We start from the raw sequence: 57,671 nt of genomic DNA on the forward strand, positions 1-57,671 counted from the left end.
AAGTCAGCCAAGTGCAACGGAAAGCCCAGAAAGAAGCAGCGCAGCGAACTCGCGCCCCCACTCCGCGTTCACCGGCTCGCCGCTGACCAGGGTGCGGTGCACCACCGCACCGGCGATCACATCGAAGATCAGGTCCATGTTGCGGGCGGCGGCCCGTTCGCCGTCCTCGCCGGGGGCGTCCGGCGGGAGCTCCCCGCGCGCCTGGGCCCGTGCGCGCCCCAGCAGTACGAGCCGCTTCTGGCGTTCGACGATCGCCGAGCGGATCCGTTCGCGCAGCGCCTCGTCGGTGGTGGACTCGGCGACCACGGCCATCAGCGCGGTCTTGGTCTCCGGCCGGGCGAGCAGGGCGCCGAACTGCAGCACCACACCCTCGATATCGGCCCGCAAACAGCCCCGGTCGGGGAGTTCGAGCTCGTCGAAGAGGACCGCCACCGCGTCCACCACGAGTTCGTTCTTGTTGGCCCAGCGGCGGTAGAGGGTGGTCTTGGCGACGCCGGCCCGGGCCGCCACCTCGCCCATGGTCAGCCGCCCCCAGCCCACGTCGACGAGCGCGGCCCGGGTCGCGCGGAGGATCGCCTGGTCGGCCTCGGCGCTGCGGGGGCGGCCCGTGCGGCCCTTCCGGGGGGTGGCGGAACGGTGCATGCGGGCGACCATACCGGTGGGTAAGGGCGGCGCCGCCCGTGAGGGAGATCACTCCACGGGGGCGGGGATCGGTCTTGTCGCGCGGGGGAGGCGACGAGTTACGCTACGGCTCGTAGCGTAAGAGCGACGACCACAGGCCGAGGGTGGGGACCCGCCGGCCGCTCACCATGGCCCCTCGGGGCCCCTTGCACTACCGGCGCAGCAGAGCGCTTTCCGGATCGCTTTCCGGAACGGGCCGCCCAGGGGGGAGGATGTACTCATGCAGCCACGCAATATGTCCATGAGTGGAGTAGTCGACCTCGCCGCGGTGAAGGCGGCCGGCGAAGCGAAGCAGAAGGCGGAGCAGGCGCGCGCCGAGGCCGCCCGTACGGGCCAGGCGCCGGCGACGGGTGCCCGCCTGGTGTTCGACGTCGACGAGGCGGGGTTCCAGCAGGACGTCCTGCAGCGCTCCACGGAGGTCCCGGTCGTCATCGACTTCTGGGCCGAGTGGTGCGAGCCGTGCAAGCAGCTCGGTCCGCTGCTGGAGCGTCTCGCGAACGAGTACGCCGGCAAGTTCGTGCTGGCCAAGATCGACGTCGACGCGAACCAGATGCTCTTCCAGCAGTTCGGGGTGCAGGGCATCCCGGCGGTATTCGCGGTGGTCGCCGGGCAGCCGATCCCGCTGTTCCAGGGGGCGGCCCCGGAGGCGCAGATCCGGCAGGTGCTCGACCAGCTGGTGCAGGCCGCCGAGCAGCAGTTCGGCATCGTGGGCGCGCCGGTCGACCCGGCCGCGGCGGACGAGCAGCCGGCCGAGGCGCCGCAGCCGGCCGGTCCGTACGACGCCCTGCTGGAGGCCGCGAGCCAGGCGCTGGACTCCGGTGACCTGGGCGGTGCCGTTCAGGCGTACAAGAACGTGCTCTCCGAGGACCCGGGCCACCCGGAGGCCAAGCTCGGCCTCGCGCAGGCCGAACTGCTGAGCCGGGTCCAGGACCTGGACGCGCAGGCGGTCCGCAAGGAGGCGGCGGAGAATCCGGCCGATGTGCAGGCGCAGATCCGGGCCGCGGACCTGGACCTGGTCGGCGGTCATGTCGAGGACGCGTTCGGCCGGCTGGTCGACACGGTGAAGCGGACGTTCGGCGACGACCGGGAGGCCGCGCGGGTGCGTTTGCTGGAGCTGTTCGAGGTCATCGGGGCGGAGGACCCGCGGGTGACGGCGGCCCGTACCGCCCTTGCCCGGGTGCTGTTCTGACCCGCTGTCGTCGCCGGCGCCTCCGGGTGGCCGGCGCGACTCCATGAGGTGACCGGACAAACGAAACAGCGGCCACGCTTTACCAAAACTTGGTAAACGTGGCCGCTGTTACTTGGAGTAAGTCCTGACCGCCGCTTTGCGGTGTTCTGTCCGCACATGCGAGGTGTCCGTTCGCTGTCGGCGACGACCCTGTGTACCTGGGCGGCCCCGGTCCGTCGTGCCCCCGTGAGAGCGGCGTTACCCGTAAGTAACGAACCCCTTGTGTCGCGGCTCCGAATGGACCACGATCGGCGACGCTCGGTCCATTCCCGCAGCCCGGCATCCGGTCGGCGCCGCGGGGCACTTGGGTCCCCACCGAGTGGCCGGCGGCAGTCACGCCGGCCACGGACAGGGGGGTCCTTGCCGTACCCGGCAGGGCCTGTCCGGTGAGGTTGCGCGAGAGCGTGGCCAGTGGTTGTCGCTCGGGGGTGATCGCCGGTATTCGGACACGCGCTGTGCCTTCCGAGAACGGGCGCTCTCCTTCCCGAGGACGTAGCACTTCTCCCATCCCCCGTACCGCTGTCCCCCAACTGAGGCCGCCGGTACCGGAGATGTACGTCCGAGAAGGAGGAAAGTCATGGAGTCCCTGGCTCGCGGCGGGACCAGATGGAAGCGGTTCGCCGTCGTCATGGTGCCCAGCGTCGCGGCGACCGCCGCGATCGGCGTCGCCCTCTCGCAGGGTGCGCTCGCGGCATCGTTCAGTGTGTCCGGCCAGCAGTTCAAGGTCACCACGGACCGGCTGGACGGCACCGGCTTCGTCCAGTACGGAGCAATCGACGCCCAGAAGGGCGGCAAGCAGATCCCAGTGGCGGTCTCGGGGTTCTCGAGCGCCAAGATCAGCAACCTGTGCCAGTCGGTGGTCGTTCCGGTCCCGGTCTTCGGCGATGTGTCACTGAAGCTGCTGGCCGGTGCCAACGGCACGCCGGTGGAGGCCAAGAACCTCTACATCGACCTCGACCAGCTCGACGCGGACGCGACGTTCAAGAACATCAACATCGGTGTGGCAGCGGGTTCGTCGGGCAAGGGGCCGGGCATGCACAAGGGCGACACGGCCGACCCGGGCTCGTTCGCCCAGGAGGCCGACTCGGCCACGCTCACGAACGTCAAGCAGCAGGCATGGGCCACTTCAGCCGGAACGTTCAAGCTCAGTGGCCTGAAGATGAGCGTCGCCAAGGGCAAGCACGAGTGCTACTGACGCACTGAGCGTACGGGCGCGGGGCGGTCCCGCGGCGGATACTCGCCGTGCCATGGAGCCCGCGGGGCAGCACCGGCGGAGGTGCGGAGCACGTGGTGGCATCGGCCGTTCCCCCGTGCCTGTTCCCCGTGCCCGTACGCCGGGTAGCGCCAGTCAGGACACTCCAGTGCAGAACCACCGAATTGCCAGTCCCGAGGAGCTGTACGACATGACCGCCGAGACGCGACCACGGCTGAGCGAGACCCTCGGCCGGAAGCGGATTTCGTTCCGGGAGTGGCGCGGACACCGCCCGTTCTGGGGCGGACTGCTGACTCTGCTGGCCGGCATCCCGATCATGTACATCCCCTACGCGAACCTCACGATCGGGTCCTTGACCGTCCGTATGGCGACCACCGCCGGCGCCGGCTCGCTGATCATCGGCGTCCTGTTGGTCGTCCTCGGTCTCACCATGTGGTTCCAGCCGGCCTCGCGCGTCTTCGCGGGCGTGGCGGCGATCCTGCTCGCCCTGGTCTCCCTGGTCGTCTCGAACTTCGGCGGCATCGTCGTCGGTTACCTGATGGGGATGATCGGCGGCGCGCTGAGCGTGGCCTGGGCGCCGGGCAGGACGGTCCCCGCGGCCGCCGCCAGCCCCGCACCGGCCGGGGCCGGGCCGGTCGGCGGACTGGACGACGGGTCAGGGACGAGTCCGACCAACGGAACGAACGGGAGGCACCGTGCCGGGTGACGAGCTGCATCAGGAGAACGCACCCGCCGGGGCGATGGGGGTCCCCCCGCGCCGTTCCGGCGGGGGCAACGGGCCGCGGCATGCGGCGCCGAGGAAGCCGCTGCTGACCCGGCTGCATGTGCCCGCGGGCAAGGCGATAGCCCTCGCCGCCATGCCGACCGCCGTGCTCATGGGCATGGGGCTGACGCCCCAGCTGGCGGTCGCCAAGCCGATGCCGCCCGAGAGCCCCTTCAGGGACGGCCCGTGCGTCACCGCCCCGGACACGGCGGACGGGCAGGGCGGCAAGGCCGAGGACGGCGCGAAGGGCAAGCCGGCCCCGTCGCCCTCGCCTTCGGCCGGTACGGATCCCGGCAAGGATCCCGGCAAGGAACCCGGCAAGGAACCCGGCAAGGAACCCGGCAAGGAACCCGGTAAGGACAGCGGAGACGGTAAGGAGACGGCGCCCGCGCCGTCCACCTCTCCCGGGGACGGGAAGTCTCCCGGGGACGAGAAGAAGGAGGACGGGGGCCTGCTGGGCGGCATCCGGGACGTCCTCGGCGGGCTCCTGGGCGGCGGTTCCGACAAGGAGCCGGCGGCCGACGCGCCGAGTGCCTCGCCGTCGCCGTCCCCGTCCCTGCCCCCGTCCCCCTCGCCGTCCGCGACGCAGCAGGCCACCCCCGCGCCCAAGGCCCCGGCCACCGGCTCCGGCGATGCGACCGACAAGGACGATAGGGCTGACAAGGGCGACAAGGACGACAAGGTCACGAAGCCGGTCGAGGACACCGTCCACGGTGCCGTGGGAGCGGTGGACAACGCGCTGCCCGGCGGTGGTCTGGACGGCAAGGACGCCGACGGCAAGCGGGCGTTCCCCTGTGTCGTCGAGAACAAGCAGAAGGGGAAGGACGAGCAGACGCCCGCCGCCCTGCCCGACCTCCCCTGGCACCTGGAGTCCAGCGCGCTCACCCTGCGCGGGCTGGACTACGAGGGCGTCGTCAACGTCACCACGCACAGCGGCCATACCAAGCAGGCCCTGAAGTTCACCGCCGACAGCATCGACATCGGCGATCTGCACCAGATCATCGACGACCGGGCGTCCGGCCGGAAGTACCACGTCCGGGCGGCGCCGGGGTCCACGTCCACGGTCCGCGACGGCAAGGTGACCTTGTACTCCGAGCGGTTGCAGGGCAATCTCTTCGGTCTGATCCCGATCGTCTTCGACCCCGAGCACCCGCCGCCGATCAATGTCCCGTTCGCGTACTTCACCAAGGTGAAGCTCGATCAGGCGGGGCAGTTCGGCGGCGATCTCCATGTCCCGGGCATGCATGTGACGATCGAGAACTGACCGTCGAGAGCTGACGATCGAGAACTGACCGGAGAACTGGCCATCTAGAACCGGCCGTTGAGAGCCGGCCGTCGGGCACGGACGGAAACGGCGGTGGGCCGCCCCTCGCAGGAGGAGCGGCCCACCGCCGTTTGTCCGGGTCCGGGCGCGTCAGGGACGCTCGCCGCCCAGGTGGTGCACCCGCACCATGTTGGTGGTGCCGGGGATGCCGGGGGGCGAACCGGCGGTGATCAGCATGGTGTCGCCCTCGTTGTAGCGCTTGAGCTTGAGCAGCTCGGCGTCCACCAGGTCGACCATGGCGTCGGTGTGGTCGACGTGCTCCACGACGAAGCTCTCCACGCCCCAGCTCAGGGTGAGCTGGTTGCGGGTGGCGGTGTCGGTGGTGAAGGCCAGGATCGGCTGGGCCGCGCGGTAGCGGGAGAGGCGACGGGCGGTGTCACCGGACTTGGTGAAGGCCACCAGCGCCTTGCCGTTGAGGAAGTCGGCCATCTCGCAGGCCGCGCGGGCCACCGCACCGCCCTGGGTGCGCGGCTTCTTGCCGGGCACCAGCGGCTGGAGGCCCTTGGAGAGCAGCTCCTCCTCGGCCGCCTCGACGATCTTGGACATCGTCTTGACGGTGGTGATCGGGTACTGGCCGACCGAGGACTCCGCGGAGAGCATCACCGCGTCCGCGCCGTCGAGGATGGCGTTGGCGACGTCGGAGGCCTCGGCGCGGGTCGGCCGGGAGTTGGTGATCATCGACTCCATCATCTGGGTCGCGACGATCACCGGCTTGGCGTTGCGGCGGCACATCTCGACGAGCCGCTTCTGCACCATCGGGACCTTCTCCAGCGGGTACTCCACCGCCAGGTCACCACGGGCCACCATGACCGCGTCGAAGGCCATGACGACCTCCTCCATGTTGGCCACCGCCTGCGGCTTCTCCACCTTGGCGATGACCGGGACCCGGCGGCCCACCTCGTCCATGACGCGGTGCACGTCCTGGACGTCCTTGGCGTCCCGGACGAAGGACAGCGCGACCATGTCGCAGCCCATCTTGAGGGCGAACTTGAGGTCCTCGATGTCCTTCTCGGACAGCGCCGGGACGTTCACCGCCGCGCCGGGCAGGTTGATGCCCTTGTGGTCGGAGATCACGCCGCCCTCGATGACGATGGTGCGCACCCGCGGACCCTCGACCTCGACGACCTGGAGCGCGACATTGCCGTCGTTGATCAGGACCTGGTCGCCCTTGGAGACATCGCCGGGCAGACCCTTGTAGGTCGTACCGCAGATGGTCTTGTCGCCGGGCACGTCCTCGGTGGTGATGGTGAACTCGTCACCGCGCACCAGCTCCACCGGGCCGTCGGCGAACGTCTCCAGGCGGATCTTGGGGCCCTGGAGGTCGGCCAGCACGCCGACCGCGCGGCCGGTCTCCTCGCAGGCCTTGCGGAGGCGGTGGTACCGCTCCTCGTGCTCCGGCTGGGTCCCGTGGCTCATGTTGAAGCGGGCCACGTTCATGCCGGCCTCGATCAGCGACTTCAGCTGGTCGTAGGAGTCGACGGCGGGGCCCAGGGTGCAGACGATTTTGGAACGGCGCATGGGCGGAATCCTATCGGGTTTGTTTAGCAGCGGAATATTTCGGTAGGTGGAAGCACCGATTACTACGCGTTGACCAGGGCGTATGTCTGCTGGGCGATCTCCAGTTCCTCGTCCGTGGGCACCACGGCGACCGCCACCCGGGCGTAGTCGGGGGAGATCATCCGGGGCTCGTCGGACCGTACGGCGTTGAGCGAGGCGTCCACGGCCATGCCCATCTCCTCCAGACCGGCGATGGCGGCCTCGCGCACCGGGGCGGCGTTCTCGCCGACACCCGCCGTGAAGGCGACCGCGTCGACCCGGCCGAGCACCGCGCTGTAGGCGCCGATGTACTTCTTCAGCCGGTGGATGTAGACGTCGAAGGCGAGCCGGGCGCGCTCGTCGCCCTCGTCGATCCGCCGGCGGATCTCGCGCATGTCGTTGTCGCCGCAGAGCCCGATCAGGCCGCTCTTCTTGTTGAGCAGCACATCGACCTCGTCCTCGTCCATGCCCGCCACCCGCTTGAGGTGGAAGGTCACCGCCGGGTCGATGTCACCGGACCGGGTGCCCATGACCAGGCCCTCCAGCGGGGTCAGGCCCATCGAGGTGTCCACACAGCGGCCGCCGGCCACCGCCGAGGCGGAGGCGCCGTTGCCCAGGTGCAGCACGATCACATTGACCTCGGACGGGTCCTTGCCCAGCAGCTCCGCGGTCTTGCGGGACACATAGGCGTGCGAGGTGCCGTGGAAGCCGTAGCGGCGGATGCGGTGCGCGTCGGCGGTCTCGGTGTCGATCGCGTAGCGGGCCGCGTACTCCGGCATCGTGGTGTGGAAGGCGGTGTCGAAGACCGCGACCTGCGGCAGGTCGGGGCGGAGCGCCTGGGCGGTCCGGATACCGGTGATGTTCGCCGGGTTGTGCAGCGGGGCGACCGGCACCAGCCGCTCGATCTCCGCCAGCACCGCGTCGTCGATCACGGTCGGCGCGGTGAACTCCTGCCCGCCGTGCACCACCCGGTGCCCGATCGCGGCCAGCTCCGGGGAGTCCAGGCCGAGACCGTCGGCGGCCAGCTCCGCGGCGACGGCCTTCAGCGCGGCCTCGTGGTCGGCTATCGGGCCCTCGGTCTCCCGCTTGGCGCCGTCGGTGGCCAGCGGGGTGTGGACCAGGCGCGAGTTCTCCTCGCCGATCCGCTCGACCAGGCCGACGGCGAGACGTGCGCCATCGCGCATGTCGAGCAGCTGGTACTTCACCGACGAGGAGCCGGAGTTGAGGACGAGGACACGGGTGGCAGTGGCAGTCATGGAGCGCTTTCCGATGGGGTGGGGCGGTTTTCCGGGGGCTGTGCGGGCTTCAGGGGTGTTCAGGCGGTGGGCTCGGCGCCGGGCTGGGCACCCTGCGCCTGGATGGCCGTGATGGCCACGGTGTTGACGATGTCCTGGACCAGGGCGCCGCGCGAGAGGTCGTTCACCGGCTTGCGCAGACCCTGCAGGACCGGGCCGACGGCGACCGCACCGGCCGACCGCTGCACGGCCTTGTAGGTGTTGTTGCCGGTGTTGAGGTCCGGGAAGATCAGCACGGTGGCCTTGCCGGCCACGTCGGAACCGGGGAGCTTGGTCCGCGCGACCGCCGCGTCCACCGCCGCGTCGTACTGGATCGGGCCCTCGACCAGCAGGTCGGGCCGCAGCTCGCGGACGATCTCGGTGGCCTTGCGGACCTTGTCGACGTCCGCGCCGGAGCCGGAGGTGCCGGTGGAGTACGACAGCATCGCGATCCGCGGCTCGACGCCGAACTGGGCGGCGGTGGTCGCCGACTGGATGGCGATGTCCGCCAGCTGCTCGGCGTTGGGGTCCGGGTTGACCGCGCAGTCGCCGTAGACCAGGACCCGGTCGGCCAGGCACATGAAGAAGACCGACGAGACGATCTGGGCGTTCGGCTTGGTCTTGATGATCTCGAAGGCGGGCCGGATGGTGGCCGCGGTGGAGTGCACCGCGCCGGAGACCATGCCGTCGGCCAGGCCCTCCTGGACCATCAGGGTGCCGAAGTACGACACATCGGCGACCACGTCGTAGGCCAGCTCGTAGGTGACGCCCTTGTGGGCGCGCAGCTGTGCGTACCGCTCGGCGAACCGCTCGCGCAGCTCGGAGGTCTGCGGGTCGATGATCTGCGCGTTCGCCAGGTCGATGGCCAGGTCCGCGGCGCGCTTGCGGATCGCCTCCTCCTCGCCGAGCAGGGTGAGGTCGCAGACGTCGCGGCGCAGCAGGACGTCGGCGGCGCGCAGCACCCGCTCCTCGGTGCCCTCCGGGAGGACGACGCGGCGGCGGCCGGAGCGGGAGCGCTCGATCAGCTCGTGCTCGAACATCATCGGCGTGACCCGGCCGGAGCGGGCGACCGAGATCCGGTTGGTCAGCTCCGCGGTGTCCACGTGGCGCTCGAAGAGGCCCAGCGCGGTCTCCGCCTTGCGCGGCGAGGCGGCGTTCAGCTTGCCCTCGATGGCGAACAGCTCGGCCGCGGTCGGGAAGGAGCCGCCCGGTACGGAGACGACCGGGGTGCCGGGGGCCAGCCGGGCCGCCAGCGCCATGATGTCGGGGCCGGGTTTCTCGTCGAGGGTGAGCAGCACGCCGGCGATCGGCGGGGCGCCGGCGCTGTGCGCGGCGAGCGCGCCGATGACCAGGTCGGCCCGGTCGCCGGGGGTCACCACGAGGCAGCCGGGGGTGAGTGCCTGGAGGAAGGTGGGCAGCATGGCGCCGCCGAAGACGAAGTTGCGGGCGTCCCTGGCGAGCCCGGAGTCGTCGCCCAGCAGCACCTCCGCGCCGAGGGTGTGCACGATCTGGGCGACGGTCGGCGCGGAGAGCGAGCCGTCCTCGGGGAGCGCGTAGCAGGGCACCGGCAGACGGGACGCGAGCCGCTCGACGACCGCCTCGCGCAGCTCGGGGGCCACCCGGTTGACGATCATGGCGACGACGTCGCAGCCCAGCGACTGGAAGGCCCGGTAGGCGTTGCGGGCCTCGGCGCGTACGGACTCGGCCTCCTGGCCCTGGCCGCCGACGACGGGGATCAGCGAGGCGCCGAACTCGTTGGCGAGCCGGGCGTTGAGGCTCAGCTCGTCCGGGAGGCTGGTGTCGGCGTAGTCCGAGCCGAGGACCAGCACGTACTCGTAGTCCCTGGCCACCGCGTGGAAGCGGTCGACGAGCCGGGCGACCAGCTCGTCGGTGCCGCGCTCGGCCTGGAGCGCGGCGGCCTCGTCGTAGCCCATGCCGTAGACGGTCTCGGCGGACTGGGTGAGCCGGTAGCGGGACCGCAGCAGGTCGAACAGCCGGTCCGGTCCGTCGTGCACCAGCGGGCGGAAGACGCCCACCCGGTCGACATGGCGGGTCAGGAGCTCCATGACTCCCAGCTCGACGACCTGGCGGCCGTCGCCGCGGTCGATCCCGGTCACGTACACGCTGCGCGTCACGCGTGCTCTCCGATCCATTCCGATGTGTGCAAGGTTCCGGCGTTCAGGATTCCGGCAGCTCACAAGATCAAATTAAGCCGATATTGTGAGCTGGCCCCTCTTGACAATACCTGCGAGGGTGGCTAAGTCGCTCTTCCAGGTTCCGGGCGGCTCCGGGCGGGGACCGTCGGGCGCAACCGGTGTACGAGGCCGGTGCACGCGCCCGGCGTGCGAGCCGGAGCCGCGCCGGCGCGCGGGCGGGAGCCGTCGATGCGCGCGCGTCAGCCGTGTCGGCGTGCGGGCGGGAGCCGGTCGGACCGTGAAACAATCGGACCGGGTCAGGACCGACAACGAGCACAGGAGACACAGCACGATGCGTATCGGAGTCCTCACCGCAGGCGGCGACTGCCCCGGCCTGAATGCTGTGATCCGGTCAGTCGTCCACCGCGCCCTCACCGGCCACGACGACGAGGTCATCGGCTTCGAGGACGGCTTCGCCGGCCTGCTCGACGGCCGCTACCGCAAGCTCGACCTCGAAGCGGTCAGCGGCATCCTCGCCCGCGGCGGCACCATCCTCGGCTCGTCCCGGCTGGAGCGCGCCCGGCTCCGCGAGGCCTGCGAGAAGTCCCGCGACCTCTCCAAGGACTACGGCATCGACGTCCTGATCCCGATCGGCGGCGAGGGCACCCTCACCGCGGCCCGGATGCTCTCGGACGTCGGACTGCCGGTCGTCGGCGTCCCCAAGACCATCGACAACGACATCTCCTCCACGGACCGCACCTTCGGCTTCGACACCGCCGTCGGCGTCGCGACCGAGGCGATCGACCGCCTCAAGACCACCGCCGAGTCGCACCAGCGCGTCATGGTCGTCGAGGTCATGGGCCGCCACGCGGGCTGGATCGCCCTTGAGTCCGGTATGGCCGGCGGCGCCCACGGCATCTGCCTGCCGGAGCGCGAGTTCGACGTCAACGACCTGGTCACGATGGTCGAGGAGCGGTTCGCCCGCGGCAAGAAGTTCGCCGTGATCTGCGTCGCCGAGGGCGCCCACCCGGCGCCCGGCACCATGGAGTACAAGAAGGGCGCCATCGACCAGTTCGGCCACGAGCGGTTCTCCGGCATCGGCACCGCGCTCGCCCGCGAACTGGAGAAGCGCCTCGGCAAGGAGGCCCGCCCGGTCATCCTCGGCCACGTCCAGCGCGGCGGCACCCCCACCGCCTACGACCGCGTGCTCGCCACCCGCTTCGGCTGGCACGCCGTCGAGGCCGCCCACCGCGGCGACTACGGCAAGATGACCGCCCTCCGCGGCACGGACATCACCATGGTCCCCCTCGCCGAGGCCGTCACCGAACTCAAGACCGTCCCCGCGGGGCGGATGGACGAGGCCGAGTCGGTTTTCTAGCCGGTCTTCTAGCCGGTCTTCTGAGGACCGTACGCATCACTCATCACTCAAGAGTCCCGGAGCGCTCCGGGACTCTTGCTGTACTCATGACGAGGGCCTCGGTGAGGGGCTACGGCGCTCGCTCCGCTCGGAGCTCTTGCGGGTGGGGGCGGTAGGTCGAGCGGATTGCGACTTCGTAGTCGGCGTGTGGGCCGAGGTCGGCCTCCGCGCGGCGAACGTCAAGGTTGTCGGGGTCGGTGACGTCCCAGAGCTGGTATCCGCGGCCGTCGCAAAGGTCCCGGTACTGGGTGCCGTAAATCTGGGGTTGTCCCTGTCGCATGAGGACTCGGTCGGTCAGCAGGGCGAGCTGCTGCGTGGTCGCGTCATTGCGTGTGACGGCGTCGCGGACAAGACCGAGAGCCCGCTGCTGAAAGTCGAGGTCGGCGTGTTGCGCGATGAGCCATGCGGCGTTGGCGGCCTGCTCACCGACGAGTGAGTGTCCCGGCCATCCGTGCTCGTCGATGATTCGCTGTAGGGCTGCGGTGTTGTCGTTGTCGACGGTGCGCATTAGTTCATAGTCGGGTGCCGCGATTTCGCCGTTGTCCCGGACGCCGCGGGCGTGCTGGTCGGTGGTCATGCGACGCAGCAACTCATCAGCGAGGTCGGGCTGTTGGGGCTGTGCGGGATCGGGCACGGCCTGTCCCTCCTTCATAGGTGAGCCTGTCGCAAGTGTTGCCGCAGCAGTACGTTGCAGTCCGTTTCGGCGCTGTGGTCGTAGCGCCGACGGGCCTGCTGCCGCTGTTCGTCGAGCTGGCGGCAGCGCGCGCAGTCCGGGCGGGGCGCGGGGCGTTCCGGCCACCGGGCGGACGGGTGGGAAATCACGGCTGCCCCGCCGAGTCCTTGACGTGCAGGAAACCGCCCGCCCTCTCGATCTCGTGCGCGACCTGGTCGTACTCCTGCGGAATGGGCGAGATCATCGAGCGCCAGGCCGTGAGTACCACACCGGCTTCACCGCCCTTGATGCGGCCGACGGCCTGCCTCAGCCCCTCGCGGCCGTCGGGCGGCAGCAACCCCGCGTGGTCCTCGATCACGGCCGTGATCTCCCACCCGAACATCTCCGCGTAGTCGGTGCACTCCTCGCGCGGTGCGGCAATGTTCGCGTGCGGGGCGCCGCACAGGTAGATGACACAGCGGAACCGCTCGATCTTCGCGGCCTCCGTCGGTACGTCGACCTCGCTCGGCGGGAGGCCTGCTGCCGCGTCCGCGATTGCCTGACGTCGTCTCAGGTCCCCCTTGGTTCGACGGGCCGTGGTCGGCTCCTGCCTCTGCCTGCTCTCGGTGTTGACCATGCACCTATGGTGGCGGATTGATCACGCATGGTGAAGTGACGGGGTGTAGGGCTGCGCGAGGTCCTTTGGCCCCAACTCGTATGCTCCGTAGGGCTTATGTGAGCAGGGGTACGCCGATCAGTGCGCTGATGTTCCGCACACGCGCCGTGGACACCTTCGCGAGGCGCTTCCCGATGACGCCGGGCAATGCATGGTGTTTGACCCACTCCGGGGCATCGCGACCTACCTCGATCAGGGTGTCGGCGGCTTGGTCGTACAGTTTTGCCTCGCACTGGGCCATGGCGACGTCGAGTTTGTAGCGGTTGCGGGCGAGTTTGGGCATCGAACGAGGCAGCTCTGTGCACGAAGCCAGCTTCAGCGCTCGTCCGTGGTTCCCGAGCGCCACAGCGATTCCTACGGATTCGGTGTTTGTGACGGTGGGGCCGAAGTGTGTGCCATGCGACGTCACGTCGTGTCCGATCCGAGCTGATGCGGCATGCGCCTGTGACAAGTAGTCGTCTGCGGATACGGGGTCTCCGCGCCGCGAGGAAGCGACCGCCGCAGCGATCATCAGTCGTCCGTATGCGAGCAGTTGAGGGTGGGGAGCCTTGCTGAAGGCCGGCTCGATCCGTGAGGCTGCGCGCTCCGCCACGGCAACCGCCCGGGGAACCTTGGCGCTTCGCAGGTGAATCCATGACAGCGTCGAGTCCAGAAGTGCGGGCAGCACGGCATCACCGGAGTCCTTCGCCAGGTGATGCGCGGAGGTGAGTGCGCTCAGGGCGAGATCGCGTTGCCCGAGCTGGACCGCGGCCGATGATGCGGTCTGGTAGGTGAGGGCGAGGATCGAGCTGATCCGTTCGCGCTCGTATCCCGCCGCTTGCTCGTACCGCGCGCTTCCTTCGAGCAGTACCTTGGCGACGAGTTCGCTCATCTCCCCGAATTCGCCCCGCCAGTACGTGGCACACACGCGCTCTTGGGCAGCCGACAGCTCGGCAAGCGTGCTCGGCTCCCCCATGCCTGACCAGTCCCCGAGGGCGCTCTCGTGTACAGCGTCGGAGAGTCTCCGCAGAGCGGCCCTGGTGTCCTGGCTCATCCCCCGTCGCGGCGCCTGCTGGCCCAGGATCACCGCAACGTCGGTCTTGAGCGCGCCGGCGAGCCTGAGCAGTGAACCGACCGACAGCTCGCCGCGATCCTGCTCGGCTTTCTGTACCAGGGCGAGCGAGACACCCGCCGCTTCGGCGAGCCCTTGCTGAGTCAGATCGGAGCCCCGTAGGTACTTGATGCGCTTACCGTTCGTCAGATCGGCCCAGTTGCTCACGATCACCTCGGTGGGATGCTCAGGCGCGGTGGCTGTATTCCGATGGTAGGCCCCGCCGCCGATGCGCACAGAGCGAACGGGGCAGTCCATCGCGGGCGTGGCGGAGCGGGCCTGGAGGCCGGCGAAGGTGCGCAGCCACAAGGTGGCCTTCGGGGTATATGGATAATCCACGCCCTATGTTCGCTTTTCTGCTTTCAAATCGCCCATAACGGAATGGGCTTGAACAGTGTAAGTGGTGCGCTTTGGGGATCCTTCAAGAAGGGTTGTGTGCGACTTTGCTGCTTGAAGTTGATCAAGGACCTGTGGGCTGTGGTCATGCTTTTGGCGTTGATTTCGGCGGGCGCCAATTCATTTGCCGAGGATGGTGCCGCATCAGCGCTGACGTACTGAATAATTGGAGGGAATATGGGAAAGGTGCTGCGCACGTGACCCAGAGTTCGCTGGAGATGGAGTTAACCCTCCCCAAGGGGGATCGCCTGGCGGTTAACTCCAAGGGGGGGGGCTTGCCGTCGATGACGCAAATGGAAAAGAGCTGGACGCTGCTCCGGCCGCGATCAAGGGCGGCGACCACGTCTTCTCCGGAAAGTGGGCGGTGAAGGGCAACAATGCCACGCGTACGTCCGGGGTCGTCGCCGGCGCGATCTCTTGCTAGTGATTAAGCGGCACGTAGTAGAGCACCTTCAAGGGTGATAATTTGTGGCGCACCGCTAAATGGCGGTGCGCCACAACTCATAGGAGGAAATATGCGCAAACCCTGGTTTGCTCTGGCGGCGTTCCTCATAGGCGCGTTCCTTGCCGCTGTCGCCGTTGGCTCTTTCGTGCAGGGCGACGTGCAGAGCGGAACAGTGTCGGCGATAGGGGCAATTCTCGCCACGGCTGGCGGAATCTATGCGCTCAAGCGGGATGCGGTCGCCTTGCCCGCAAAGCTGACGATGCCGGTATTACTCGCGGTCATCATCAGCGTCAACCTGCCTCGCGTCCTCGATGGCAAGGGCGGCCCTCTCACCGGGGTCGCCGCGGCGGCCGCGGCCGGGTTGGTGATCGGCCTGTTCGCGCGATTCCGTCCCTCTGGGCGGGAATCGTAAACCGCCGCTCCAGTTCCCTCTTTTCTGGCGCGTAACGGCCGGACCCCCGCCCTTGGTTGAGGGGCGGGGGTCCGGGTGTGGGGGATGGAAAGGAAGGGGAAAGGGGGAGCGCGGGGCTACTGGGCGCTGATGGACTCCAGCATGTTGAGGCGGGCGGCGCGGCGGGCGGGCCAGACGGCTGCCAGGACGCCGACGATCAGGGCGATCAGGAGGAAGAGGCCGAGGCGGTCCCAGGGGAGGATCATCTCGTACGTCGGGAGGGACGTGGCGGTCATGCTGCCGCCGGCCCAGGCGAGGAAGATGCCGACGCCGATGCCGAGTACCGCGCCGAACAGGGAGATGACCACCGACTCCAGGCGGACCATCTGCTTGATGCCGGTGCGGGCCAGCCCGATGGCGCGGAGCATGCCGATCTCGCGGGTGCGCTCGAAGACCGACATCGCCAGGGTGTTGACGACGCCCAGGACCGCGATGACCACGGCCATGCCGAGCAGCCCGTACATCATGTTGAGCATGGTGTTGATAGCGCCGGCGTCCGCGTTGCGCAGTGCGTCGCGGTCCTGGACCTTCAGCAGCGGGCTGTTGCCGAGGGCGTCGCGGATCTGCTTGCCCAGCCCGGCGGACGTGCCGTCGGCGGCCTTGACCAGCACCGCGTCGTCCTTGAAGGGCTTCTTGTGCGGGTCGACCAGGGACGCCGCGCCCAGCGCGTCGCGGACGATCTGGTTGTCCTGGTAGATGCCGGTGACCGTCAGCTTCTGCTGCTTGGCCTTGCCGCTGAAGAACTCCGCCTCGAGGGTGCTGCCGGGCTTCAGGCCCAGTTCCTTGGCCTTGGTGCGGGACACCGCGATGCCGTTGCCGCGTACGGCGTCCAGGGAACCGCTGTCGAAGCGGACGTCGGTCACCTTGGGGAGCTGGGCCAGGTCGGTGCCGGTGAGGGAGAGGAAGCGGTCACCCGTCGTCTTGACGCCGACGTGCCGCAGCGGGGCGACTGCCTCGACGCCCGGTACCTGCGCCGCCTTCTTGGAGAGCTGGGGGTCGATGCCGTCGTAGTGGGAGGACGTGACCTTGTAGTCGGCCTTGAGGTCCTTGGCGACCAGCTCGTCCGTGGCGCGCTGGACGGAGTGCCCGCCCACCGTCATGCCGGTGATCAGGGCGAGGCCGATCATCAGGGCGGACGCGGTGGCGGCGGTCCGCCGCGGGTTGCGGAGCGCGTTCTCCTTCGCCAGCTTGCCGGTGACGCCGAAGAGGCGGGTGGTGACCTTGCCCGCCAGCGCCACCAGCGGGCGCGAGAGCAAGGGGGCCAGGATGATCACGCCGATGAGGGTCAGGGCGCCGCCGGCCATGGCCATGGTCAGTGCGCCGCTGTCCTTCTGCGTGGAGACGTACAGCATGACCGCCACGCCGAGGGCGGTGACCACCGCGCCCAGGGTGTTGCGGAGGACCAGGCTGCGCAGGGCCGGCGGCGCCTCGACGGTGCTCAGTGCCTCGATCGGGGCGATCCTGGCCGCCTTGCGGGACGGCAGCCAGGCGGCCAGTACGGTCACCAGCACCCCGACGCCGAGGGCGGCGAGCACCGCGGACGGGCTGAGGACCAGCGGGCCGTCGGGGAAGCCGGCACCGGTGGCGTTCAGCAGCGGACGCAGGCCGAGCGCGATCCCCATGCCCAGCGCGAAGCCGACGGCCGAGGAGGCCAGGCCCAGCAGGCCCGCCTCGGCCAGCACCGAGCGCACCACCTGGCGGCGGGAGGCGCCGACCGCGCGCATCAGCGCGATCTCGCGGCTGCGCTGGGCGATGAGCATGGTGAAGGTGTTGGCGATGAGGAAGACGCCGACGAAGAGCGCGGTGCCGGCGAAGGTCAGCAGCATCTTCGTCAGCGAGCTGGTGTTCTCGGTGATGAACCGGGCTTCCTGAGCGGCGAGTTCGGTGCCGCTGGTCGCCTCGGCGCGGTCCTTGGGCAGCAGGCGGCGGACCTGCTCGGTCAGCGCCTGGTTGTCGGTGCCGGGCTTGGCGGTGACCACCAGCTCGTCGTACTGGCCCGGGTGCAGGAACAGCTTCTGCGCGGTGGCGGTGTCCAGGAGCGCGAGGCTGGAACCCGACGTCACCTGCGGGTCGTCGGTGCCCACGACGCCGACCAGCTTCTTGGTCAGCGCCGGGCCGTCGGTCGCGAAGCGCACGGTGTCGCCGAGCGCGTAGCCGCCGCGCTGCGCGGACTTGGCGTCCAGCGCGATCTCGCCGGCGGAGGCCGGTGCCCGGCCTTCCTTCAGCGGGTAACGGCTGTCCTTGCCGTCCCGGTCCGCGACGTAGTTGACGGCGCGGTTCCCCCACTCACGGCCGAGCGGCTGGTTGTCCTTGCCGACCACGACGGCCTCGCCGGACAGCGACGGGCGGACGGACGCCACGCCCGGCAGCGCGCGGATCCGGTCCGCGAGCGGGTCGGTCAGGGCGCTGTCGCGCCGGCCGTCCCCGGGACCGGCGCTGTCGGCGTCGGCGTCGGCGTCGGCGTCGCGAGGGGACATCGAGTGGACGGAGACGGCCACGTCCTTGAAGTTCTTGGACATGGCGTTGCGGTACGCCGCGCCGACGGTGTCGCTGAAGATCAGCGTGCCGGAGACGAAGGCGGTACCGAGGACGACCGCGAGCGCGGTCATCATCAATCGGGCTTTGTGCGCGAGGATGTTGCGCAGGGCAGTTCGCAGCATGGCGGTGGTGTCAGTCCTGGGGCTGGGGCGGGGGCCGAGGGCCGGATGCGGTGGGCGGGCCGGATGCGGTGGCGGGGGCGCGGGCGGGGCGCCCGGGCGTCAGCTCGTACGGCCCTTGGCGTCGAACAGCCGCATCCGGTCCAGCACCGCGTCCGCGGTCGGCCGGTGGAGCTCCTCGACGATGCGGCCGTCCGCGAGGAAGACCACCCGGTCCGCGTAAGCGGCGGCGACCGGGTCGTGGGTGACCATCACCACCGTCTGCTGCATCGCCCGCACCGACTCGCGCAGGAAGCCCAGCACCTCGGCGCCCGAGCGGGAGTCGAGGTTGCCGGTCGGCTCGTCCGCGAAGATGATCTCCGGCCGGGCGGCCAGCGCCCGGGCCACCGCCACCCGCTGCTGCTGACCGCCGGAGAGCTGCGCCGGGCGGTGCGCCAGCCGCCCGGAAAGGCCTACGGTCTCGATGACGCGGCTGACCCACTCCCGGTCGGGCTTACGGCCCGCGATGTCCATCGGCAGCGTGATGTTCTCCCCCGCGGAGAGCGTGGGCAGCAGGTTGAACGCCTGGAAGATGAAGCCGATCTTGTCCCGGCGGAGCCGGGTCAGCTGCTTGTCGTTCAGCGACGCCAGCTCCACATCGCCTATCCGGGCCGAGCCGGACGAGATCGTGTCCAGGCCCGCCATGCAGTGCATCAGCGTGGACTTGCCGGAGCCGGACGGGCCCATGATCGCGGTGAACTGGGCCTTGCCGAACTCGACCGAGACGGAGTCCAGCGCTGTGACCCGGGTCTCCCCCTGGCCGTACACCTTGCTCAGATCCGTCGCACGGGCGGCGACGGCACGGGGGGTTGCGGGGGCACCGGGGGTACCGGGGAAGTGCTGCGGGGAACCCGGCACAGCTGCCGTGTGGGACACGGGGGACTCCTGGAAAGGGACGGAAGCGAAGATTCAGCGATGCGGCGGACCCAGCGGATCCACCGTCCCTATTCTCGAATGCGCAGGTCAGCGCAGGCGTCAGCCGAAGGGACCGAAAGCCGTACCGGCCGCAGGTGCCACCCCCGGCCCCCCATGTCATCCTCTGGACGGAGAACCCTCCCCCCTGGGACCGACGGGATCTCTCAGGGGCGCCCCGGAAGTGCGCGGCCGGCGCTCACTGACCGGTGCGCGCCCAGAACTCCGCCAGGATGCGGTCCAGGAAGGCGCGGCCTGCCTCGCCGGACTCCTCCGCGCCGTCCCCGCCGCCCCAGTTGAGCGTCGTGGTCATGGCCGCCTGGTACTCGGCGTGCAGCTCCCGCAGGACGTCCTGGATCCGCTGCCTGGGCAGCGGTACGAGCTTGCCGACCGGCCGTACGTAGCCCTGCCAGCGGCCGGTGACGGCGCTGATCAGCAGCTCGGTGAGGGCCGGGTCCCGGCCGGTGAAGCGGAGCAGCGCGGGCAGCGGCAGCCCCAGGGCTTCGGCGAGCGCCGCGGCCTGGCGGTCGTTGCCGCGCCACCGCCCGCCGGCCTCCAGCCGCTCGTACGCCGCCTGGTCCATGCCGATGGCCGACGCGAGGCCGTCCGGGGCGAGACCGGCCGCGAGGCGGTACTCGCGCAGGGTGCCCGGAGTGCCGATCAGGTCTCCGGGCGCGCACCACAAGGCGCCTGCCAGCGCCGTCAGTTCGGACTCCGTGGGGGCGGATTCCCCCGATTCCCAGGACGCCACCGTCGCCGCCGGGACCCGCATTCCGTACGCGGCCCATATCCCGTAGGCGACATGGGCGGGGGTCATGCCGAGGGCCTCGCGGCACCGGCGGGCGGCCTCGGCGTCGAAGGGCGGCCTGCGCGGTTCCCCGGCTCGCGTGTCCCCGGATCGCGTGCTCATCGGCACACGGTAGGGGACGGTACGGCCGGCCACCTATGGTGCGGACGCCCAAGGGTGAAACGCGAGGGAAAGTCGTAGGAAGCTCCATCGGCGGCCGGGGAAGCGGTCGGCGGCGGTCGGGGAAGCGGTCGGCGGCGGTCGGCGGTCAGGGCTCGGCGTCCGCGGTCAGGGCTCGGCGGTCGGCGGTCAGGGCCCGGCGGTCAGTGGCCGGAGGTCAGACCGGATCGCTGTCCGACCAGCGGTAGCGCAACTCCGGGCGGCCGACCTGGCCGTACTGCGGGGCGCGGACGGCCCGGCCGCTCGCCACGAGGTGCTCCAGGTAACGGCGTGCGGTGATACGGGAGATGCCCACACCGGCGGCCGTCCCGGTCGCGGTCAGCCCGCCCTCGGCGGCCCGCAGGACATCGGTGACCGCCCGCAGGGTGGCCGCGGTCAGGCCCTTGGGCAGCGCGGCCGGGCGCGGTGCGCGCAGCGCGGCGATGGTCCGGTCCACCTCGTCCTGCCCGCTGGCCTCGCCGGTGGTGGCCCGGAACGCGGCGTAACGGGTGAGCCGGTCGCGCAGCGTGGCGAAGGTGAACGGCTTCAGCACGTACTGCACCACACCGAGCGAGACGCCCTCGCGCACCATCGCCAGATCGCGGGCCGAGGTGACCGCGACGATGTCCGCGGTGTGGCCGGCCGCGCGCAGCGTACGCACCAGTTGGAGTCCGTGGCCGTCGGGGAGGAACAGGTCGAGCAGCACGAGATCGACCGGGTGGTGGTCGAGGTGGCGGCGGGCGGCCGCCATGGAGCGCGCGGTGCCGGAGACGGTGAAGCCGGGCACCCGCCTCACGTACAGGGCGTGCGCATCGGCGGCCACCGGGTCGTCCTCGACGACCAGCACCCGGATGCCGGCGGGGCTCGCGCTCACCCGGCGCCTCCGCTCGGGCAGGTGCCCAGTGCGCACTCGCTCGTCGCGCACCCTTCCGCCGTCGCGCGCCCTTCCGCCGTCGTGCACCTTCCCGCCTCCTCCGCCCGCAGGGGCAGCCGTACGGTGAACCGCGCGCCGCCCGCCGGCGCCCGGTCCAGGGTGAGCGTGCCGCCGTTGCGCCGGGTCGCCTGCCGGGCCAGGGCCAGGCCCAGACCGCGGCCCGCGCCCTGTTTGGTGCTCCAGCCCCGCCGGAAGATCTCCTCGGCGGCGTCCGTGGCCACCCCCGGCCCGTTGTCCGCCACCCGCAGCAGCAGTTCACCGTCGGCCGCCCGCGCGGTGACCCGCACCCGCGGCGCCTCCACGGCGCCGTGCTCCGGGGCCGCATCCAGGGCCGGGGCCGGAGAAACCGCAGCCGGGGCCGCAGCCGGGCCCGGGACCGGAGAAACCGCGGCCGGAGCAGGGGCGGCCGCGTCGATCGCGTTGTCGACGAGGTTGCCCAGCACGGTCACCAGATCGCGGGCCGGCAGACCGGGCGGCAGCACCCCGTCGTCGATCCGGCTGTCCGGCGTCAGGGTCAGCTCCACCCCGCGCTCATGGGCCTGCGCGGCCTTGCCGAGCAGCAGCGCGGCCAGCACCGGCTCGGCGACCGCCGCGACGACCCGATCCGTCAGCGCCTGTGCCAGCTCCAGCTCCGCCGTGGCGAACCCGACCGCCTCCTCGGCCCGTCCCAGCTCGATCAGCGACACCACGGTGTGCAGCCGGTTGGCGGCCTCGTGGGCCTGTGACCGCAGGGCCTCGGCGAAGCCGCGTACCGAGTCCAACTCCCCGGCCAGCGCCTGGAGTTCGGTGTGATCGCGCAGGGTGACGACGCTGCCGCGCCGGTCGCCGCCGGAGACCGGGGCGGAGTTGACGACCAGCACCCGCTCGGCGGTCAGATGCAGCTCGTCCCGCCGCGGGCCCGGCGCCAGCAGCGCCTCGGTGAGCGGCCCCGGCAGCCCCAGCTCGCCCACCGGCCGGCCCACCGCGTCCCCGGGCAGCCCCAGCAACTCCCGCCCGCCGTCGTTGACCAGGGCGACCCGGCGCCGTCCGTCGAGCATCAGCAGCCCCTCGCGCACGGCGTGCAGCGCGGCCTGGTGGTAGTCGTGCATCCGGCTCAGCTCCCGGGCGTTCATGCCGTGGGTGTGCCGCCGCAGCCGGGCGTTGATGACGTACGTGCCCGCCCCGCCGAGCGCCAGGGCCGCGGCGGCCACCCCGGCCACCGCGAGGAGCTGGTCGCGCAGCTGCGCGCTGATGGTCTCGATGGTGATCCCGGAGCTGACCAGCGCGGTGATCCGGCCGCCGCGCCGCGGGTCGTGGACCGGCGCGACGACCCGTACGGACGGGCCGAGCACCCCGGGGTGCGTCTCCGCGAAGACCCTGCCGTCCAGCGCCGGGCCGGTGTGCCCCAGGTACTTCCCGCCGATCGCGGACGGCTGCGGATGCGTCCAGCGGGTCCCGTCCGGGGCCATCACCACCACGAAGTCGACGCCGGCGTCCCGCCGCAGCCGCTCGGTGTACGGCTGGAGCGCGGCGGTGGGATCCGCCGTGCGGGCCGCCGCCACCACGGCCGGCGAGCCGGCGACGGCGGTGGCCGCCGCGGTCGCCTGCCGCCGCGCGGTCTCCTCCGCCTGCCGCCCGGCGTTGACGTACGCGAAGCCGGCGCAGCCCGTGACGACCGCCGTCACCAGCACCACCTGCATCGCGAAGAGCTGCCCGGCGAGGCTGCGGGGGCCGCGCAGCCGGCGCGATGGCCGGGGCCGGGCCCGGGGTCGGGGGAGTCGCATGCGGAACAGTCTGCCGGGTCACATTTACATGAACGAAATGTACGTAAGGGTGACGGGTGCCACAACGGAGTGCATAGTCGCCGGGACTCGTTGTGCGGCGGGGCCGCAGGTCACCGCGCGACCGCACAACCGCAGAACCGAGGAGGCAGCCCGTGGCCGCACAGACCCCACCGTCCGGGGGGAGCACCGACGAGACCGTGCCACCGGAGCGGGCCGTGCCACCGCAGCAGGCCACGTCGCCGGACCGGACCGCGCCCCCGAAGCGGGACCGGACCCACTACCTCTACCTCGCCGTGATCGGCGCGGTGCTGCTCGGCATCCTCGTGGGCTTCGCGGCGCCCGGCGTCGCCGTCGAACTCAAGCCGCTCGGTACCGGGTTCGTGAACCTGATCAAGATGATGATCTCGCCGGTCATCTTCTGCACCATCGTGCTGGGCGTCGGCTCGGTCCGTAAGGCCGCCAAGGTCGGCGCGGTGGGCGGGCTGGCCCTCGGCTACTTCATGGTGATGTCGACGGTCGCCCTCGCCATCGGCCTGGTCGTCGGCAACGTCCTGGAGCCCGGCTCCGGCCTCCACCTCACCGAGTCCGTACGGCACGCCGGCCAGGCCCAGACGTCGGGCGACGCCGAATCGCTGTCCGCGTTCCTGCTCGGCATGATCCCCACCACGCTGGTCTCCGCCTTCACCCAGGGCGAGGTCCTGCAGACGCTGCTGGTGGCGCTGCTGGTCGGCTTCGGGCTCCAGGCGCTGGGAGCCGCCGGGGAGCCGGTGCTGCGCGGTATCGGGCACGTCCAGAAGCTGGTCTTCCGGGTGCTGTCCATGATCATGTGGGTGGCGCCGGTGGGCGCCTTCGGCGCGATCGCCGCGCTGGTCGGCCAGACCGGGCTGGACGCGCTGAAGTCGCTGGCCATCATCATGGTCGGCTTCTACGTGACCTGTCTGCTGTTCGTGATCGTGGTCCTCGGTGCGCTGCTCCGCCTCGTCGCCGGCGTCAACATCTTCCTGCTGTTGAAGTACCTGGCCCGGGAATTCCTCCTGATCCTCTCCACCTCCTCCTCGGAGTCCGCGCTGCCGCGCCTCATCGCCAAGATGGAGCACCTGGGCGTCAGCAAGCCGGTCGTCGGCATCACCGTCCCGACCGGCTACAGCTTCAACCTCGACGGCACCGCCATCTACCTCACGATGTCCTCGCTGTTCGTGGCCGAGGCGATGGGCAAGCCGCTCTCCCTCGGCCAGCAGATCTCCCTCCTGGTATTCATGATCATCGCCTCGAAGGGCGCGGCCGGAGTCACCGGCGCCGGCCTGGCGACGCTCGCCGGCGGTCTCCAGTCGCACCGCCCCGAACTCGTCGACGGCGTCGGCCTGATCGTCGGCATCGACCGCTTCATGAGCGAGGCCCGTGCCCTGACCAACTTCGCGGGCAACGCGGTGGCCACCGTCCTGGTCGGCACCTGGACCAAGGAGATCGACAAGCCCCGGGCCGCCGAGGTCCTCGCCGGCCGGATCCCCTTCGACGAGAAGACCCTGACCGCCGACCACGGACATGGCGGCCGCCCCGCAGGCTCCTAGGCAGGCCGTAGCCAGATGGTGGCCAAGGGGGGAAGGGTCACGGTCAGGGACCTGGTGCGGCCGTTCCAGGGGACGGGTTCGGCTTTCACGGGGCCCGGGTTGGTGATGCCGCTGCCGCCGTAGCGGAGCGCGTCGGTGTTGAGGACCTCGCGCCAGGCGGGCAGGGCGTCCGGGATGCCGAGGCGGTAGGTGTGGCGGACGACGGGGGAGAAGTTGGTGACCGAGAGCAGAGCGGCGCGGTCGGCGGCGAAGCGGAGGAAGGACAGGACGTTGTCCTCGCTCGCGTCGCCGTCGATCCAGCTGAAGCCGGCCGGGTCGGTGTCGCGCTCCCAGAGGGCGGGGGTGGCGGCGTACCGGCGGTTCAGGTCCCGTACGAGATCGCGGACGCCGCGGTGGTCCGGCTCGGCCTCGTACGAGGGGTCGAGCAGCCACCAGTCCGGGCCGTGCGCCTCGGACCACTCCGCGCCCTGCGCGAACTCCTGGCCCATGAAGAGGAGTTGCTTGCCGGGGTGGGCCCACATGAAGCCCAGGTACGCGCGGTGGTCGGCGCGCTGCTGCCACCAGTCGCCGGGCATCTTCGACACCAGCGCCCGCTTGCCGTGCACCACCTCGTCGTGGGAGATCGGCAGTACGTAGTTCTCGCTGTACGCGTAGACCATCGAGAAGGTCATCTCGTGGTGGTGGTACTTGCGGTGCACCGGCTCCTTGGACATGTAGACGAGGGAGTCGTGCATCCAGCCCATGTTCCACTTCAGGCCGAAGCCCAGACCGCCCTGGTCGGTCGGCCGGGTGACGCCGTCCCAGGCCGTGGACTCCTCGGCGATGGTGACGACGCCGGGGCAGCGCTTGTAGACCGTGGCGTTCATCTCCTGGAGGAAGGCGACGGCGTCGAGGTTCTCCCGGCCGCCGTACGCGTTCGGGGTCCACTGGCCGTCCCCGCGTGAGTAGTCGAGGTAGAGCATGGAGGCGACGGCGTCCACGCGCAGCCCGTCGATGTGGAACTCCTCGCACCAGTACACCGCGTTGGCCACCAGGAAGTTACGGACCTCGGTGCGGCCGTAGTCGAACTCCAGGGTGCCCCAGTCGGGGTGTGCGGCCCGGGCCGGGTCCTGGGGCTCGTAGAGCGGACGGCCGTCGAACTCGGCCAGCGCCCAGTCGTCGCGCGGGAAGTGCGCCGGCACCCAGTCCATCAGCACCCCGATACCGGCCCGGTGCAGGGCGTCGATCAGGAAGCGGAAGTCGTCGGGGGTGCCCATCCGGGCGGTGGGGGCGTAGAAGCCGGTCACCTGGTAGCCCCAGGAGCCGCCGAAGGGGTGCTCGGACGGGGGCATGAACTCGACGTGGGTGAAGCCCAGGTCCTTGACGTAGCAGGGGAGTTGGGCCGCCAGCTGGCGGTAGGTGAGGCCGGGGCGCCAGGAGGGGAGGTGCACCTCGTAGACGGAGAACGGGGCCTCGTGGACGGGGGGCCGCCCGCGGCGGGCCATCCAGTCGGCGTCCTGCCAGCGGTGGTGGGACTCCGTCACGACCGAGGCGGTGGCGGGCGGGCACTCGGTCCGGCGGGCCATGGGGTCGGCGCGTACCGTCTTCGAGCCGTCCGGCCGGGTGATCTCGAACTTGTACAGCTCGCCCTCGCCGATGCCGGGGAGGAACAGCTCCCAGACCCCGGAGGAGCCGAGGGACCGCATGGGGCAGGAGGTGCCGTCCCAGTAGTTGAAGTCGCCGAGCACCCGGACGCCCCGCGCGTTGGGCGCCCAGACCGTGAAGCGGGTGCCGGTCACACCCTGGTGGTCCATGGGCCGCGCGCCGAGCGCCCGCCACAGCTGCTCGTGCCGGCCCTCGCCGAACAGGTGCAGGTCCAGCTCGCCGAGCGCGGGCAGGAAGCGGTAGGGGTCGTGGGCGGTCAGAGTGGTGTCGTCACCGTAGTCGATGAGGAGTTCGTAGTCGGGGGCGGTGCGGAGCGGCAGTACGCCGGCGAAGAGGCCGTCGCCCTCGGAGCGCAGCGCGGCGCGCAGGCCCGGGGCGACGACGGTGACGGCCTTCGCGAACGGGCGGAGCGCGCGGATGAGGAGGCCGCCGCGTACGGGGTGGGCGCCGAGCAGGGCATGCGGATCGTGGTGGGCGCCGGACAGCAGCCGGGCGCGGTCCTCGTCGGGGAGCGGGGCGGCGGCCCGCACTCCGTGCCCGCCGGGCGGCGGTGCCGGCGTCGGTCTCGGCGGACGGGAGCGGTCCGCGGGGCCGGAGGATGCCGTGCCGCGGTCGGTGGACGGCGGGTGGGGGCGCTCCTGGGCCGGCGGCCGGGGCGGGGCCGGGGCGGTCGGGGGAGCGGGCCTGGATCTCACGGGTGGGGCCTCCTGGGGGAAGGGCGTGGGGTGCTGCCGGGGCCCGGGGGGTGCCCGGCGGGCTCCCCGTCGGCCGCCAGCCGCCGGATCGCGGCCATCGGGACGGACAGCCAGTCGGGCCGGTGCCGGGCCTCGTAGAGCACCTCGTAGACGGCCTTGTCGGTCTCGTACGCACGCATCAGTTCGGGCGCCGAGTGCGGATCGAGCCCGCCGGCCTCGGCGTAGCCCCGGCAGTAGGCGGCACGGGTGCGCCGGGCCCAGTCCAGTGCCCAGGGGTCCCCGCCGGCCGGTCCGCTGCGGGCCGCGTAGTCGAAGGAGCGCAGCATCGCCGCGACGTCCCGCACCGTGGGCTGGAGGCGGCGCCGCTCGGCCAGCGGGCGGGCCGGTTCGCCCTCGAAGTCGATCAGCGACCAGCGGCCCCCGTCGGCGGAGCGCAGCGTCTGGCCCAGGTGCAGATCGCCGTGGATGCGCTGGGCGGCCCAGCTCCGGCCGTCGCGGCCCACCGCGGCCAGCGCGTCGAAGGCGGTGCCCAGCCGCGCCCGGTAGGGCTGGAGTACGGGCACGGCGCGGGCGGTGGCCGCCAGCCGCCGGCGCATCCGGGCGGCGATCTCCGCCAGCTGCGGGCGGCGCAGCTCGGTGGTCGGCAGGGTCTGCGCGAGGGCGGTGTGCACCTCCGCGGTGGCGTGCCCGAGCGCCCGGGCCGGGCCGGTGAAGTCGGCGCGTACCGCCAGGGCGTTGAGGGCCAGCTGCCAGCCGTCCGCCGACCCCCGCAGGAACGGCTGGAGCACGCCGAGTGTCGTCGCCTCCCCGCTCTCGTCCGTGGTCGCCGACTCGAACCACGCGGCGGGCGCCGGGACCCGTACGCACGGGGTGCCCGCCAGCGCCCGTGACAGCTCCAGGTCCGGGTTGACGCCCGGTTCGATGCGGCGGAAGAGCTTCAGGATGAACGATTCTCCGTACACGATGGAGGAGTTGGACTGCTCGACGGCGATCGGCCGGGCGGGCAGCCCGGAGGGGATGTCCACGCCCGGTTCGCGGTGGAAACGCAGGGCGCCGAGCCGCCCCGGCACCCGGAGCCGTTCCAGCAGCAGCCCGCACAGCCGGTTGTCGAGCAGCGCGTCATAGACCGTACGGCCGCGCAGCGGGCCGCCGCCCGGCCGGCCGATCACCGCCGGTGCCAGCTGTGGCGGCGGTGCCGGATGCACGCCGAGCAGGAGCTGATAGCGGTCGCCGCCGGTGGCGGCGCGGCGGGGCGGGCCGCTCTGCTGGGCCCGGACGAGCAGCTGGAGCAGCCCCGGTGTGGTGCCCTCGCCGGTGCACGGCAGCAGTTCGGTCGCCGAGAGCAGGGTGAAGCCGGTGATCAGCCGCCCTTTGCCGGCGAACCAGCGCTGGCGCGGCACCCATACGGCCAGCAGGGGGACGAGCGAGGGGAGCAGGTCGGGGGCGGTGACGAGCGGGCGGTGGTCTGGGCTGTTGCGGGCGGCGCGGGTCGGGGCGGTGTCCGGCATGGCGTGTCGCGTCCTTTCCCCGGGCACACGACAGATAGGGCAAAGTGTCCCGGAATGCGGGCTTCACTGTGCGGTGGCGCGGTGGCGGTACCCCCGTACGGAGGCTGGCGTCCCCCCGGACGTGCTCCGGGTGCACCGGGCGGGACCGAGGGGACGAGGGGGACGGCAGGCGCGGCGGTGACGGGGTACCGGGCGCCCGTGTCCGGTCAGGGGGCCGGCCGGGCCGTGTGCGTCACGGGGTCGGCCCCGTCATGGGTTCGGCCCGTCATGGGTTCGGCGTCGTCACGGCATCGGCGTCGTCACCGGTTCGGCGTTCTTCCGCAGGCGGAACCAGTAGAACCCGTGGCCCGCCAGCGTCAGCAGATACGGCAGTTCCCCGATGGCCGGGAAGTGGACGCCGCCGATCAGCTCCACCGGGTGGCGGCCGCTGAACGACCGCAGGTCCAGCTCCGTCGGCTGGGCGAACCGCGAGAAGTTGTGGACGCAGAGCACCAGGTCGTCGTCCGCGCCGTCGGTACCCGGTGACTCCCGCAGGAAGGCCAGCACCGCCGGGTTGGTGGAGGACAGCTCGGTGTAGCTGCCGAGGCCGAAGGCCGGGTTCTGCTTCCGGATCTCGATCATCCGGCGGGTCCAGTGCAGCAGCGAGGACGGCGAGCTCATCGCGGCCTCGACATTGGTGACCTGGTAGCCGTAGACGGGGTCCATGATGGTCGGCAGGAACAGCCGGCCCGGGTCGCAGGAGGAGAATCCCGCGTTGCGGTCCGGTGTCCACTGCATCGGGGTGCGCACCGCGTCCCGGTCCCCGAGCCAGATGTTGTCGCCCATGCCGATCTCGTCGCCGTAGTAGAGGATCGGCGAGCCGGGCAGGGAGAGCAGCAGGGCGGTGAACAGCTCGATCTGATTGCGGTCGTTGTCGAGCAGGGGGGCCAGCCGCCGGCGGATACCGATATTGGCGCGCATCCGCGGGTCCTTGGCGTACTCCGCGTACATGTAGTCGCGCTCTTCGTCCGTGACCATTTCGAGGGTCAGCTCGTCGTGGTTGCGCAGGAAGATGCCCCACTGGCAGCCGGACGGAATCGCCGGGGTCTTGGCGAGGATCTCCGAGACCGGATAGCGCGATTCGCGGCGCACCGCCATGAAGATGCGCGGCATCACGGGGAAGTGGAACGCCATATGGCATTCGTCGCCGCCGACCGCGTAGTCCCCGAAGTAGTCGACGACGTCCTCCGGCCACTGGTTGGCCTCGGCCAGCAGGACGGTGTCCGGATAGTGCGCGTCGATCTCCGCCCGGACCCGCCGGAGGAAGGCGTGCGAGGCGGGCAGGTTCTCGCAGTTGGTGCCCTCCTCGGCGTAGAGGTACGGGACCGCGTCCAGCCGGAACCCGTCGATCCCCAGGTCGAGCCAGAACCGCAGGGCGGAGATCATCTCCTCCTGGACCGCCGGGTTCTCGTAGTTGAGGTCCGGCTGGTGGGAGAAGAAACGGTGCCAGTAGTACTGCTTGCGCACCGGGTCGAAGGTCCAGTTGGAGGACTCGGTGTCGACGAAGATGATCCGGGCGTCGGCGTACTGCTTGTCGTCGTCCGCCCAGACGTAGTAGTCGCCGTACGGCCCCTCCGGGTCGCTGCGCGACTCCTGGAACCACGGGTGCTGGTCGCTGGTGTGGTTCATCACCATGTCGATGATGACCCGCATTCCGCGGTGGTGCGCGGCGTCCACGAATTCCACGAAGTCCGCCAGATCGCCGAATTCGGGGAGTACCGAGGCGTAGTCCGCGACGTCGTAACCGCCGTCCCGCAGCGGGGATTTGAAGAACGGCGGGAGCCAGAGGCAGTCCACCCCCAGCCACTGCAGATAGTCCAGCTTGGCGGTGAGGCCTTTGAGGTCGCCGATGCCGTCGCCGTTGCTGTCCTGGAAGGAGCGCACCAGGACCTCGTAGAAGACGGCCCGTTTGAACCAGTCGGGATCGCGGTCCTTCGCCGGGGTGTCCTCGAATGTGTCGGGGACTGGCTCATTGACGATCAATTGGGTGACCCTCCGATCGGTGAGGACGGTCGCAGCGACAGCACATGAGCGGGCGCGGGCGAGCGGCCCGGCTCCAGGCGCACATAGTTGTCCCTGCCCCAGTGGTAGGTATCGCCGGTGAGCTCGTCGCGCACCGGGAAGGACTCGTGCCGGCCGAGGCCGAGTTCCGGCATGTCCAACGACACCGTCGCCTCGTGGGTGTGGTGCGGGTCGAGGTTGACCACCGTGAGCACCGTGTCGACCCCCGCGCCGTGGCGCGCGCGCTTGGAGTAGGCGAGCACGGCGTCGTTGTCGACCGGGTGGAAGCGCAGATCGCGCAGCTGTTGCAGGGCAGGGTGGCGGCGGCGGATGCGGTTGAGCGCGGTGATCAGAGGGGCGATGGTACGCCCCTGCTTCGCCGCCGCTTCCCAGTCGCGCGGCCTGAGTTGGTACTTCTCCGAGTCGAGGTACTCCTCGCTGCCGGGGCGTACCGGCGTCGACTCGCAGAGCTCGTATCCGGCGTAGACGCCCCATGCGGGGGAGAGGGTGGCGGCCAGCACGGCACGGATCTCGAAGGCGGCCCGGCCGCCCTCCTGGAGGTAGGCGTGCAGGATGTCCGGGGTGTTCACGAAGAAGTTGGGCCGCAGGTAGGCGGCGCTCTCACCGGACAGCTCGGTGAGGTACTCGGTCAGCTCCTGTTTGGTGTTGCGCCAGGTGAAGTACGTGTACGACTGGTGGAAGCCGATCTGGGCGAGGGTGCGCAGCATGGCGGGGCGGGTGAACGCCTCGGCGAGGAACAGCACGTCCGGGTCGGTCCGGTTGATGTCGCCGAGCACCTTCTCCCAGAACGCCACCGGTTTGGTGTGCGGGTTGTCCACCCGGAAGATCCGTACGCCCTTGGCCATCCAGAAGCGCAGCACCCGCTCGGTCTCCCGGACCAGCCCGCGGAAGTCGGTGTCGAACGCCAGGGGGTAGATGTCCTGGTACTTCTTCGGCGGGTTCTCGGCGTAGGCGATCGAGCCGTCCGCGCGGTGGTGGAACCACTGCGGGTGCAGGGTGACCCAGGGGTGGTCGGGGGAGCACTGCAGCGCGAAGTCCAGGGCCACCTCCATCCGCAGGTCGCGGGCCGTACGGACGAAGTGCGCGAAGTCCTCGAAGGTGCCCAGGTCCGGGTGGAGGGCGTCGTGGCCGCCGGCCGCCGAGCCGATCGCCCAGGGGGAGCCGACGTCGTCCGGGCCCGCCGCCAGGCCGTTGTTGGGGCCCTTGCGGAAGGACGTGCCGATGGGGTGCACGGGCGGCAGGTAGACCACGTCGAAGCCCATGGCGGCGACGGCCGGCAGCCGTTCGGCGGCGGTGCGCAGGGTGCCGCTGACGGCGGTGCCGTCCGGGGTGACGAGGGCGCCCTCGGAGCGCGGGAAGAGCTCGTACCACGAGCCGTACAGGGCCCGCCGGCGCTCCACGGCCAGCGGCATCGGGCGCGAGACGGTGAGCAGTTCGCGCAGCGGGTGGCGCTCCAGCGCCGCGGTGACCTGGGGGGCGAGCGCGGCGGCGAGCCGGGCGGCGGGGGGCAGTCCCCCGTCGCGCAGCGCGTCCACGGCGCCGAGTACCGACTCCCGGCCGTCGCTCTTGGGGACGTCGGCGGCGGCCCGCTCGTGCAGCTCGGCGCCCTCGGCGAGGACCAGCTCGGTGTCGAGGCCCGCCGGGATCTTGACCGAGGCGTGCCGGCGCCAGGTGGCGAGCGGGTCGGACCAGGCCTCCACGGTGAAGGTCCAGCGGCCCTCGACGTCCGGGGTGACCTCGGTGCTCCAGCGGTCGGTGCCGGGCACCCGCTCCCGCATCGGGGTCCAGGGGCCGCAGCGGCCGGCCGGGTTGCGCAGCACCACATTGGCCGCGACCGCGTCATGACCTTCGCGGAAGACGGTGGCCGAGACCTCGAAGGCCTCGCCCACCACGGCCTTCGCCGGGCGGCGGCCGCAATCGATCTGCGGGCGGATGTCCAGAACAGGGATGCGACCGATCATGGGCTCACCTGGGCTTGTGATGCTTTGCGGGGTTTTGTCCTTTGTATCCGCTCCATAGCAGGGCGGCCGGGCGTGAACAGGGGCGCTCGGGTCCGCTTTCACTCGGCTGGCGGACGGTGTGACCGGCCGGGGCGTACGCGGTGAGCCTTCCCTCCGATGGCGGACCGGAAATCCGCCGCCATGTGAACTACCGGTACGTAACTGCGCACCGGGCGTGGTGCGGCGGATGTGCGGCCGCTTCCCTCGGGGCGGCTGCGGAGCTGCGCTGACACGGTCGGCGTCGCCTCCTCAACTCGGTGTGATCACAGCGGAGTTGCGGTGTGCGGAAGTCCGGTGCCGCGCCGGGGCCCGTCGGCGCACTCCGCAGCCTCCCCCGAGGAGGGAGTACGGACAAGAGCGAATGAGGGGCGGGAATCGGCCATATCAGCGGACGCGCCGGTAGCCGGCGGGACCCGGGCCCCGTCCGCACGGCCCCGGAACGCGCAAAGGCGGTGCCCGGAGAGTTCCGGACACCGCCCTGTCACCGGGGTCACGCCACCCCGGGACGTTCAGCGTGCGATAGTGCGTGTTCCGCCGTGTGCGCCGGCGTGTGACGTCACTTGACGGCGACGCCGGTCCAGGCGGCCTCGACGCCCTTGACCTCGGCGCCGTCCGCGCCGTACAGGTCGGTGGCGGCCTTGACGGTCGCCTCGCGCGCGCCCTTGTAGTCGGTGTTCGAGGTCATGTACGTGGTCAGGGCCTTGAACCAGATCTTCTCGGCCTTCTCCCGGCCGATGCCCTCGACCTTGGAGCCGTCCGCCGTCGGGCTGTCGTACTTGACGCCGCCGATCTCCTTCGGGCCGCTGCCCTCGGACAGCAGGTAGAAGAAGTGGTTGGCCACGCCCGACGAGTAGTGCGGGTCGAGGTTGGCGGTGTTGGAGTCCCAGTTGTCCTGCGACTGGCCGTCCTTGCTGGGCTTGTCCATGTAGCGCAGCGGGGTGCCGTCACCGTTGATGTCGATCTTCTCGCCGATGAGGTAGTCGCCCGGGTCCTTGGCGTTCTTGGCGTAGAACTCGACCGAGGTGCCGAAGATGTCCGAGGTGCCCTCGTTCAGGCCGCCGGACTCGCCGCTGTACTCCAGGTTGGCGGTGGCGGAGGTGACGCCGTGCGACATCTCGTGCGCCGCGACGTCGATGGCGGTGAGCGGCGCCTTGTTGTCCTTGCCGTCGCCGTACGTCATGCAGAAGCAGCTGTCGTCCCAGAAGGCGTTGACGTAGTTGTCGCCGTAGTGGACGCGGGACGAGGCGCCCTTGCCGTCGCCCTTGATGCCGCTGCGGCCGTGCACGTTCTTGTAGTAGTCCCAGGTCTCGGCCGCGCCGTAGTGCGCGTCGACGGCCGCGGTCTGCGGGTCGTCGGGCTTGCCGGTGCCCCAGGCGTCGTCCTCGTCCGTGAACGGCTTGCCCTCGCCGGTCTCGCTGTTCTCCAGGTTGGAGGTCTTGTGACCGCCGCGCTCACCGTCGGTGAGGGTGAAGCCGTTGCCTTCCTTGGTGGTGCCCAGCTCGACGCTGCCGCTGTACTCGCTCTCGCCCTTGCCGGTGCGGATCTCGTCGTACTGGAACAGCTTCTTGCCGGTGTTGGCGTCGGTGATGACGTGCATCCGGCTGGGGGTGCCGTCCTTCTTGGTGCCCTTGACGACGGTGTCGTAGGCGAGGACGGGGGTGCCGGAGGCGGCCCAGACGACCTTCTTCGGCGCCTGCGCGTCGGCCTTCTCGGCGGCGAGCGACTTGGCGGCGGTGCCCTGCGCCGAGGTGGCGGCGGCCCCCGAAGCGATCTTCGGCGTGGTGGAGGCGACCTTGATGGTCTTCGTGGTCGCCTTGGTGGTCGACTTGATCGCACCGCCCTTGGCCTGGTGCACGATCAGGTCGCCGCCGAGGACCGGAAGTCCGGCGTAGGTGCGGTCGTAACGGGTGTGCGTGGTGCCGTCGGCGTCCTTGATGACGTCCTTGACGACCAGCTTCTCCTGCGAGCCGAGGCCGAGCGCCTGGGCGGTCTGGGCCCGCACGGAGCTCGCGTCGCGCAGGAGTTCCGCGCGGTGCGAGGCGCTGAGCTTGAGGGGAGTGGCGTCCTTGGCGGCGGTCGGGGCCGGCGAGGCGCCGGCGGTTCCGGCCGTGATTCCGGCGGCGAGCAGGGCCGCGGCGGCGAAGGCGCCTCCGGTCACACGGGTCTTACGGGATATGCGGGGGGTCACGCGTGCTCCTTCAACTTTGCCAAACGGTGGGGGTGCAAAGCGATGCGGGTGATTGCGTTCCGGGAAGGTTGCCAGTTCGAACGCGTTCATGTCAGGAGGGAGTCGCAAACTTGGCCGAAAAACGTCCGCAGAGAGGTGATCGTCGTTCGTATAACGGAGTGGGGCGCCGCCCCCGGAGATCCGGGGACGGCGCCCAAGTTGCCTTCTGTGGAGTCGAGTTGAGATGCCCGTAGGGGTTCCGGTCCGGCTATGTCATACCAAGGTGACGGCTCGGTACCGGCGCCGGGTCAGAACGTCAGCTTCCAGCCATTGAGGTAGCCGGTGTCCTGTGCGTAGACGTCCTGGACCCGCAACTTCCAGGTGCCGCCCGCCGCCTTGGCGGAGGCGTCGACGGTGTACGTCGTCCGCACGTCGGCCGCGGAGTCGTTGGCGTCGGAGTTCTTCAGCCGGTAGGCCGTGCCGTCCGGGGCGATCAGGTCGATGACCAGGTCGCCGCGGTAGGTGTGCACGATGTCCACCCCGACCTTCAGCGTGCCCGGCGCGTTGCCGCTGCGGCTGACGGTGATCGGCGAGGTGACCATGGCGCCCGCGTCCGGGATGCGCACATCGTCGGTGCTCTCGAAGACGCTGCCGCCGCTGTCGCCGTCCGGGACGCGGGAGCCGACGTTGACCGCCGCCCAGGTGTTGGCGACCGTGTTGTACGTCGCGCTGCCCTCGCCGAACAGGTCGGCCGCCGCCCGGAGCGTGGCGGTGCGGGCACCCGCGTAGTTGGTGTTCGCGCTCATGTACTGGCTCAGCGCCTTGAACCACACCTTCTCGGCGTTGGCCCGGCCGATGCCCGGCACCGGCTTGTTGTCGTACGTGGGGCTGTCGTAGTGGACGCCGCCGATGTCTTTCGGTCCGCTGCCCTCCGCCAGCAGGTAGAAGAAGTGGTTGGCGACCCCGGAGGAGTAGTGCACGTCCAGGTCGCCGACGCGGCTGGACCAGTAGTCCGCGGAGTTGCCGTCCTTGCTGGGCTTGTCCATGTAGCGCAGCGGCTCGCCGTTGCCGTAGATGTCGACCTTCTCGCCGATGAGGTAGTCGCCGGGGTCCTTCTCGTTGTTGGCGTAGAACTCCACCGCCGTGCCGAAGATGTCGGAGGTCGCCTCGTTGAGGCCGCCGGACTCCCTGGCGTACTCCAGGCCCGCGGTGTGGGAGGTGACGCCGTGCGACATCTCGTGGCCGGCCACGTCGATGGAGGTGAGCGGGTGGGTGTTGTTCCGGCCGTCGCCGTACGTCATGCAGAAGCAGCTGTCGTCCCAGAAGGCGTTGACGTAGCTGTTGCCGTAGTGGACGCGGGAGTAGGCGCCCACCCCGTCGCCGCGGATGCCGCTGCGGCCGTGCACGTTCTTGTAGTAGTCCCAGGTCTCCTGCGCGCCGTAGGCGGCGTCGACGCCCGCGGTCTGCGGGTTCGACGGCGTACCGTCGCCCCAGACGTCGTCGGCGTCGGTGAACAGCGAACCGCTGCCCCCCGTACCGTGGTTGAGGTTGTTGGTCCGGTGGCTGCCCCGGCCGGTGTCCGTCATCTTGAAGTTCGGCGCCGACCCGGAGGTGCCGATGGTGACCCGGCCGCTGTACTGGCTGTTGCCGACGCCGTTCTCGATGCCCTGGTACTGGAAGAGCTTGGCGCCGGTCCCGGCGTGGGTGATGACGTGCAGTTCGCTGGGCGTCCCGTCGTCCTGCAGCCCGCCGACCACCGTCTCGTACGCGAGCACCGGCGTGCCGTCGGCGGCCCAGATCACCTTGCGCGGCGCCTCGGCGGCCGCGGTCCGCTCCGCGCCGAGCGCCCGGGCGGCCTGGACGGCCTTCGCCTCGGCGGCGGCCGGCCGCAGCTTCGGGGTGGTGCTCGGGACGGTGAGCCGGGCGGTCACGGCCTTGGTGACGCCCTTGAGCGCGCCGCGCGCGCTCTTGTGCACCACGAGGTCGCCGCCGAGGACGGGCAGGCCGGCGTAGGTGCGCTCGTAGCGGGTGTGGACGGTGCCGTCGGCGTCCTTCGAGACGTCCTTGACGACCAGCTTCTCCTGCGCGCCGAGCTTGAGTTGTCGCGCGGCGTCGGCGGTGCCGGCCTCGGCTGCCCGTATCAGCTCCGCACGCTGGGACGGGGACAGCTCGGCCGGCAGTGCGCCGGGGGCGGGAACGGCCTGCGCGGGGCCCGGCCGCGGGGTGGCCGCCGTGCCGGTGCCGGCCTGTGCGCCGACGGCCAGCATCGCCGCGACGGCGACCAGCGCGCCGGTCGCCACGGCGCGTCTATGGGGGGTGCGTCTCACGCTGACTCCTTCTGCGGTGGCCGCTCCGTGCCGGGGCGGCCGAGGGGGACCGGGCGGCGGAAGGGCCGTCCGGGCAGATCGAGGCAGAACACTTGAAGTGCGTGGGGGGAGACGTACGTGACGTACGCGAGGTGCGGATGAAACAGGTGATGCGCGTGGAACGGCCTGCCGCGGGGGTGGTGCTGTGGGGGCCGCGCGGCGGCGGTTGCGGGGAAGAGTCCCACCGCTACCGGCCAGTTGTCAGGAGCCTTTCAACTAATTGGCCGGAAAGCGTCCGTTGGGCGAAATCGACGTCCGATAGCCGGACGCCTGAAGGGGGGTCAGCCGCTGGACGCGGCCCGGGAGTCCCCGCCGGACACGGCCCGCAGCAGCAGGACCGAGCGGGCGGGCAGCGGGATGTCCGTGCCCGCGTCGTGGCGGGTGGCGGGGGGCGCCGCCTGGTCCTCACGGGAGGTGTCGACGAGGAGTTCGTAGCAGGACGCCCACGGCGGACCGGGCAGTGTGCAGGAGCCCGGCCCGGCCCCCGCGTGCAGCACGATCAGAAAGCTGTCGTCCACGACCGGCCGGCCCTGTGCGTCGCGCTGCGGAATGTCGCGCCCGGACAGGTACATCCCCAGGGTGGCGCTCGGCGCGTACCAGTCGTCCTCGGTCATCTCCGTGCCGTGCGCGGTGAACCACGCCAGGTCCCGCAGCCCGTCCGGGCCCTGCGGGCGCCCGGAGAAGAACGCCCGGCGGCGCAGTACCGGATGGCTCCGGCGCAGCGCGATCAGCCGGGCCGCCAGGCCGGTCAGCGCGGACCAGCCCGGGTCGTCGAGCAGTGACCAGTCCAGCCAGCCGAGCGGGTTGTCCTGGCAGTACGCGTTGTTGTTGCCGTGCTGGGTGCGGCCCATCTCGTCGCCGGCCACCAGCATGGGGACTCCGGTGGAGAGCAGCAGGGTGGCCAGGAGGTTGCGCAGCTGGCGGCGGCGCAGCGCGGTGATGCCGGGGTCGTCGGTCTCGCCCTCGGTGCCGCAGTTCCAGGACCGGTTGTCGTGGGTGCCGTCGCGGTTGTCCTCGCCGTTGTCCGCGTTGTGCTTGTGCTCGTAGGAGACCAGGTCGCGGAGGGTGAAGCCGTCGTGCGCGGTGATGAAGTTGACCGAGGCGTACGGGCGGCGGCCGCCCCAGGCGTAGAGGTCGCTGGACCCGGAGAGCCGGTAGCCCAGGTCGCGTACGTCGTGCTGGGCGCCGCGCCAGAAGTCGCGGACGGTGTCGCGGTAGCGGTCGTTCCACTCCGTCCACAGGGGCGGGAAGGCGCCGACCTGATAGCCGCCGGAGCCCACGTCCCAGGGCTCGGCGATCAGCTTGACCCGGCGCAGTACGGGGTCCTGGGCGATCACGGCGAGGAACGGGGAGAGCATGTCGACGTCGTGCAGGGAACGGGCCAGCGCCGACGCGAGGTCGAAGCGGAAGCCGTCCACTCCCATGTCGGTGACCCAGTAGCGCAGCGAGTCGGTGATCAGCCGCAGCACCTGCGGCTGCACGACGTGCAGGGTGTTGCCGCAGCCCGTGTAGTCGGTGTAGCGGCGGGCCTCGCCGGCCAGGCGGTAGTAGCCGCGGTTGTCGATGCCGCGGAGGGAGAGCGTCGGGCCCCGCTCGCCGCCCTCCGCGGTGTGGTTGTAGACGACGTCGAGGATCACCTCGATACCGGCGTCGTGCAGCGCCCGCACCATCCGCTTGAACTCGCCGACCTGCTGGCCGCGGGTACCGGTCGCGGCGTAGCCGGCGTGCGGCGCGAAGTAGCCGATCGAGTTGTAGCCCCAGTAGTTGCGCAGACCACGGCGGATCAGATGGTCCTCGTGGGCGAACTGATGGACCGGCAGGAGTTCGACGGCGGTGACCCCGAGCCGCACCAGGTGCTCCAGCGCGGCCGGGTGGGCCAGGCCCGCGTAGGTGCCGCGCAGCCGCTCGGGCACGCCCGGGTGACGCATGGTGAAGCCGCGCACGTGCAGCTCGTACAGGACGGTGTCCGGCCAGGGCGTCTTGGGCCGGCGGTCGTCCCGCCACTCGTCCGCGCCGCCCTCGTCCGTGGCCGCGTCGCCGACCACCACGCCCTTGGGGACGTACGGTGCCGAGTCCCGGTCGTCGCGGACGGTGTCGGCGATGTGCTGCTCCGGCCAGTCGCGCACATGCCCGTAGAGCTGGGCGGGCAGCGCGGACCCGGCGCCGGCCGGCTCGACGGCCGTGCCGAAGTCGCCGTCCACGGCCCTGGCGTACGGGTCGAGCAGCAGCTTCGCCGGGTTCCAGCGGGCGCCGGTCCAAGGGTCCCAGCGGCCGTGCACCCGGTAGCCGTAGCGCCGGCCGGGCCGGACGCCGGGCAGGAAGCCGTGCCAGATCTCGTGGGTGAGCTCGGCGAGCGGATGGCGGGTCTCGCGCTCCGCCTCGTCGAAGAGGCACAGCTCCACGGCCTCGGCGCCGCCCGCCCACAGGGCGAAGTTGGTGCCCGCGACGCCGTCGGGCCCGGTGCGGCAGCGGGCCCCCAGGGGCGTCGGACTGCCGGGGCGGATGCCCGTCGGTGAGGTGGGGCGGGGGTCCGCGGGGGAGGTGAGGTGGTTGTCCGCGGGGGAAGTGCGGCGGTTGTCCGCGGCTGCGGTGGGGCGGAGGTCCGCGGGTGGGGTGAGGCGGTTGTCCGCGGGTGGGGTGAACCGTCCGCCCGCCACCGGCTCCTGCTCGGGTGCGCTCGACACGTGCCGGCCTCCTGCGGCTCATGGCTCGGTCGGGCGGGCCCGCGCGGTGTCCCGGCCGCGGATGCGGCGCCGCCCTCCCCGTTGTTCTGCCCGCAACCGGGTGGTGCCTCACGCCTCGGGCGGGGTGGGGCGGGGGCTGTCGGGGCCGCGACCGGGTGACGTGTCCGTGGCATTCGGTACGCGGCATACCTCCCTATTCCGGCATCATCCGTCACAATCCTATATATGACTGCCCATCAGCAGGACCGAGCAGGGGACCGGGACCGGAGCCGGCGCCGGAGCGGGCGCCGGAGCCGGAGCGGCCGCCGCGCGGGGCGCGGCCGCCTCGCCCGCGCCGCCGTGGCCGGGCTTGCCGGGGCGGCGGCGCTCACCGGATGCGCGGGCTCGGCCGCGTTCGACGACGGGGACGCGCCGCGCGCCCAGGAGCCGGCCATCCGGATCGTCCCCCACAACGGGGCGCACGGCGTACGGGCCAACGGGCGGTTCGAGATCCGGGTGCCGGACGGGCGGCTGGAGCGGGTCGTGGTGAGCCGCGCCGGGAACGCCGGCCGATGGCCCGTCGCGGGCCGGATTGCACCGGACGGCCTGGTCTGGCGCCCGGCGCCCGGCCCCCTCCACCCCGGCGCGACCTACACCGTCGACGTGGTCGCACGGGACGCCGCTGGCCACCGCTCGACCCGGCACACCACCTTCACCACCGCCCTGCCCGCCCGCCGGGTCACCGGCCACTTCTCGCCCCAGAGTGGTGCCATGGTCGGCACCGGCCTGATCTTCTCGATGGCCTTCGACCGGCCGGTCGCCGACCGCGCGGCCGTCGAACGCGCCGTCAAGGTGACGGCCCGGCCCGGTGTCGAGGTCGTCGGCCACTGGTTCGGCAGCCGGCGGCTGGACTTCCGCCCCCGCGACCGCTGGCGGCCGGGTACCGAGATCACCGTGGGGCTGCGGCTGCGCGGGGTGCGGACCGGACCGGACACTTACGGGACGCAGGACGGGACCGTGCGCTACCGGGTGGGCCGGGACCAGATCAGCTTCATCGACGCCGCCCGGCACACCCTGACCGTGCGCCGCTCCGGCCGGGTGGTGGCGGTGCTGCCGGTCACCGCGGGCGACGCCGCGCACCCCACCTACAACGGGCGGATGGTGATCCTGGAGCGGCAGTCGGTGACGCGGATGGACGGGCGGACCGTCGGCTTCGGCGGTGAGTACGACATCGCGGACGTACCGCACGCCATGCGCCTGACCCGGTCCGGCACCTTTCTGCACGGCAACTACTGGGCGCGGCCCGAGGTCTTCGGGGGCGTCAACACCAGCCATGGCTGTGTGGGGCTCAAGGACGTGAAGGGCGGCGCCCCGGACACCCCGGCCGGCTGGCTCTTCGGCCGGTCGATCGTCGGCGACACCGTGGTGGTGCGGAACTCCCCGGAGCGCACGGTCGCGCCGGACAACGGCCTCGGTGGCTGGAACATGCCGTGGGACCAGTGGCGGGCCGGCTCGGCGCTGCGGTGACCGCGTCCTCCCGGGGGTGGCCCTCCGACCCCCGCGCACTAACCTTCCGGCATGACTGTGAATCTCGAGGTCGCCGACGGCGTCGGCACCATCCGCCTGGACCGCCCGCCGATGAACGCGCTGGACATCGCCACCCAGGACCGGCTGCGCGAGCTGGCCGAAGAGGTCACCCGCCGCGACGATGTGCGCGCGGTCGTCGTCTGGGGCGGTGAGAAGGTCTTCGCGGCCGGCGCGGACATCAAGGAAATGCAGGACATGGACCACGCGGCCATGGTCGTCCGTTCCAAGGCCCTGCAGGACGCGTTCACCGCCGTCGCCCGGATCCCCAAGCCGGTGGTCGCCGCGGTCACCGGCTACGCGCTGGGCGGCGGCTGCGAGTTGGCGCTCTGCGCCGACTTCCGGATCGCGGCCGACAGCGCCAAGCTCGGCCAGCCGGAGATCCTGCTGGGCCTGATCCCGGGCGCCGGCGGAACCCAGCGGCTGGCGCGGCTGGTAGGTCCCTCGAAGGCCAAGGACCTGATCTTCACCGGCCGTCAGGTGAAGGCCGACGAGGCGCTCGCCATCGGCCTGGTGGACCGGGTGGTTCCGGCTGCCGAGGTCTACGCGCAGGCGCACGCCTGGGCGGCCCGGCTGGCAGCCGGTCCCGCGCTGGCCCTGCGCGCGGCGAAGGAGTCCGTCGACGCGGGCCTGGAGACGGACATCGACACCGGGCTGACGGTCGAACGGAACTGGTTCTCCGGGCTGTTCGCGACCGAGGACCGGGAGACCGGGATGCGCAGCTTCGTCGAGGAGGGCCCGGGGAAGGCCAGGTTCCGCTGAAGCGGCCGGGGTTTCCGGGGCGGGTGAGGTTTGGCCGGTACCCGATGCCTCGTGTGGGGGAATTGCGGGGAACTTAACCACGCCTTAAGGGCGCCTTGTTGACACCCTGTGTTGATCATTCATATGTCAGGTGTCGTCGCAGGTCAGCCAGGTATTCCCGGAACCTTAAATGCTGTTGGCATATGACGTCGCGGGGTACTGGAACCGGCAATTCCGGGCAAGGGATTCCGCCGGTTCCGCCCCCGCGACCGCCAAGTAGCAGCCATGATGGGGGGCATGGCGGGCCTCGAAGGAATGGAGCAGCCGCGGCCGGAGAGCGATCCGGCCGCAGCACGGTGGGGCGGCCCCGGCACGGACAGGAAGCCGGTTCCGGCTCCCTGCGGCCCGGTGCCCGCGGCCCTCGATCTGGTCGGCGAGCCGACCATCGGCGAGGTCCGGCTACCGTCCCGGCCCCAGTCCGCCGGGATCGCCCGGCGGCTGACCGCGGCGGTGCTCCTCAAACAGTGGTGCCTGACACCCCAGCTCGCCGAGCATGCCGTACTGCTCGTCTCCGAGCTGGTCGGCAACGCCGTACGCCACACCGGCGCCCGGATGTTCGGGCTGCGGATGCTCCGCCGCCGTGGCTGGATCCGGATCGAGGTGCGCGACCCGTCCCGTGGCCTGCCCTGTCTCATGCCTGTCCAGGAAATGGACGTCAGTGGCCGTGGCCTCTTCCTCGTCGACAAGCTCTCCGACCGCTGGGGCGTGGATCTGCTGCCGCGCGGCAAGACGACGTGGGTCGAGATGAGGGTCACCGACTGCTGACGCCGGTACGGGGCCCGTCCGGGCGGGAGGCGCGCCCGCACGGTCGGCCGTCGCCGGCCGACGGCCGGGGCGGCGGTTCCGCGGCGGCGGTCCGTAGTATGGGTCGCTCATGACTGCGGCTGATACGGAGAGGAGGACCATGCATTCCGTGCGCCGGTCGGCCGCGCTGACGCTGCTGCTCCTCCTCGCCGTCACCCTCGGGCCGCTGCTGTGCCGCACCGGGGGCGACCAGGCCTGGACGGCGACGGCCACGGCGACGAGCCCGGTCTCGGTGCAGCACACCCCGCAGCTCTCCGGTACCCCGAAGATCTCCGTCTCCTCACGGTTCTCCGGCTCCTCGAAGCCCGTCGGCACCCCGAAGCCCTTCGGCGACCCGCAGCTCCTCGGCGACCCTCAGCTCTCCGCCGGGGGCGGCTCCGACGCCGAGGCGCACGCTCCCAAGCGCTGCTCGGGCCAGCACGCACCCGCGCCCGACGAGTCCGCCCCGCCGCCCGCCCCGCACCGCGCCGAACCCCTGGCCCCCGCCACCACCGGCCCCGGCTCGCTCGCCGCCGACCTGCCGGCCCAGCACGCACTCGCCCGGCCGCCCACCCAGGCCGAGCACCGCGCGGACCACCCTTCCCTCCTGCCCGTACTGCGGATCTAGGCCACCCCGAGTTACCCGGCCTGACCTTTTCCTCCGCACGTATGGAGCTTCCGCATGCCCACTTCCGCCTCTCCCACCCGCAAAATGGCCGCCATCGGCGCGGTCATCGCCCTCGTCGTGGCCGTGATCGCCGTCGCCGTCGCCGTCGGCAAGGCCGTCGAAGGCAGCCGTGACAGCGGCACCGGCACGCCCGAGGCCGCCGCCTCCGTCGAGTCGAAGGACGAATCCGCACAGCAGAAGCTGTTCGACGACCTCGCCCGGCAGACCAGCCGGCGCCAGGACGGCGATCCGCTGGCCATCGGCAAGAAGGACGCCCCGGTGGTGCTCGTCGAGTACGCCGACTACCAGTGCTCGTACTGCGGCAAGTTCACCCGCGAGACCCAGCCCGAGCTGGTCAAGAAGTTCGTCGACGCGGGCACGCTGCGCATCGAGTTCCGCAACTTCCCCGTCTTCGGCGCCCCCTCCGAGCGGGCCGCCCGCGCCTCCTGGGCCGCCGGCCGGCAGGGCAAGTTCTGGGAGCTGCACCACACGCTGTACGCCGAGACCCGCAAGGGCGACGCGCTGGCCGAGGACAAGCTCGTCGAGATGGCCCGGGAGAGCGGGGTGCCGGACATCGAGAAGTTCCGTACGGACCTGAAGAGCGCGGACGCCGAGCGGGCGCTGAAGAAGGACCAGCAGGAGGGCTACCAGCTCGGTGTGCAGTCCACGCCGTCCTTCCTGGTCAACGGCCGTCCGGTGATGGGGGCGCAGCCCACCGGGGTCTTCCTCCAGGCCGTCGAGGACGCCGCGGCCAGGGCCAAGGCCACGGCGAAGGGGACGGAGGCCGGGAAGTGACGACCGACATCGGCTACCTCGCGGCGTTCCTGGGCGGGGTGCTCGCCCTGGTCAGCCCGTGCAGCGCGCTGCTGCTGCCGGCGTTCTTCGCGTACTCCCTCGGCACCCCCGGCCGGCTGCTGGCCCGCACCGGAGTGTTCTACCTGGGGCTGGCCACGACGCTGGTACCGCTCGGTGCGGCCAGCACGCTGACCAGCCGGCTCTTCATCGGCCACCGTGACCTGCTGATCACGATCGGCGGCTGGATCGTCATCGCGATGGGCCTGGCACAGATTCTCGGGCTGGGCTTCGCCTCCCGGCGCGCCCAGCAGGCGGCCGCCAGGATCACCCCGCGCACGGCCGTCTCCACCTTCCTCCTCGGCTGTGTCTACGGGCTGGCCGGCTTCTGCGCGGGCCCGATCCTCGGCTCGGTGCTGATGGTCTCGGCGCTCAGCGGCAACCCCGTCCACGGTGCCTCGATGCTCGCCGTGTACGCGCTGGGCATGGCGCTGCCGCTGTTCGTCCTCGCGCTCCTGTGGGACCGCTTCCGGCTCGGCACCCGGGGGTGGCTGCGGGGCCGTGAGCTCACCCTCGGGAAGCTGCGGCTGCACACCACCTCGCTGCTGTCGGGGCTGTTCTTCATCGGCATCGGCGTGCTCTTCCTGCGCTTCAACGGGACCAGCGCGCTGCCCGGGATCCTCGACGCGGACAGCGAATCGCGGATCGAGGAGTGGCTGGCCCGGGTCGGGACCGCCATCCCGGACTCGGTGCTGCTGGCGGTGGCCGCACTGGCCGTCGCGGGGGTGCTGGCCCGGATCGCGCTGCGCGCGGAGAAGCGGCAGCGGCAGAAGCAGCCGGCGGAGCAGTCGGCCGAACCGGCTGGGCAGTCGGCCGGGCAGCCGGAGCAGCAGCCTGCGGAGCGGCCGGCCGAACAGCCGGGGAAGTAGCCGAGCGGCGGGGGCGAGCAGCCGCCCCGCCTCCGCCCGGCCTTCCCGCGTCCGCCCCGAGTCCGCCTGGCCGCCCCGCGTCCGCCCGGACTCGGCCCGGGCTCCTGCGACGGCAGGGACCCAGGCCGACGGAAAGGGGCCCAGGCCTACGGGTACCTATGCGCCGAGCCGGCGCAGCCGCCGGTGTGCGTGCGTACGGGCGAGTGGCCGTATGTGCGGGTGGTGGGCGTCGGCCCGGCGCCGGCGGTCGTTGCAGAGCAGGCACTTGCCGTAGCCCGGCGGAAGGGGATCCTCCGGGTCGCCGTAGAGCGGGTCGACCGCGCCGTGCGGATGGAGCGCGCAGCCGGTCGGGCCGGTCTCCGCGCCCAGTGCGCCGGCCGTGGTCAGCGCCCGGCGCAGTACGTCGACGAGCTCGTCCGCGCCCTGCCGGGTCGGCGCGGACTGCAGAGCGGTGGCAAGGTCGGATGCGGTGGTCAGCGCGGACTGGAGTTCGCGCAGCTGTGCGTAACTCATGTCGCCGAGCGTAGGCGGACCCACTGACAGTCGATCTTCCGATCGCACTTCGCAACTACCCATGGCCAGATGCATGCCCGCTCAACCGCGCGATGGAGCACCGGGACGGTGACGATCCCCTTACTGGACCATGACAACTACTCGACCACGACGCGCGAGGAGACGGGGCCGAGAAAGAGCCGGGGCCGAGGCCACCGCCCCGGCCCCGGCCCCCGTCACGGCGCGATCGGCAGCGCCCGCTTGTGCTCGGTGAGCCGGTAGCGGCGGGCGATGGCCCGGAACGCGTCCGGGGGGACCGGCTCGCCCTCCAGGAAGTCGTCGATCTGGTCGTAGGACACACCGAGCGCGTCCTCGTCGGGCTTGCCCGGGTCGAGCGTCTCCAGATCGGCCGTCGGCACCTTCGTGACCAGTTCCTCCGGGGCGCCCAGCGCCGCCGCCACGGCACGCACCCGGCGCTTGGTGAGGCCGGTGAGCGGGACGACGTCGGCCGCACCGTCACCGAACTTGGTGAAGAAACCGGAGACCGCCTCGGCCGCGTGGTCGGTGCCCACCACCAGGCCGTCCTGGGCCCCGGCGACCGCGTACTGCGCGATCATGCGCTGCCGCGCCTTGATGTTGCCGTGCACGAAGTCCTGGTGGTGGGCGTCGCGGAAGACCAGCCCGCCGTCCACCACGGCCTCCAGCGCCGCGTCGCTCGCCGGGCGGATGTCGACGGTCAGCTCCTGGTCGGCCCGGATGAACTCCAGCGCCCGCTGGGCGTCCTTCTCGTCCGCCTGGACGCCGTAGGGGAGCCGCATCGCGTAGAACGTCGCCTCGTGTCCGGCGGCCCGGGCCCGCTCCACGGCGAGCTGGCAGAGCCGGCCGGTGGTCGTCGAGTCGACGCCGCCGCTGATCCCCAGGACCAGCGAGCGCAGGCCGGTGGAGGTCAGCCGTTCGGTGAGGAACGCCACCCGGCGCTCGATCTCCCGCTCGGCGTCGAAGGACGCGGTCACCTGGAGATCCCGGGCGATCTCCTGCTGCAGGGCCTTGGACGCCGGGTCGGTCACGGCTGCTCCCTTTCTTCTCTCGCCGCGCGGTGTGCGCTGCGTGGTGCGGTACGGACGGCGGCTGCCGCCTGGCACGCGTCACGCACTGTCCCCGTCGCGCGTACGCAGAGTGCGTATGAGCCGTACGGCCGTACGCGCGGTTCCTGGATACGCGAAAACGCGTGCCGGTGGAAAACCTTATGCGTGCGCCCACTTCTTCAGCGCGGCCTTGCTGGAGAAGTTCGCCACATCCTTGTCCAGCGGATGGTCGGTGTACTGGTGGAAGAGCCACTTCGCCTTGATCCTCGGTTTCCCGGCGGTGACGTAGTCGGCGATCCACAGACCGTCGGCGGCGTAGGACGTGGTGTCGTGGTTGAGCCAGAAATCGCGGTTGCAGTAGAGAACGACCCGGTGCGCCGAGGGGCGCAGTTTCTTCACCTCGACCAGGAACTGGTCCTTCTGCGCGTTACTGGCGTAGGTCCCCGCACCGGTGCGCTCCCAGTCGCAGATCAGGACGTCGCCCTGGACCGAGGCGCACTTCTCGACGAAATACCGCGCCTGGGCGGCGATGTTCCCGGGCCACAGAAAGTGGTAGAAGCCCACCACGCACCCCGCTTCACGGGCCTTCGCCGCCTGCGCGTTCTGGTGCGGATTGATGTAGGAGCGGCCTTCGGTGGCCTTGACGAAAACGAAGTCCTGCCCCTGGGCGGAGTACGACGAGTTGTAGGAGCTGACATCGACACCATGCAGCATGAGCGGCCCTCCTGCCGATCGGTCTGCGTATCAGAAGCGTCAACTGATCTAACGGTCAATCGCGTTGCGAGGTGTTCCCCGGGGCGTCCGCCGCCGTGTCCCCTCGGCGTTCCGTGCGGTGCCGGCGTTCCCTGCGGTGCCGGCGTGTTCGGTGTGCCCGAGTTCAGCACGCTCGCTACCGGGGACGCCAGATCGAGGGCGGGAAGTTCCTTGTTCCGCAGGTATGGTGAGAAGCAGTCAGGGGGTTGCTGCCGCCAGGCGACGGGCCGGTCCGGCCGGCCGTCCGCGAACCGGTCCGGGAGGGCGCCGACATGGCCGTAGCCGCCGCGTCACCCCGAGTGAAGCGGTTCGCCCCGGCCGCGGTCTGCGCCGTGCTCCTGACCGCCGCGGCCGCCACCGTAGCCGTACGGGACGGCGCCCCGCTCGCCCCCGAACAGGCCGCCCACCACTGGGCCGTCGCGCACCGCGGGGAGCCGCTGCTGTCGCTGGCCCGCGCGCTGACGGACACCGGCACCGGCGTGATCCCGTACCTGATGGCCGTCCTCGCCGGTCTGCTGGCCGGCCGCGGCACTCTCGCCCGGCGGCTCCGTACGGTGCTCGGCACGGTGGCCTTCCTCGCCGCGTGCCAGGTGATCCGCTACGGCCTGATGCTGCTGTTCGCCCGCCCCCGCCCGCCGGCCGCCGACTGGGCCGTACTCGCCTCCGGCCACTCCTTCCCGTCCGGCCACGCCACCACCTCGGCGCTGGCCGCCGGAATCCTCGCCTGGGGCATCGCCCGGCGCACCCGCCCCGCCGCCCCCAGGGCGACGACGGGACGGCTGGAGCACGCCTGCCGCGCGGCCCTCGCCCTCTGGGCCGTCGGCGTCGGCCTCACCCGAGTCCACCTCGGCGTCCACTGGCCCGGCGACGTCCTCGCCGGCTGGCTCCTGGCCACCACCCTCCTCACCCTCGCCGGGCCCTCGCTGGCCCGCTCCGGGCATGGCGTGAACGTAGTGGTCGAGCGTGATCTTCGGTGACGAGTGGCCGAGCCACTTCGACAGGAGCCCCGCGGCGATGAGGGCCGGCTTCCAGCTGCGGTCACTCAAGGCGCGGTAGGAGATCCGGTTGCCGTTGTGCGGAGCGGCGGCCATCCACTTCCTGCGCCTCGCCGCCGAGATCGCTGCCGTCCTCGTCAAGCGCGACACAGTGAGAGCGAGAAGGGAGACACCTCGTGGGTATGGCCCCCGTTCACGCCGCCGTGCGAGGAGCGGGAGCCGGCCCGTCCTGCTTCTGGCTCCGCCGCCTCACTCGCTCCGCCGCCTCACTCGGGCGCTGTGCGGAATCTGAGTACGCGTACTCATGCGCCCGGCCCCGCCGCACCGAAAGGTGAGGCCGGAGGTGCAGGGATGAAGGAGACCGTGGCGGCCCGGTGGCGCCGAGTCCGCCGGCGGTGCGCCCGGGCAGGCGGAGTGCTGCTGGCGTTCACTCTGGTGGGGCTGACGGCAGCGTGCTCCAGTGAGCCGTCGGAGAAGGAGCTGCGCAGGCAGGCCACGTCCCCCGTAGCGGAGTCCCGCAGGGAGGCGGAGGAGCACCAGATACGTGCCCTGATCCAGCGCCTGACCGCTGTCGAGGGCCTGGAGTACGTGCTCACACGCTTCTGGGACTCCTGTGGCAGGCCCCATAACGGCTCCCTCTTCGAGAACAACCGGTCGCCGTACGTCCTCAGGTGTGGCCTGAAGGCCGTCGCCTACTTCGGCATTCGGGGAGACGTCACCGACGTGCTGCCCCGGATCCGTGCGGCTGCCGTCGCGACCTGGGGGACACAGGACGACGAGGGGCGGGACATGCCGTATGCGGCCGGCACCGTGACCTACGCACTCGACTACCACCGCCATCAGGGCCGGTACCCGGACGGCAGTCTGATGCCCGCGCCGATTCTCGAAGCCCCGGGGCTGCGGATCGACTGGGACCGGCCGCGGCTGCCGCTTCCGAACCGGGTCGAAGAGCCCGTGCCGTGCCGCCCGGCCGGCTCCGGCGGGATCTACCATCGCTGCTGGACGGCCCCGGAGGCTCCGATGAGTCTGGCGGACGTGCGGGCCCGCTACGGCACCGTCCTGAGCTTCACCCTCGGCGGCTGGGACTCCTCCGCGCAGAAATACTTCACCGTGCCCCGCCGGACGTGACCCCGCCGGAGCCGCCCCCTCGGCCATGTACGTGGAACAGGTCCTGGGCGCTGTCCGGGCGATGACGCGTCCCGTTGGACATCTCAGGGGGCTGAGAGCCAAGAAGGTCCGCGGGTCTTGATCGCTGCTGAGCCTGCTGATGGGCTTGCCGGTATGAATAATCTTGGACGCCTTGCGTGGCCGCCTGCACCGATCAGGACCGAGAGGCTCGTGCTGCGTGAGCCCGAGACCCGAGACCGTGCGGCGTTCATTGAGCTGCTGGCATCGCCAGACGTGCATACCTACCTCGGCGGCCCCCGCCCTCGTGATGAGCTGGAGCGTGAGATGCCCGAGGCGCCCGAGCGGTGGCCCGGGAGCTTCGTCGTTGAACTCGACGGGGCGATGATCGGCCGGATACTGCTCAGGAGAGCAACGGAGCACCATCGCCCGGCTGCCGCGGGAAAGGTCGATCTCGGCTACCTGTTCCTGCCACGGGCGTGGGGATTCGGGTATGCCGCCGAGGCGTGCGCGGCGGCACTGGACTGGCTCGAAGGCGTCCTGCCCGGTGAGCCGGTGGTGCTCGCCACTCAGACCGCGAACGTCGGCTCGATGCGCCTCGCGGCAAAGCTGGGGTTCACCGAAGTGGAGCGGTTCCGGGCCTGGGACGCCGATCAGTGGCTCGGCCTGCGCCCCCCGGTACTGCCCTCCGCTTGAGCTCGACAACTCACGTCTGTCGACGTGCTGTTGACGGAGCCGGGCGGTTTGCGGTCATGCAGGCCTTTGGGGGACTGGCGCGAAGGCGCGTTGTTCGTCGAACGGCTGCCGGGTCCGGAGGCAATGGCGAAGTCATCCGTCGCGCTCGTGCGGTTGACGGCCCGTCTTCGACTGGTGATTCGGACATCTTCCCTTCTGCGAGACGGGGAGTGCCGCTTCTGCAGCTGCTCTCCCCGTTCGCGTTGCCGTAACGCACAGCGTTCCCAACGGCGAACCATACGTTCTGCTTGACGAACATTTCGTTCTGGTGCACCCTATCGATCATGACTTCTGCGGCACCGAACGAACGCGACGCGATGGCCCAGCGGCTGTTGGCCAACGCTGTACGCCAGACGCGCCCGGGGGAACTGATCGCACAGGCAGTCAAGCTGCGCGAACTCGCAGACACCCTTGTAGAGCGTGCCGTCGTCGCAGAACGCAGTCTGAATACCTCCTGGGAGGCCGTCGGGCAGGAGCTGGGTGTCACGAAGTCCACCGCGCACACCCGGTACTCGGCCGCGACGACTTCTGCGCAGCGTGAACTGCCCCCCGGGGAAGACCTGGGGGCTTGCGCCTTGCAGGCGTTGGAAGAGACCTGGGATGACGTGCGCAAGATGACCCGGAACCGCATCGTCCAGCGGATGCTTAGGTCCTGGACGGGCAAAAAGCTGACCAGCGAGGAGATCGTTCAGCAGGTACATGACCTCGCTGCGCAGTTCTACACGGACAGAAGGTTGGGGTCCGCCTCCTCGAGCGAAGTGGAACGACGCTTCCGTGAGGCCCAACAGGACGACCGCCCACTGCTGAAGCTGGGGAATTTCTACCGCACCACCACTGACGAGACGGCCTCCGTTGCAGAGACCGGATCACCGGACACACCGCTGAACGTCCAACGCCGAAGCCACAGCACATCGTCAGCCTCACCCGGACTGATTGCCGAGCTCGAAGGACGTATTGCCCATCTGGAAGCGCAGATGGGCGACGTCATCAGGCGTCTGGAGGGGACGGCGGACTACCGCCTCCAGCTCCTCATGGACCTGGAAGAACCGGAACGGCCGTCAAACCAGACAGGCCGCCGCGAACCACCGCTACGCACCAGGCCCCCGCGAACCACACCTTCCACCAGGCGCGAGCTCCGCGGTAGGGAGTAGCGCCCACACACTTCCGCCGGCCCCTGAGCGCAACCTCTCACAGCAACACCGGGGGCCGGCGGATGGTCACACACCCGATTCACATCAGGAGGGCAACCATGTCCAGTATGCAGGCCCGAGCCACCCATGGCGACGGGCCGGTCAGGCCGCGCATCATCCTGCTGGCACTGGCCAGCGGATACGTGGCCGGGTACGGAGCGGCGTACGGCGTCAGCGACACGCCGACGGCCCTCGGGCAGGCCATGATCGCCGCCGTGGCCTGGCTGTTCTGCCAGCAGAACAGGTAGCCGCACTCCAGCGCGGCACCGCGGTCTGGGTGGCCCCACCGATCGGGGCCACCCAGACCGCCGGCGCTCAGAGGCCAGGGCTCGAACTCTTGCTTGCAACATGCCAAGGACGTGCCGGCGCCTTTCGCGTGCTCAACGAGAGACGCAGTCGTCTAGCTCGATTCAGCCCGATGGGTCCGCGGCGTCTGGCACCGCACCTCTCCCCCACGCCTGAATGGCGCGGGGGGACCCTCACCGTTGTCGCATCACCCACGGACATCCAGTCCGCGGGCAATGCTCCGCCTTGCGCTCCGCCTCGGCTCTTCATGTGTCCTCCGGATGCCGAGCTGCACGGCGCCAGACGCCGCGGGCTGATCCACGCCGACCCATCGGACAGGCCCTGGCGCCTGAGCTGCCCGCAGGAGCCCCGAACACCCTGGTCGGGGGACCCACGGCCAGGGATTTCCCAGGGACTTTTCGGGGACTTTCAGGTCTGTCCGAGGGACTTTTCAGGAACTTTCCGCCGCGTGAGCAGGGAAGGCCCTGACAGCGCTCAAAGATGCAAACGCGCTGGTCAGGGCCTACGGCCGAGGTGCGGCCTCAGCACTCGATGATGTTCACCGCGAGGCCGCCCCGCGCCGTCTCCTTGTACTTGACGCTCATGTCGGCGCCGGTGTCCTTCATGGTCTTGATGACCTTGTCGAGGGAGACGTGGTGGCGGCCGTCGCCGCGCAGGGCCATGCGGGCGGCGGTGACCGCCTTGACGGCGGCCATGCCGTTCCGTTCGATGCACGGGATCTGGACCAGGCCGCCGACAGGGTCGCAGGTCAGACCCAGGTTGTGCTCCATGCCGATCTCGGCGGCGTTCTCGACCTGCTCGGGGGAGCCGCCCAGCACCTCGGCCAGGCCGCCGGCGGCCATGGAGCAGGCCGAGCCGACCTCGCCCTGGCAGCCGACCTCGGCGCCGGAGATGGAGGCGTTCTCCTTGAAGAGCATGCCGATGGCGCCGGCGGCGAGGAGGAAGCGGATGACGCCGTCCTCGTCGGCGCCGGGGACGAAGTTGACGTAGTAGTGGAGGACGGCGGGGATGATGCCGGCCGCACCGTTGGTGGGGGCGGTGACGACCCGGCCGCCGGCCGCGTTCTCCTCGTTGACCGCCATCGCGTACAGGGTCACCCACTCCATGTCGCGGGCCGCCGGGTCGCCCTCGGAGCGCAGGGCGCGGGCGGCGTTGGCGGCGCGGCGGCGGACCTTCAGGCCGCCGGGGAGGATCCCCTCGCGGGACATACCGCGGCTGACGCATGCCTGCATGACCTGCCAGATCTCCAGCAGGCCCGCGCGGATCTCCGACTCCGTGCGCCAGGCCTTCTCGTTCTCCAGCATCAGCGCGGAGATCGACAGGCCGGTCTCCGCCGACAGGCGCAGCAGTTCGTCGCCGGTGCGGAAGGGGTACTTGAGGACGGTGTCGTCCAGCTTGATGCGGTCCTCGCCGACCGCGTCCTCGTCGACGACGAAGCCGCCGCCGACCGAGTAGTACGTCTTCTCCAGGAGCGGGGCGCCTGCCGCGTCGTAGGCGAAGAGCGTCATGCCGTTGGCGTGGTACGGCAGCGAGCGGCGGCGGTGCAGGATCAGCTGGTTCGGCTCGTCGAACTCGATCTCGTGGGCGGTGCCTATCTCGGCGCCCAGCAGCCGCAGCCGGCCGGTCGTGCGGATGCGCTCGACCTCGTCGTCGGCCGTCTCCACGTCCACGGTGCGGGGGGAGTGGCCTTCCAGACCGAGCAGGACGGCCTTGGGCGTGCCGTGGCCGTGGCCGGTGGCGCCCAGGGAGCCGAACAGCTCGGCGCGTACGGAGACCGTCTGGGCGAGCAGACCGTCCTTCTTGAGGCGTCCGACGAACATCCGGGCGGCGCGCATCGGGCCGACGGTGTGGGAGCTGGAGGGACCGATGCCGATGGAGAAGAGGTCGAAGACGGAGATGGCCACGGGGGCGGACTCCTTTGTCTGCTCGTGGTGGACGGTGGAGCTGGGGGGAGCCGGCGGTGAGGCGGGGGGGGGGAGAGCCGGCGGTGGAGTTATGGGGGAAGGCGGGAGCTATGCGGCGGGAGGTGGGCTTCTGCCCGATTGGCGATCGCCGACTGTCGAGCGTAACGCGGACCCGGCGCGGAGCCGTCAGACGGAGGCCATCGGGCGTCCGTCGTCGGTCGGAACAGTGGGTGTCGGAACGGATGCGTGGTCGTCCGGGGTGTCCGGTGTGCCGGTCAGGCCCGCCGCACGGGCGTTGACGCCGGCCCGTACGGCCCAGAAGTAGAAGGCCGGGGCGGTCAGTGCGACCAGGGCGATGTCCAGGCCGCCGGGGATGACGCCATGGCCGCCGAAGTCCGGGCTGCCCAGCGCCGACAGCGTCGCCATCCAGATCAGGAAGAGCACCATCCACCAGGCCGGCGCGAACTGCCGCAGCAGGGCGGCCCCGCGGGCGCCCTTACGCCGCAGGACGAGCGCGGTGACCGGCACGGCCACCAGCGTCAGCACGGTGACCTTGCCGGTGTCCGGCCACTTCGACCAGTACAGGGCGCAGGCGGCGAAGGCGAAGGTGATCGGGCACAGGATCCCGGCGGCGGGCAGCCGGAACGGGCGGGGCAGATCCGGCGCGGTCTTCCGCAGGACACCCACCGCGATCGGGCCGATCAGGTACGAGATGACCATGGCCGCCGAGACCACCCCGGCCAGCGCCTGCCAGCTGCGGCCGACGGTGAGCAGCAGCACGACGGAGAAGCCGAGGTTGAGCCACATCGCGGGGCGCGCGGTGCCGTAGCGCGGGTGCACGGCGGCCAGCTTCTTGGGGAAGAAGCCGGTCTCGGCGAGGTTGGTGACCATGTACGCGGCCGAGGCGACGTTGGCGATGTTGGAACCGGCCGGCGAGATGAAGGCCCCGAACTGCAGCAGGGTGACCACCCAGTGCAGCATCAGCAGCTTGGCCAGGTCGGCGAACGGCGAGCTGAAGTTCACGCCCTGCCAGCCGCCCGCCCGCGCCAGCTCCTCGGGCGGTACGGCCCCAAGGAACGCGGTCTGCAGTGCCAGGTAGATCAGCAGGCCCAGCGCGAGCGCGCCGACCAGGGCGATCGGGATGGCCCGGCCCGGGTTCTTGGCGGCGCCGCCGAGGTTGACCACGGCCTGGAATCCGTTGAACGCAAAGATCACGCCCGAGGTGGTGACCGCGGTGAGCACGGCCGACCAGCCGTACGGGGCGAAGCCGCCCTGGGAGGTGAAGTTCGAGGTGTGGAAGCCGGAGGCGATCAGCGCGAGCACGGCGAGCACCGGGATGGCGAACTTGACCAGCGTGAGGATGGTGTTGGCGCGGGCCAGCAGCTGGACGGACCAGAAGCAGGTCAGCCAGAGGGCGACGGTCAGCAGCAGCGCCACGCCCATGCCGGACACGGTCAGGTGGTGGTCGGCGTCGACCAGGCCTTTCGCCCAGTCGAAGCTCCAGGACGTCATGTACTGGGTGGCGGCGATCGACTCGATCGGGATGAGCGAGGCGATCGCGATCCACACCGCCCAGCCGGTCAGGAAGCCGAGGGCCGGGCCGTGCGAGAGGTGGCCGTAGCGGGCCATACCGCCCGGGATCGGGTAGGCCGCCCCGACCTCCGCGTAGGACATCGCGATCATGCCGATGAACACGGCGCCGATCACCCAGGCGACCAGCGCCGCGGGGCCCGCCACCTGGGCGGCGGAACCGGCGCCGAAGAGCCAGCCCGAGCCGAAGATCGAACCGATGCCGATCATGATCAGGGCGAAGAGGCTGAGCCCTTTGCGGTTGCCCGCGCTCATGTCCATGTAGTCGTCCGTCCTGCCGTTGCCGCATGCCCCCTCCCTGTTGAGGGCCGCGTGATTGCCGCCGACCAGCTTATTTCCGGCCCAGCGGTAGGTTTCTCCCGGATGCCGGGCGACGAGGACAAGCCCGGGGCCCCGCAGACCGTGAGCCCGGGACCAACGGCCCCGGGCTCACGGCCCGTTCGGCCTCCGGCCCGCCGGTCGACGGCCGGCCGGAGGCGCACCAACATGAGACGCGTCACAGCGCCGGGCGCACCGCCGCGGAGGCGGGTGCGGGGTCACGGAGACGTGCCGGCTGTCACCGGGACGGGTCGACTCGTCACGGAGACGGATGACGTGTCACCGGGACGGGTCGCCTCGTCACAGCTACGGCCACCCTCATCGCGGTGACAGTCACCTCGTCACGGCGACGGTCGCCTCGTCACAGGGACGGGTACAGCGGGAACTTCTCCGCCAGTGCCGTGACCCGGGCCTTGAGGGCCGTGGCGTCGTACGCCGGCTTCAGGGCCTCCGCGATGATGTCCGCGACCTCGCGGAAGTCCTCCGCCTGGAAGCCGCGGGTGGCCAGGGCGGGGGTGCCGATCCGCAGGCCCGAGGTGACCATCGGGGGCCGGGGGTCGTTCGGGACGGCGTTGCGGTTGACGGTGATGCCGACCTCGTGGAGGCGGTCCTCGGCCTGCTGGCCGTCCAGCTCGCTGTTGCGCAGGTCGACCAGGACGAGGTGGACGTCGGTGCCGCCGGAGAGCACGTCCACGCCCACCGCCTTGGCGTCGTCGCGCACCAGGCGCTCGGCGATGATCCTGGCGCCCTCCAGGGTGCGCTGCTGGCGCTCCTTGAAGTCCTCGCTCGCCGCGACCTTGAAGGAGACCGCCTTGGCCGCGATCACATGCTCCAGCGGGCCGCCCTGCTGACCGGGGAAGACCGCGGAGTTGATCTTCTTGGCGAGTTCCTGGGTGGACAGGATCACGCCGCCGCGGGGGCCGCCCAGGGTCTTGTGCGTGGTGGTGGTCACGACGTGGGCGTGCGGCACCGGGTTCGGGTGCAGGCCCGCCGCCACCAGACCGGCGAAGTGCGCCATGTCGACCATGAGGTACGCGCCGACCTCGTCGGCGATCCGGCGGAAGGCGGCGAAGTCGAGCTGGCGCGGGTAGGCGGACCAGCCGGCGACGATCAGCTTGGGCCGGCTCTCCTTGGCGAGGCGCTCGACCTCGTCCATGTCGACCAGGCCGTCCTCGCCGACGTGGTAGGGCACCACGTTGTAGAGCTTGCCGCTGAAGTTGATCTTCATGCCGTGGGTCAGGTGACCGCCGTGGGCCAGGTTCAGACCCATGATCGTGTCGCCCGGCTTGAGCAGCGCGAACATCGCGGCGGCGTTGGCCTGGGCGCCGGAGTGCGGCTGCACGTTCGCGGCCTCGGCGCCGAAGAGCGCCTTGATCCGGTCGATGGCGATCTGCTCGACGACGTCGACGTGCTCGCAGCCGCCGTAGTAGCGGCGGCCGGGGTAGCCCTCGGCGTACTTGTTGGTCAGGACGGAGCCCTGGGCCTCCATGACGGCGACCGGAGCGAAGTTCTCCGACGCGATCATCTCGAGGGTGGACTGCTGGCGGTGCAGCTCGGCGTCGACGGCGGCGGCGACATCGGGGTCGAGCTCGTGCAGGGAGCTGTTGAGAATCGACATGAGTCTTCCTGGAGGAGGGGGTTCTGGCCCGGGCTCAGCCGGCGGAGAAGGCGGTGTACTCGTCGGCCGACAGCAGGTCGTCCGGCTCGCCGCTCACCTTCACCTTGAACAGCCAACCGCCCTCGAACGGGGCGGTGTTCACCAGCGAGGGGTCGTTGACGACGTCCTCGTTGACCGCGGTGACCTCGCCGCTGACCGGCGAGTAGAGGTCGCTGACCGACTTGGTCGACTCCAGTTCACCGCAGGTCTCGCCCGCCGTGACCGTGGCGCCGGCCTCAGGGAGCTGCACGAAGACGACGTCGCCGAGGGCGTTGGCCGCATGCTCCGTGATGCCGACCGTCGAGACGCCTGCCTCGGCGGCCGACAGCCACTCGTGCTCCTTGCTGTAGCGCAGCTGCTGGGGGTTGTTCATGGCTCGATTCTCCTGTACGCGAGGGTGTGCTCGTGAAATGGGGTCTTGCACGGTGAGACACGCGGGTGCCGTTCGCGCTCCGCGCCACTGCCGGGCCTGCCGTCGGTGAGCTGGGCCGGTCACCGGTGAATCGTTACTTCTGCCGCTTGTAGAAAGGCAGTGCGACGACCTCGTACGGCTCATGGCTTCCACGGATGTCCACGCGGACACCCTCGGTGCCCGGTGTGGCGTAGGCGGCGTCGACGTACGCGATGGCGATCGGCTTGCCGAGGGTGGGGGAGGGCGCTCCGGAGGTGACCTCGCCGATGACGGTGCCGTCGGCGGTGGTGACCTGGTACCCGGCCCGCGGCACCCGGCGGCCCTCGGCGATCAGGCCGACCAGCTTGCG

Annotated in this window: 45 protein-coding genes (1 of these 45 only partly in view); 18 read left to right on the forward strand and 27 right to left on the reverse strand. The window is 71.0% G+C overall.

All coding sequences use genetic code 11. From position 1 onward, the window contains the following. Positions 1-3: 3 nt before the first annotated feature. The gene (locus AZE13_RS04065; RefSeq protein ID WP_066926805.1) at positions 4-654 is read right to left on the reverse strand and encodes a TetR/AcrR family transcriptional regulator; all 651 of its coding nucleotides are present in this window, start codon (positions 652-654) and stop codon (positions 4-6) included. A gap of 247 nt (positions 655-901) precedes the next feature. Between AZE13_RS04065 and AZE13_RS04070 the strand changes: the two genes are divergently transcribed. The 4 genes from AZE13_RS04070 (at position 902) to AZE13_RS04085 (ending at position 5,149) form a co-directional block, all read left to right on the forward strand. Next, positions 902-1,870, forward strand: a complete 969-nt coding sequence (locus AZE13_RS04070) for a tetratricopeptide repeat protein (protein WP_079123658.1) — start codon at positions 902-904, stop codon at positions 1,868-1,870. Positions 1,871-2,486: 616 nt separating this feature from the next. Next, on the forward strand, positions 2,487-3,104 hold the full coding sequence (locus AZE13_RS04075; protein WP_066926808.1) for a DUF6230 family protein: 618 nt from the start codon (positions 2,487-2,489) through the stop codon (positions 3,102-3,104). A gap of 208 nt (positions 3,105-3,312) precedes the next feature. Next, the gene (locus AZE13_RS04080; RefSeq protein ID WP_066926810.1) at positions 3,313-3,828 is read left to right on the forward strand and encodes a DUF6114 domain-containing protein; all 516 of its coding nucleotides are present in this window, start codon (positions 3,313-3,315) and stop codon (positions 3,826-3,828) included. Next, positions 3,818-5,149, forward strand: a complete 1,332-nt coding sequence (locus AZE13_RS04085; RefSeq protein WP_066926811.1) for a hypothetical protein — start codon at positions 3,818-3,820, stop codon at positions 5,147-5,149. The genes AZE13_RS04080 and AZE13_RS04085 overlap by 11 nt, the downstream gene beginning before the upstream one ends. Positions 5,150-5,299: 150 nt before the next feature. On the opposite strand, the gene pyk is transcribed toward AZE13_RS04085, so the two are convergent. The 3 genes from pyk to pta form a co-directional block, all read right to left on the reverse strand. Continuing rightward, positions 5,300-6,727, reverse strand: coding sequence for a pyruvate kinase (pyk, locus tag AZE13_RS04090; RefSeq protein ID WP_066926812.1), 1,428 nt, complete (start codon positions 6,725-6,727; stop codon positions 5,300-5,302). A 62-nt stretch (positions 6,728-6,789) separates the two neighbouring features. Beyond that, entirely contained in the window at positions 6,790-8,001 is a 1,212-nt protein-coding gene (locus AZE13_RS04095; RefSeq protein WP_066926813.1) for an acetate kinase, read from the reverse strand. Positions 8,002-8,060: 59 nt separating this feature from the next. After that, positions 8,061-10,154, reverse strand: coding sequence for a phosphate acetyltransferase (gene pta / locus AZE13_RS04100; protein ID WP_066926814.1), 2,094 nt, complete (start codon positions 10,152-10,154; stop codon positions 8,061-8,063). A gap of 352 nt (positions 10,155-10,506) precedes the next feature. Here pta and AZE13_RS04105 point away from each other — a divergent pair, with 352 nt between their 5' ends. Continuing rightward, on the forward strand, positions 10,507-11,532 hold the full coding sequence (locus tag AZE13_RS04105) for an ATP-dependent 6-phosphofructokinase (RefSeq protein ID WP_066926815.1): 1,026 nt from the start codon (positions 10,507-10,509) through the stop codon (positions 11,530-11,532). A gap of 109 nt (positions 11,533-11,641) precedes the next feature. Here AZE13_RS04105 and AZE13_RS04110 read toward each other — a convergent pair whose 3' ends face one another. The 3 genes from AZE13_RS04110 to AZE13_RS04120 all read right to left on the reverse strand — a co-directional run bounded on the left by AZE13_RS04110 (position 11,642) and on the right by AZE13_RS04120 (position 14,157). After that, positions 11,642-12,205 carry a DUF6624 domain-containing protein gene (locus AZE13_RS04110; protein ID WP_258527557.1) on the reverse strand — a complete coding sequence of 188 codons (564 nt, stop codon included), beginning with the start codon at positions 12,203-12,205 and terminating at the stop codon, positions 11,642-11,644. A 184-nt stretch (positions 12,206-12,389) separates the two neighbouring features. Further along, positions 12,390-12,860: a hypothetical protein gene (locus AZE13_RS04115; protein WP_066926819.1), complete on the reverse strand. Its 471-nt coding sequence runs from the start codon at positions 12,858-12,860 to the stop codon at positions 12,390-12,392. Between the two features lie 94 nt (positions 12,861-12,954). Then, positions 12,955-14,157 (reverse strand): helix-turn-helix domain-containing protein, encoded by a 1,203-nt coding sequence (locus AZE13_RS04120; protein WP_066927255.1) that lies wholly within the window; start codon positions 14,155-14,157, stop codon positions 12,955-12,957. Between the two features lie 743 nt (positions 14,158-14,900). On the opposite strand from AZE13_RS04120, the gene AZE13_RS04125 reads away from it, so the two are divergent. Beyond that, a complete protein-coding gene (locus AZE13_RS04125) occupies positions 14,901-15,242 on the forward strand; it encodes a hypothetical protein (protein ID WP_066926821.1) in 342 nt (113 codons plus the stop codon). A 116-nt stretch (positions 15,243-15,358) separates the two neighbouring features. Here AZE13_RS04125 and AZE13_RS04130 read toward each other — a convergent pair whose 3' ends face one another. The 5 genes from AZE13_RS04130 to AZE13_RS04150 all read right to left on the reverse strand — a co-directional run bounded on the left by AZE13_RS04130 (position 15,359) and on the right by AZE13_RS04150 (position 22,532). Then, entirely contained in the window at positions 15,359-17,941 is a 2,583-nt protein-coding gene (locus AZE13_RS04130) for an ABC transporter permease (protein WP_066926823.1), read from the reverse strand. 99 nt (positions 17,942-18,040) lie between these two features. Further along, positions 18,041-18,853, reverse strand: coding sequence for an ABC transporter ATP-binding protein (locus AZE13_RS04135; protein WP_066926825.1), 813 nt, complete (start codon positions 18,851-18,853; stop codon positions 18,041-18,043). Positions 18,854-19,088: 235 nt separating this feature from the next. Next, positions 19,089-19,799, reverse strand: coding sequence for a helix-turn-helix domain-containing protein (locus tag AZE13_RS04140; RefSeq protein WP_066926827.1), 711 nt, complete (start codon positions 19,797-19,799; stop codon positions 19,089-19,091). 214 nt (positions 19,800-20,013) lie between these two features. Further along, the gene (locus tag AZE13_RS04145) at positions 20,014-20,709 is read right to left on the reverse strand and encodes a response regulator (protein ID WP_066926829.1); all 696 of its coding nucleotides are present in this window, start codon (positions 20,707-20,709) and stop codon (positions 20,014-20,016) included. Then, a complete protein-coding gene (locus tag AZE13_RS04150) occupies positions 20,706-22,532 on the reverse strand; it encodes an ATP-binding protein (RefSeq protein ID WP_079123659.1) in 1,827 nt (608 codons plus the stop codon). The genes AZE13_RS04145 and AZE13_RS04150 overlap by 4 nt, the downstream gene beginning before the upstream one ends. Positions 22,533-22,684: 152 nt before the next feature. On the opposite strand from AZE13_RS04150, the gene AZE13_RS04155 reads away from it, so the two are divergent. After that, positions 22,685-24,100, forward strand: coding sequence for a cation:dicarboxylate symporter family transporter (locus tag AZE13_RS04155; RefSeq protein WP_079123660.1), 1,416 nt, complete (start codon positions 22,685-22,687; stop codon positions 24,098-24,100). Here the strand turns inward: AZE13_RS04155 and glgB are convergent. From glgB to glgX, 7 genes are all read right to left on the reverse strand, one after another. After that, positions 24,097-26,439, reverse strand: a complete 2,343-nt coding sequence (glgB, locus tag AZE13_RS04160; RefSeq protein ID WP_079123661.1) for a 1,4-alpha-glucan branching enzyme — start codon at positions 26,437-26,439, stop codon at positions 24,097-24,099. The genes AZE13_RS04155 and glgB overlap by 4 nt on opposite strands. After that, positions 26,436-27,947 carry a maltokinase N-terminal cap-like domain-containing protein gene (locus AZE13_RS04165; protein ID WP_066926833.1) on the reverse strand — a complete coding sequence of 504 codons (1,512 nt, stop codon included), beginning with the start codon at positions 27,945-27,947 and terminating at the stop codon, positions 26,436-26,438. The genes glgB and AZE13_RS04165 overlap by 4 nt, the downstream gene beginning before the upstream one ends. A gap of 282 nt (positions 27,948-28,229) precedes the next feature. After that, positions 28,230-29,969, reverse strand: coding sequence for a maltose alpha-D-glucosyltransferase (gene treS, locus AZE13_RS04170; RefSeq protein WP_066926835.1), 1,740 nt, complete (start codon positions 29,967-29,969; stop codon positions 28,230-28,232). Next, positions 29,966-31,969 (reverse strand): alpha-1,4-glucan--maltose-1-phosphate maltosyltransferase, encoded by a 2,004-nt coding sequence (locus AZE13_RS04175; protein ID WP_066926837.1) that lies wholly within the window; start codon positions 31,967-31,969, stop codon positions 29,966-29,968. The genes treS and AZE13_RS04175 overlap by 4 nt, the downstream gene beginning before the upstream one ends. A 595-nt stretch (positions 31,970-32,564) precedes the next feature. Then, positions 32,565-34,196, reverse strand: coding sequence for a M4 family metallopeptidase (locus AZE13_RS04180; protein WP_066926839.1), 1,632 nt, complete (start codon positions 34,194-34,196; stop codon positions 32,565-32,567). Between the two features lie 287 nt (positions 34,197-34,483). Continuing rightward, positions 34,484-36,502, reverse strand: coding sequence for a M4 family metallopeptidase (locus AZE13_RS04185; protein ID WP_066926841.1), 2,019 nt, complete (start codon positions 36,500-36,502; stop codon positions 34,484-34,486). 320 nt (positions 36,503-36,822) lie between these two features. Then, positions 36,823-39,225, reverse strand: a complete 2,403-nt coding sequence (glgX, locus tag AZE13_RS04190) for a glycogen debranching protein GlgX (RefSeq protein ID WP_079123662.1) — start codon at positions 39,223-39,225, stop codon at positions 36,823-36,825. A gap of 225 nt (positions 39,226-39,450) precedes the next feature. On the opposite strand from glgX, the gene AZE13_RS04195 reads away from it, so the two are divergent. The 6 genes from AZE13_RS04195 to AZE13_RS04220 all read left to right on the forward strand — a co-directional run bounded on the left by AZE13_RS04195 (position 39,451) and on the right by AZE13_RS04220 (position 44,760). Then, positions 39,451-40,731 carry an Ig-like domain-containing protein gene (locus AZE13_RS04195; RefSeq protein ID WP_079123663.1) on the forward strand — a complete coding sequence of 427 codons (1,281 nt, stop codon included), beginning with the start codon at positions 39,451-39,453 and terminating at the stop codon, positions 40,729-40,731. A gap of 51 nt (positions 40,732-40,782) precedes the next feature. Further along, the gene (locus tag AZE13_RS04200) at positions 40,783-41,550 is read left to right on the forward strand and encodes an enoyl-CoA hydratase/isomerase family protein (RefSeq protein ID WP_066926845.1); all 768 of its coding nucleotides are present in this window, start codon (positions 40,783-40,785) and stop codon (positions 41,548-41,550) included. Between the two features lie 264 nt (positions 41,551-41,814). Beyond that, a complete protein-coding gene (locus AZE13_RS04205; RefSeq protein ID WP_066926847.1) occupies positions 41,815-42,354 on the forward strand; it encodes an ATP-binding protein in 540 nt (179 codons plus the stop codon). A gap of 139 nt (positions 42,355-42,493) precedes the next feature. Beyond that, positions 42,494-43,000: a hypothetical protein gene (locus AZE13_RS04210; RefSeq protein WP_066926849.1), complete on the forward strand. Its 507-nt coding sequence runs from the start codon at positions 42,494-42,496 to the stop codon at positions 42,998-43,000. A 54-nt stretch (positions 43,001-43,054) separates the two neighbouring features. Continuing rightward, positions 43,055-43,834 carry a DsbA family protein gene (locus tag AZE13_RS04215; RefSeq protein WP_066926851.1) on the forward strand — a complete coding sequence of 260 codons (780 nt, stop codon included), beginning with the start codon at positions 43,055-43,057 and terminating at the stop codon, positions 43,832-43,834. Next, positions 43,831-44,760 (forward strand): cytochrome c biogenesis CcdA family protein, encoded by a 930-nt coding sequence (locus AZE13_RS04220; RefSeq protein ID WP_079123664.1) that lies wholly within the window; start codon positions 43,831-43,833, stop codon positions 44,758-44,760. Before AZE13_RS04215 ends, AZE13_RS04220 begins: the two co-directional genes overlap by 4 nt. Positions 44,761-44,916: 156 nt before the next feature. Here AZE13_RS04220 and AZE13_RS04225 read toward each other — a convergent pair whose 3' ends face one another. From AZE13_RS04225 to AZE13_RS04235, 3 genes are all read right to left on the reverse strand, one after another. Then, positions 44,917-45,273, reverse strand: coding sequence for a hypothetical protein (locus AZE13_RS04225; protein WP_066926852.1), 357 nt, complete (start codon positions 45,271-45,273; stop codon positions 44,917-44,919). 215 nt (positions 45,274-45,488) lie between these two features. Beyond that, complete coding sequence (gene nadE / locus AZE13_RS04230; protein ID WP_066926854.1) at positions 45,489-46,319, reverse strand: ammonia-dependent NAD(+) synthetase; 831 nt, start codon at positions 46,317-46,319, stop codon at positions 45,489-45,491. 177 nt (positions 46,320-46,496) lie between these two features. Further along, complete coding sequence (locus tag AZE13_RS04235) at positions 46,497-47,051, reverse strand: GH25 family lysozyme (RefSeq protein ID WP_066926856.1); 555 nt, start codon at positions 47,049-47,051, stop codon at positions 46,497-46,499. A 311-nt stretch (positions 47,052-47,362) separates the two neighbouring features. Here AZE13_RS04235 and AZE13_RS04240 point away from each other — a divergent pair, with 311 nt between their 5' ends. From AZE13_RS04240 to AZE13_RS04260, 5 genes are all read left to right on the forward strand, one after another. Beyond that, positions 47,363-48,067, forward strand: coding sequence for a phosphatase PAP2 family protein (locus tag AZE13_RS04240; RefSeq protein WP_079123697.1), 705 nt, complete (start codon positions 47,363-47,365; stop codon positions 48,065-48,067). Positions 48,068-48,436: 369 nt separating this feature from the next. Further along, on the forward strand, positions 48,437-49,213 hold the full coding sequence (locus AZE13_RS04245) for a hypothetical protein (RefSeq protein WP_066926860.1): 777 nt from the start codon (positions 48,437-48,439) through the stop codon (positions 49,211-49,213). A gap of 153 nt (positions 49,214-49,366) precedes the next feature. Continuing rightward, entirely contained in the window at positions 49,367-49,906 is a 540-nt protein-coding gene (locus AZE13_RS04250) for a GNAT family N-acetyltransferase (RefSeq protein WP_066926862.1), read from the forward strand. Positions 49,907-50,229: 323 nt separating this feature from the next. After that, a complete protein-coding gene (locus tag AZE13_RS04255) occupies positions 50,230-51,096 on the forward strand; it encodes a hypothetical protein (RefSeq protein ID WP_147264602.1) in 867 nt (288 codons plus the stop codon). A gap of 98 nt (positions 51,097-51,194) precedes the next feature. Further along, positions 51,195-51,383 (forward strand): hypothetical protein, encoded by a 189-nt coding sequence (locus AZE13_RS04260; protein ID WP_066926866.1) that lies wholly within the window; start codon positions 51,195-51,197, stop codon positions 51,381-51,383. Between the two features lie 579 nt (positions 51,384-51,962). On the opposite strand, the gene AZE13_RS04265 is transcribed toward AZE13_RS04260, so the two are convergent. The 5 genes from AZE13_RS04265 to gcvT form a co-directional block, all read right to left on the reverse strand. Then, complete coding sequence (locus tag AZE13_RS04265) at positions 51,963-53,345, reverse strand: L-serine ammonia-lyase (protein WP_066926868.1); 1,383 nt, start codon at positions 53,343-53,345, stop codon at positions 51,963-51,965. A 186-nt stretch (positions 53,346-53,531) separates the two neighbouring features. Next, positions 53,532-55,196: an APC family permease gene (locus AZE13_RS04270; protein ID WP_066926870.1), complete on the reverse strand. Its 1,665-nt coding sequence runs from the start codon at positions 55,194-55,196 to the stop codon at positions 53,532-53,534. Positions 55,197-55,614: 418 nt separating this feature from the next. Continuing rightward, the gene (gene glyA / locus AZE13_RS04275; RefSeq protein ID WP_066926872.1) at positions 55,615-56,871 is read right to left on the reverse strand and encodes a serine hydroxymethyltransferase; all 1,257 of its coding nucleotides are present in this window, start codon (positions 56,869-56,871) and stop codon (positions 55,615-55,617) included. Positions 56,872-56,905: 34 nt separating this feature from the next. Then, complete coding sequence (gcvH, locus tag AZE13_RS04280) at positions 56,906-57,283, reverse strand: glycine cleavage system protein GcvH (RefSeq protein ID WP_066926874.1); 378 nt, start codon at positions 57,281-57,283, stop codon at positions 56,906-56,908. A 133-nt stretch (positions 57,284-57,416) separates the two neighbouring features. Further along, positions 57,417-57,671, reverse strand: the 3' portion of a protein-coding gene (gene gcvT, locus AZE13_RS04285; protein WP_066926875.1) for a glycine cleavage system aminomethyltransferase GcvT. 873 nt of this gene lie beyond the right edge of the window; 255 of the gene's 1,128 nt are visible here — the last part of the coding sequence; its start codon lies off the right edge, out of view — the gene reads right to left on this strand; it ends in the stop codon at positions 57,417-57,419.

Origin of the sequence: Streptomyces sp. NBRC 110611, from assembly GCF_001590865.1 — a bacterium.
Taxonomy (GTDB): Bacteria; Actinomycetota; Actinomycetes; order Streptomycetales; family Streptomycetaceae; genus Streptomyces.

What these genes read in the sequence shown, in the direction of transcription:
- AZE13_RS04065 (WP_066926805.1), bottom strand. Translation starts at nt 654, where the DNA reads ATGGTCGCCCGCATGCACCGTTCCGCCACCCCCCGGAAGGGCCGCACG.
- AZE13_RS04070 (WP_079123658.1), top strand. Translation starts at nt 902, where the DNA reads ATGCAGCCACGCAATATGTCCATGAGTGGAGTAGTCGACCTCGCCGCG.
- AZE13_RS04075 (WP_066926808.1), top strand. Translation starts at nt 2,487, where the DNA reads ATGGAGTCCCTGGCTCGCGGCGGGACCAGATGGAAGCGGTTCGCCGTC.
- AZE13_RS04080 (WP_066926810.1), top strand. Translation starts at nt 3,313, where the DNA reads ATGACCGCCGAGACGCGACCACGGCTGAGCGAGACCCTCGGCCGGAAG.
- pyk (WP_066926812.1), bottom strand. Translation starts at nt 6,727, where the DNA reads ATGCGCCGTTCCAAAATCGTCTGCACCCTGGGCCCCGCCGTCGACTCC.
- AZE13_RS04095 (WP_066926813.1), bottom strand. Translation starts at nt 8,001, where the DNA reads ATGACTGCCACTGCCACCCGTGTCCTCGTCCTCAACTCCGGCTCCTCG.
- AZE13_RS04105 (WP_066926815.1), top strand. Translation starts at nt 10,507, where the DNA reads ATGCGTATCGGAGTCCTCACCGCAGGCGGCGACTGCCCCGGCCTGAAT.
- AZE13_RS04115 (WP_066926819.1), bottom strand. Translation starts at nt 12,860, where the DNA reads ATGGTCAACACCGAGAGCAGGCAGAGGCAGGAGCCGACCACGGCCCGT.
- AZE13_RS04125 (WP_066926821.1), top strand. Translation starts at nt 14,901, where the DNA reads ATGCGCAAACCCTGGTTTGCTCTGGCGGCGTTCCTCATAGGCGCGTTC.
- AZE13_RS04130 (WP_066926823.1), bottom strand. Translation starts at nt 17,941, where the DNA reads ATGCTGCGAACTGCCCTGCGCAACATCCTCGCGCACAAAGCCCGATTG.
- AZE13_RS04140 (WP_066926827.1), bottom strand. Translation starts at nt 19,799, where the DNA reads ATGAGCACGCGATCCGGGGACACGCGAGCCGGGGAACCGCGCAGGCCG.
- AZE13_RS04150 (WP_079123659.1), bottom strand. Translation starts at nt 22,532, where the DNA reads ATGCGACTCCCCCGACCCCGGGCCCGGCCCCGGCCATCGCGCCGGCTG.
- AZE13_RS04165 (WP_066926833.1), bottom strand. Translation starts at nt 27,947, where the DNA reads ATGCCGGACACCGCCCCGACCCGCGCCGCCCGCAACAGCCCAGACCAC.
- AZE13_RS04175 (WP_066926837.1), bottom strand. Translation starts at nt 31,969, where the DNA reads ATGATCGGTCGCATCCCTGTTCTGGACATCCGCCCGCAGATCGATTGC.
- AZE13_RS04195 (WP_079123663.1), top strand. Translation starts at nt 39,451, where the DNA reads ATGACTGCCCATCAGCAGGACCGAGCAGGGGACCGGGACCGGAGCCGG.
- AZE13_RS04200 (WP_066926845.1), top strand. Translation starts at nt 40,783, where the DNA reads ATGACTGTGAATCTCGAGGTCGCCGACGGCGTCGGCACCATCCGCCTG.
- AZE13_RS04205 (WP_066926847.1), top strand. Translation starts at nt 41,815, where the DNA reads ATGATGGGGGGCATGGCGGGCCTCGAAGGAATGGAGCAGCCGCGGCCG.
- AZE13_RS04210 (WP_066926849.1), top strand. Translation starts at nt 42,494, where the DNA reads ATGCATTCCGTGCGCCGGTCGGCCGCGCTGACGCTGCTGCTCCTCCTC.
- AZE13_RS04215 (WP_066926851.1), top strand. Translation starts at nt 43,055, where the DNA reads ATGCCCACTTCCGCCTCTCCCACCCGCAAAATGGCCGCCATCGGCGCG.
- AZE13_RS04225 (WP_066926852.1), bottom strand. Translation starts at nt 45,273, where the DNA reads ATGAGTTACGCACAGCTGCGCGAACTCCAGTCCGCGCTGACCACCGCA.
- AZE13_RS04235 (WP_066926856.1), bottom strand. Translation starts at nt 47,051, where the DNA reads ATGCTGCATGGTGTCGATGTCAGCTCCTACAACTCGTCGTACTCCGCC.
- AZE13_RS04240 (WP_079123697.1), top strand. Translation starts at nt 47,363, where the DNA reads ATGGCCGTAGCCGCCGCGTCACCCCGAGTGAAGCGGTTCGCCCCGGCC.
- AZE13_RS04245 (WP_066926860.1), top strand. Translation starts at nt 48,437, where the DNA reads ATGAAGGAGACCGTGGCGGCCCGGTGGCGCCGAGTCCGCCGGCGGTGC.
- AZE13_RS04250 (WP_066926862.1), top strand. Translation starts at nt 49,367, where the DNA reads ATGAATAATCTTGGACGCCTTGCGTGGCCGCCTGCACCGATCAGGACC.
- AZE13_RS04255 (WP_147264602.1), top strand. Translation starts at nt 50,230, where the DNA reads ATGACTTCTGCGGCACCGAACGAACGCGACGCGATGGCCCAGCGGCTG.
- AZE13_RS04260 (WP_066926866.1), top strand. Translation starts at nt 51,195, where the DNA reads ATGTCCAGTATGCAGGCCCGAGCCACCCATGGCGACGGGCCGGTCAGG.
- AZE13_RS04270 (WP_066926870.1), bottom strand. Translation starts at nt 55,196, where the DNA reads ATGGACATGAGCGCGGGCAACCGCAAAGGGCTCAGCCTCTTCGCCCTG.
- glyA (WP_066926872.1), bottom strand. Translation starts at nt 56,871, where the DNA reads ATGTCGATTCTCAACAGCTCCCTGCACGAGCTCGACCCCGATGTCGCC.
- gcvH (WP_066926874.1), bottom strand. Translation starts at nt 57,283, where the DNA reads ATGAACAACCCCCAGCAGCTGCGCTACAGCAAGGAGCACGAGTGGCTG.